This is a genomic window from Micromonospora sp. NBC_01638, assembly GCF_045209745.1.
GTDB lineage: Bacteria > Actinomycetota > Actinomycetes > Mycobacteriales > Micromonosporaceae > Micromonospora.
The window spans coordinates 4868144-4925696 of sequence record NZ_CP109273.1 but is presented as its reverse complement, the minus strand read 5'-3'; the positions used below and the strand labels follow the sequence as shown (position 1 = coordinate 4925696).

Annotated in this window: 55 protein-coding genes and 2 pseudogenes (2 of these 57 cut by a window edge); 30 read left to right on the top strand and 27 right to left on the bottom strand. The window is 68.4% G+C overall.

Annotation, left to right across the window (positions count from 1 at the left end; translation table 11 throughout):
* From OG811_RS23145 to dpgB, 5 genes are all read left to right on the top strand, one after another.
* Positions 1-502 carry the final stretch of an LLM class F420-dependent oxidoreductase gene (locus OG811_RS23145; RefSeq protein ID WP_406068617.1) on the top strand. It extends 503 nt beyond the left edge of the window, so only the last 502 of its 1005 coding nucleotides appear in the window; its start codon lies beyond the left edge, outside the window; its stop codon occupies positions 500-502.
* Positions 503-951: 449 nt separating this feature from the next.
* Positions 952-2157 (top strand): serine hydrolase domain-containing protein, encoded by a 1206-nt coding sequence (locus OG811_RS23140; protein WP_406068616.1) that lies wholly within the window; start codon positions 952-954, stop codon positions 2155-2157.
* Between the two features lie 225 nt (positions 2158-2382).
* On the top strand, positions 2383-2889 hold the full coding sequence (locus tag OG811_RS23135; RefSeq protein ID WP_406068614.1) for a pyridoxamine 5'-phosphate oxidase family protein: 507 nt from the start codon (positions 2383-2385) through the stop codon (positions 2887-2889).
* Between the two features lie 487 nt (positions 2890-3376).
* Entirely contained in the window at positions 3377-4567 is a 1191-nt protein-coding gene (gene dpgA / locus OG811_RS23130) for a 3,5-dihydroxyphenylacetyl-CoA synthase DpgA (RefSeq protein ID WP_406068613.1), read from the top strand.
* The gene (dpgB, locus tag OG811_RS23125; RefSeq protein ID WP_406068612.1) at positions 4561-5280 is read left to right on the top strand and encodes an enoyl-CoA-hydratase DpgB; all 720 of its coding nucleotides are present in this window, start codon (positions 4561-4563) and stop codon (positions 5278-5280) included. The genes dpgA and dpgB overlap by 7 nt, the downstream gene beginning before the upstream one ends.
* Positions 5281-6018: 738 nt before the next feature.
* On the opposite strand, the gene OG811_RS23120 is transcribed toward dpgB, so the two are convergent.
* From OG811_RS23120 to OG811_RS23110, 3 genes are all read right to left on the bottom strand, one after another.
* Positions 6019-6444, bottom strand: a complete 426-nt coding sequence (locus tag OG811_RS23120) for an SgcJ/EcaC family oxidoreductase (RefSeq protein ID WP_406068610.1) — start codon at positions 6442-6444, stop codon at positions 6019-6021.
* Between the two features lie 103 nt (positions 6445-6547).
* The gene (locus OG811_RS23115; protein WP_406068609.1) at positions 6548-7708 is read right to left on the bottom strand and encodes an epoxide hydrolase family protein; all 1161 of its coding nucleotides are present in this window, start codon (positions 7706-7708) and stop codon (positions 6548-6550) included.
* A gap of 15 nt (positions 7709-7723) precedes the next feature.
* Positions 7724-9097, bottom strand: a complete 1374-nt coding sequence (locus OG811_RS23110; protein ID WP_406068607.1) for an FAD-dependent oxidoreductase — start codon at positions 9095-9097, stop codon at positions 7724-7726.
* Positions 9098-9473: 376 nt separating this feature from the next.
* Between OG811_RS23110 and OG811_RS23105 the strand changes: the two genes are divergently transcribed.
* Complete coding sequence (locus tag OG811_RS23105; RefSeq protein WP_406068605.1) at positions 9474-10277, top strand: hypothetical protein; 804 nt, start codon at positions 9474-9476, stop codon at positions 10275-10277.
* 216 nt (positions 10278-10493) lie between these two features.
* Here OG811_RS23105 and OG811_RS23100 read toward each other — a convergent pair whose 3' ends face one another.
* Both OG811_RS23100 and OG811_RS23095 read right to left on the bottom strand, forming a co-directional pair.
* On the bottom strand, positions 10494-11762 hold the full coding sequence (locus OG811_RS23100) for an MFS transporter (protein ID WP_406068603.1): 1269 nt from the start codon (positions 11760-11762) through the stop codon (positions 10494-10496).
* A 213-nt stretch (positions 11763-11975) separates the two neighbouring features.
* Entirely contained in the window at positions 11976-12662 is a 687-nt protein-coding gene (locus OG811_RS23095) for a DUF899 family protein (RefSeq protein WP_406068601.1), read from the bottom strand.
* A gap of 449 nt (positions 12663-13111) precedes the next feature.
* On the opposite strand from OG811_RS23095, the gene OG811_RS23090 reads away from it, so the two are divergent.
* Positions 13112-13852, top strand: a complete 741-nt coding sequence (locus tag OG811_RS23090) for a helix-turn-helix domain-containing protein (protein WP_406068599.1) — start codon at positions 13112-13114, stop codon at positions 13850-13852.
* Positions 13853-14061: 209 nt separating this feature from the next.
* Here OG811_RS23090 and OG811_RS23085 read toward each other — a convergent pair whose 3' ends face one another.
* The 13 genes from OG811_RS23085 to OG811_RS23025 form a co-directional block, all read right to left on the bottom strand.
* Complete coding sequence (locus OG811_RS23085; RefSeq protein WP_406068597.1) at positions 14062-14859, bottom strand: TIGR03084 family metal-binding protein; 798 nt, start codon at positions 14857-14859, stop codon at positions 14062-14064.
* Positions 14860-14877: 18 nt separating this feature from the next.
* Complete coding sequence (locus tag OG811_RS23080; protein WP_406068595.1) at positions 14878-16551, bottom strand: GMC family oxidoreductase N-terminal domain-containing protein; 1674 nt, start codon at positions 16549-16551, stop codon at positions 14878-14880.
* On the bottom strand, positions 16548-17078 hold the full coding sequence (locus tag OG811_RS23075; protein WP_406075876.1) for a DUF5987 family protein: 531 nt from the start codon (positions 17076-17078) through the stop codon (positions 16548-16550). Before OG811_RS23075 ends, OG811_RS23080 begins: the two co-directional genes overlap by 4 nt.
* A 46-nt stretch (positions 17079-17124) precedes the next feature.
* Positions 17125-17481 carry an SCP2 sterol-binding domain-containing protein gene (locus OG811_RS23070; protein WP_406075874.1) on the bottom strand — a complete coding sequence of 119 codons (357 nt, stop codon included), beginning with the start codon at positions 17479-17481 and terminating at the stop codon, positions 17125-17127.
* A 337-nt stretch (positions 17482-17818) separates the two neighbouring features.
* Positions 17819-18544 carry a 4'-phosphopantetheinyl transferase family protein gene (locus tag OG811_RS23065; RefSeq protein WP_406068593.1) on the bottom strand — a complete coding sequence of 242 codons (726 nt, stop codon included), beginning with the start codon at positions 18542-18544 and terminating at the stop codon, positions 17819-17821.
* 72 nt (positions 18545-18616) lie between these two features.
* Positions 18617-19462 carry an enediyne biosynthesis protein gene (locus OG811_RS23060; RefSeq protein WP_406075872.1) on the bottom strand — a complete coding sequence of 282 codons (846 nt, stop codon included), beginning with the start codon at positions 19460-19462 and terminating at the stop codon, positions 18617-18619.
* A 197-nt stretch (positions 19463-19659) separates the two neighbouring features.
* On the bottom strand, positions 19660-21621 hold the full coding sequence (locus OG811_RS23055) for a CRTAC1 family protein (RefSeq protein WP_406068591.1): 1962 nt from the start codon (positions 21619-21621) through the stop codon (positions 19660-19662).
* Between the two features lie 245 nt (positions 21622-21866).
* Positions 21867-22454 carry a flavin reductase family protein gene (locus OG811_RS23050; RefSeq protein ID WP_406068589.1) on the bottom strand — a complete coding sequence of 196 codons (588 nt, stop codon included), beginning with the start codon at positions 22452-22454 and terminating at the stop codon, positions 21867-21869.
* Positions 22447-22869 carry an acyl-CoA thioesterase gene (locus tag OG811_RS23045; RefSeq protein ID WP_347662430.1) on the bottom strand — a complete coding sequence of 141 codons (423 nt, stop codon included), beginning with the start codon at positions 22867-22869 and terminating at the stop codon, positions 22447-22449. Before OG811_RS23045 ends, OG811_RS23050 begins: the two co-directional genes overlap by 8 nt.
* A gap of 3 nt (positions 22870-22872) precedes the next feature.
* The gene (locus OG811_RS23040) at positions 22873-28629 is read right to left on the bottom strand and encodes a type I polyketide synthase (protein WP_406068587.1); all 5757 of its coding nucleotides are present in this window, start codon (positions 28627-28629) and stop codon (positions 22873-22875) included.
* A complete protein-coding gene (locus OG811_RS23035; RefSeq protein ID WP_406068585.1) occupies positions 28626-29618 on the bottom strand; it encodes a DUF1702 family protein in 993 nt (330 codons plus the stop codon). The genes OG811_RS23040 and OG811_RS23035 overlap by 4 nt, the downstream gene beginning before the upstream one ends.
* Before the next feature lie 262 nt (positions 29619-29880).
* Entirely contained in the window at positions 29881-30429 is a 549-nt protein-coding gene (locus tag OG811_RS23030) for a copper resistance CopC family protein (protein WP_406068584.1), read from the bottom strand.
* Positions 30430-30434: 5 nt separating this feature from the next.
* Positions 30435-30914, bottom strand: a complete 480-nt coding sequence (locus tag OG811_RS23025; RefSeq protein WP_244236103.1) for a hypothetical protein — start codon at positions 30912-30914, stop codon at positions 30435-30437.
* 420 nt (positions 30915-31334) lie between these two features.
* On the opposite strand from OG811_RS23025, the gene OG811_RS23020 reads away from it, so the two are divergent.
* A complete protein-coding gene (locus OG811_RS23020; RefSeq protein ID WP_406068582.1) occupies positions 31335-32270 on the top strand; it encodes a hypothetical protein in 936 nt (311 codons plus the stop codon).
* 39 nt (positions 32271-32309) lie between these two features.
* Here OG811_RS23020 and OG811_RS23015 read toward each other — a convergent pair whose 3' ends face one another.
* On the bottom strand, positions 32310-33167 hold the full coding sequence (locus OG811_RS23015) for a maleylpyruvate isomerase N-terminal domain-containing protein (RefSeq protein ID WP_406068580.1): 858 nt from the start codon (positions 33165-33167) through the stop codon (positions 32310-32312).
* Positions 33168-33514: 347 nt separating this feature from the next.
* On the opposite strand from OG811_RS23015, the gene OG811_RS23010 reads away from it, so the two are divergent.
* The 7 genes from OG811_RS23010 to OG811_RS22980 all read left to right on the top strand — a co-directional run bounded on the left by OG811_RS23010 (position 33515) and on the right by OG811_RS22980 (position 39047).
* Positions 33515-34588, top strand: coding sequence for a carboxymuconolactone decarboxylase family protein (locus tag OG811_RS23010; protein WP_406068579.1), 1074 nt, complete (start codon positions 33515-33517; stop codon positions 34586-34588).
* Between the two features lie 215 nt (positions 34589-34803).
* Positions 34804-35184 carry a YciI family protein gene (locus tag OG811_RS23005; RefSeq protein ID WP_406068578.1) on the top strand — a complete coding sequence of 127 codons (381 nt, stop codon included), beginning with the start codon at positions 34804-34806 and terminating at the stop codon, positions 35182-35184.
* Positions 35185-35189: 5 nt separating this feature from the next.
* Positions 35190-35576, top strand: a complete 387-nt coding sequence (locus OG811_RS23000) for a YciI family protein (RefSeq protein ID WP_406068577.1) — start codon at positions 35190-35192, stop codon at positions 35574-35576.
* Entirely contained in the window at positions 35573-36820 is a 1248-nt protein-coding gene (locus tag OG811_RS22995) for an RNA polymerase sigma factor (protein WP_406068576.1), read from the top strand. Before OG811_RS23000 ends, OG811_RS22995 begins: the two co-directional genes overlap by 4 nt.
* A 330-nt stretch (positions 36821-37150) precedes the next feature.
* Positions 37151-37714: a carboxymuconolactone decarboxylase family protein gene (locus tag OG811_RS22990; protein ID WP_406068574.1), complete on the top strand. Its 564-nt coding sequence runs from the start codon at positions 37151-37153 to the stop codon at positions 37712-37714.
* 91 nt (positions 37715-37805) lie between these two features.
* Positions 37806-37946 carry a hypothetical protein gene (locus OG811_RS22985; RefSeq protein ID WP_406068572.1) on the top strand — a complete coding sequence of 47 codons (141 nt, stop codon included), beginning with the start codon at positions 37806-37808 and terminating at the stop codon, positions 37944-37946.
* Between the two features lie 36 nt (positions 37947-37982).
* Complete coding sequence (locus OG811_RS22980) at positions 37983-39047, top strand: integrase core domain-containing protein (protein WP_406068459.1); 1065 nt, start codon at positions 37983-37985, stop codon at positions 39045-39047.
* A gap of 21 nt (positions 39048-39068) precedes the next feature.
* On the opposite strand, the gene OG811_RS22975 is transcribed toward OG811_RS22980, so the two are convergent.
* The gene (locus tag OG811_RS22975) at positions 39069-39500 is read right to left on the bottom strand and encodes a hypothetical protein (protein WP_406068570.1); all 432 of its coding nucleotides are present in this window, start codon (positions 39498-39500) and stop codon (positions 39069-39071) included.
* A 1188-nt stretch (positions 39501-40688) separates the two neighbouring features.
* A complete protein-coding gene (locus OG811_RS22970; RefSeq protein WP_406068569.1) occupies positions 40689-41150 on the bottom strand; it encodes a hypothetical protein in 462 nt (153 codons plus the stop codon).
* A gap of 305 nt (positions 41151-41455) precedes the next feature.
* On the opposite strand from OG811_RS22970, the gene OG811_RS22965 reads away from it, so the two are divergent.
* Entirely contained in the window at positions 41456-41617 is a 162-nt protein-coding gene (locus OG811_RS22965) for a hypothetical protein (RefSeq protein ID WP_406068568.1), read from the top strand.
* Between the two features lie 450 nt (positions 41618-42067).
* On the opposite strand, the gene OG811_RS22960 is transcribed toward OG811_RS22965, so the two are convergent.
* On the bottom strand, positions 42068-42418 hold the full coding sequence (locus OG811_RS22960; protein WP_406068567.1) for a hypothetical protein: 351 nt from the start codon (positions 42416-42418) through the stop codon (positions 42068-42070).
* Positions 42419-42669: 251 nt separating this feature from the next.
* Here OG811_RS22960 and OG811_RS22955 point away from each other — a divergent pair, with 251 nt between their 5' ends.
* The 4 genes and pseudogenes from OG811_RS22955 to OG811_RS22940 form a co-directional block, all read left to right on the top strand.
* Positions 42670-43647: a hypothetical protein gene (locus OG811_RS22955; protein ID WP_406068566.1), complete on the top strand. Its 978-nt coding sequence runs from the start codon at positions 42670-42672 to the stop codon at positions 43645-43647.
* Between the two features lie 357 nt (positions 43648-44004).
* A complete protein-coding gene (msrB, locus tag OG811_RS22950; RefSeq protein WP_406068565.1) occupies positions 44005-44469 on the top strand; it encodes a peptide-methionine (R)-S-oxide reductase MsrB in 465 nt (154 codons plus the stop codon).
* Positions 44466-44984 carry a peptide-methionine (S)-S-oxide reductase MsrA gene (msrA, locus tag OG811_RS22945; protein ID WP_406068563.1) on the top strand — a complete coding sequence of 173 codons (519 nt, stop codon included), beginning with the start codon at positions 44466-44468 and terminating at the stop codon, positions 44982-44984. The genes msrB and msrA overlap by 4 nt, the downstream gene beginning before the upstream one ends.
* A gap of 239 nt (positions 44985-45223) precedes the next feature.
* A pseudogene (locus OG811_RS22940) lies at positions 45224-45826 on the top strand (epoxide hydrolase family protein); the annotation flags it as partial.
* Here OG811_RS22940 and OG811_RS22935 read toward each other — a convergent pair.
* On the bottom strand, positions 45757-46392 hold the full coding sequence (locus OG811_RS22935; protein ID WP_406076016.1) for a hypothetical protein: 636 nt from the start codon (positions 46390-46392) through the stop codon (positions 45757-45759). The pseudogene OG811_RS22940 and the gene OG811_RS22935 sit on opposite strands and share 70 nt — an antisense overlap.
* 572 nt (positions 46393-46964) lie before the next feature.
* On the opposite strand from OG811_RS22935, the gene OG811_RS22930 reads away from it, so the two are divergent.
* The 6 genes from OG811_RS22930 to OG811_RS22905 all read left to right on the top strand — a co-directional run bounded on the left by OG811_RS22930 (position 46965) and on the right by OG811_RS22905 (position 51988).
* Positions 46965-47213: a VOC family protein gene (locus OG811_RS22930; RefSeq protein WP_406068562.1), complete on the top strand. Its 249-nt coding sequence runs from the start codon at positions 46965-46967 to the stop codon at positions 47211-47213.
* Positions 47117-47356 (top strand): VOC family protein, encoded by a 240-nt coding sequence (locus OG811_RS22925; protein WP_406068561.1) that lies wholly within the window; start codon positions 47117-47119, stop codon positions 47354-47356. Before OG811_RS22930 ends, OG811_RS22925 begins: the two co-directional genes overlap by 97 nt.
* A gap of 375 nt (positions 47357-47731) precedes the next feature.
* Positions 47732-48973 carry an IS701 family transposase gene (locus OG811_RS22920; RefSeq protein WP_406075871.1) on the top strand — a complete coding sequence of 414 codons (1242 nt, stop codon included), beginning with the start codon at positions 47732-47734 and terminating at the stop codon, positions 48971-48973.
* A 220-nt stretch (positions 48974-49193) separates the two neighbouring features.
* Positions 49194-50597, top strand: a complete 1404-nt coding sequence (locus OG811_RS22915) for an IS1380 family transposase (RefSeq protein ID WP_406068013.1) — start codon at positions 49194-49196, stop codon at positions 50595-50597.
* A 156-nt stretch (positions 50598-50753) separates the two neighbouring features.
* On the top strand, positions 50754-51584 hold the full coding sequence (locus OG811_RS22910) for an IS5 family transposase (RefSeq protein ID WP_406068560.1): 831 nt from the start codon (positions 50754-50756) through the stop codon (positions 51582-51584).
* Positions 51581-51988 (top strand): hypothetical protein, encoded by a 408-nt coding sequence (locus tag OG811_RS22905; protein ID WP_406068558.1) that lies wholly within the window; start codon positions 51581-51583, stop codon positions 51986-51988. Before OG811_RS22910 ends, OG811_RS22905 begins: the two co-directional genes overlap by 4 nt.
* A 60-nt stretch (positions 51989-52048) precedes the next feature.
* Here OG811_RS22905 and OG811_RS22900 read toward each other — a convergent pair whose 3' ends face one another.
* Both OG811_RS22900 and OG811_RS22895 read right to left on the bottom strand, forming a co-directional pair.
* Positions 52049-52354, bottom strand: coding sequence for a DUF4352 domain-containing protein (locus tag OG811_RS22900; protein WP_406068556.1), 306 nt, complete (start codon positions 52352-52354; stop codon positions 52049-52051).
* Positions 52326-52943 carry a TMEM175 family protein gene (locus OG811_RS22895; protein ID WP_406068555.1) on the bottom strand — a complete coding sequence of 206 codons (618 nt, stop codon included), beginning with the start codon at positions 52941-52943 and terminating at the stop codon, positions 52326-52328. Before OG811_RS22895 ends, OG811_RS22900 begins: the two co-directional genes overlap by 29 nt.
* Positions 52944-53313: 370 nt before the next feature.
* Between OG811_RS22895 and OG811_RS22890 the strand changes: the two are divergent.
* Positions 53314-53385 (top strand): annotated as a pseudogene (locus tag OG811_RS22890) (hypothetical protein); the annotation flags it as partial.
* 469 nt (positions 53386-53854) lie between these two features.
* Here the strand turns inward: OG811_RS22890 and OG811_RS22885 are convergent.
* Positions 53855-54025 (bottom strand): hypothetical protein, encoded by a 171-nt coding sequence (locus OG811_RS22885; RefSeq protein WP_406068554.1) that lies wholly within the window; start codon positions 54023-54025, stop codon positions 53855-53857.
* Between the two features lie 164 nt (positions 54026-54189).
* Here OG811_RS22885 and OG811_RS22880 point away from each other — a divergent pair, with 164 nt between their 5' ends.
* Entirely contained in the window at positions 54190-54570 is a 381-nt protein-coding gene (locus OG811_RS22880) for a MerR family transcriptional regulator (protein WP_406068552.1), read from the top strand.
* A 57-nt stretch (positions 54571-54627) separates the two neighbouring features.
* Positions 54628-55734: a 12-oxophytodienoate reductase gene (locus tag OG811_RS22875; RefSeq protein ID WP_406068550.1), complete on the top strand. Its 1107-nt coding sequence runs from the start codon at positions 54628-54630 to the stop codon at positions 55732-55734.
* A 306-nt stretch (positions 55735-56040) separates the two neighbouring features.
* On the opposite strand, the gene OG811_RS22870 is transcribed toward OG811_RS22875, so the two are convergent.
* Positions 56041-56250 carry a hypothetical protein gene (locus OG811_RS22870; RefSeq protein ID WP_406068548.1) on the bottom strand — a complete coding sequence of 70 codons (210 nt, stop codon included), beginning with the start codon at positions 56248-56250 and terminating at the stop codon, positions 56041-56043.
* Positions 56251-57249: 999 nt separating this feature from the next.
* On the opposite strand from OG811_RS22870, the gene OG811_RS22865 reads away from it, so the two are divergent.
* Positions 57250-57553, top strand: the 5' portion of a protein-coding gene (locus tag OG811_RS22865) for a hypothetical protein (RefSeq protein WP_406068546.1). Its footprint extends 146 nt past the window's final position; the window shows 304 of its 450 coding nt (coding positions 1-304); it begins with the start codon at positions 57250-57252; the stop codon falls past the right edge of the window.

Here is a 57553-nt window from a genome sequence, read left to right as displayed (position 1 = left end):
GATCGACGGTGCGATCAGCCGGCCGCTGCCCTTGCAGGAGGGCGGGATCCCGTTGTGGATCGGTGGTGCCGGCGAGAAGAAGACCCTGCGGACCGCGGCAAAGTACGCGCAGTACACGAACTTCGGGGCCTCACTGGACGGGTTCGAGCACAAGTCCCAGGTCCTGGCCGCGCACTGCAAGGATGTGGGCACCGACTTCGACGCGATCGTCCGCTCGGTCCTCCTCAACGTGACCATCGGTGAGACCGAGAAGGAGGTTGCCGACAGGTTGGCCTGGGTGCGCGCCCACTACGAGCCGCTGCTGCCGGCCGCGCAACTGGAGCCGCTTCTTCGTTATTGGACGGAGGGCCTGATCGGCACGCCGGAACAGATCGTGGAACAGCTGACCAAGGCCGGTCAGATCGGCGTCGGGTACGTGATCGGCAGGTTCATCGACGCGGCCTACGACCGGAGGAGCATGGATCTGTTCGCCGACAAGGTGATACCGGAACTGACCCGCTGACTCGTGGGTGGAACGTGGGTGAGGTTATTCAGGCTGACGCCGGGCACGCGCCTGACCTACGGCGATGGCATCGCCTGAGTAACCTCGCCCACCCGAGCACCCACGGCGCACGCGCTTGAATCGGCAGGTCATCGCGGTCAACCGCGAACAGCCCTCAGGATGCCCGTTCAACGGCCTGAGGACGACCGGTCGCGCGCTTCGCGCCGAACGCGCCGGCGTCCGTCGGGCACGGCCGACGTCAGGCGAGGGCTGCTGCCGCCGTAGGCCTGGTCGTCGGCGGCCCTGCCGCCCTGACGCCGTGTGGCACGTGGCCGCGGCCCTCTCGCTGATCGGCATGCTGACAACCGAAGACTTCCGCCACAGCGGCTATCATCCATAGCTGCTGTGGCCTCGCCATCGCAGGTGGATCGTGCGGTCGGACGGGCGAGCTGGGTCTTCGATTGAGTGGGGTGAGGGGGCGGCGCGTGTCGGCTGGCGGGTTTTCGGCGAAGCGGCTGGTCCGGGTACGGGACCTGCTCGAGCGTCTCGTTGGCTCCGGCTTCGTTCCGGGCGTCCTGGTAGCCCTTGCCCGCCACGGTGAGGTGCGTGTCGAAGCCACGGGGACCCTCGCTTTCCAGGGTGCGGGCGCGGGGATCCCGATGGCCGGAGACACCATCGTTCGGATGGGGTCGATGACGAAGCCGATCGTCGCAGCGTGTGCGATGACGCTGGTCGAGGAGTGCACGCTGCGTCTGGACGACCCGGTGGACGACCTGCTGCCGGAGCTGGCGGAAATGAGAGTGCTCACCGATCCCGGTGGGTCGCTGCAGGACACCGTTGCGGCGAAACGCCCCGTAACGCTGCGGGATCTGCTGACCTTCACCCTGGGCACCGGTACGGTCATCGCCAAACCGGGCACGGTTCCGATCGCCGAGGCGCTGGACTCGATCGGCAGGCCAGACCTGGACGGGTGGGTGCGCGGCCTGGGCGCGCTGCCTCTGGTTCACCAGCCGGGTGAGCGCTGGATGTACGACACCGCCGCGGACGCGACAGGTGCGCTCATCGCCCGGGCCACCGGCAAGCCTCTCGGGCAGGCTCTGCGCGAGAGGGTCTGTGATCCGCTCGGGATGAGGGACACCGGTTTCAGTGTGGACACCGCACGTCTCGGCCGGCTCGCGACGGCGTACGCCCGTGACGACGGCCCGGCCGGCGAGGCGGTCGTCGAGGACCCTCCGGACGGACGGTTCAGCGGGCCGGTGGCCTTCGAGGGCGGTGGTGGTGGGCTCGTCTCGACCGCCGACGACTACCTCGCCTTCGCTTCGGCCCTACTCGCCGGCGGCACCCATCACGGCCGGCGGTTTCTCTCCCGGTCGTCGGTGACCCTGATGGCAACCGACCATCTGAGCCCCGCGCAGAAGGTCGTCTCTGGATTCGAGCCGGGATATTTCGACAATTTCGGCTGGGGTTTCGGGATGTCGGTCGTCACCCGGCGCACGCACCTCGGTCCCTCGGTCGGCAGCTACGGATGGCCCGGCTTCTACGGCACCGCCTGGTACAACGACCCCGCCGAGGACATGGCGACGGTCGTCGTCATGCAGCGGGCGCACATGGGTAATCAGAAGCTGCCGCTGTGGAGCGACGTCTGGACCACCATCTATCAGGCGATCGACGACTGAGTCGGTGATCGGCGAGAAGACCTGGAGAGTGGGGCGTGACCGGCTCCCGCGAACCGGGCCCGCAGCTCCCGTCCGCCCCGGCCGGGTCATCCGACCGCCACGGCAGCCCGTTGGCGACCAGCCGACACAGCCGCTCGGCGGGGTGGTGGTTGATCGGTACTTCCCGATCGATCGTGTTAGCGTCTCCCAACCACTTTCGATTATGCGATCAGTTTCGGAGGGCTGATGAAGCCGAGCGAACGCATCGACCGGCGCTACAGCGACGACGAGGGCCGAGTGGTCCCGTGGGCCGACGCCGAGGCGAGGTTGGCAGCGACGGAGCTCGCCTGGGTGGTGACCGTGCGGCCGGACGGCCGTCCGCACGCGACGCCGATGGTGCCGGTGTTCCATGACGGGAAGGTCTACTTCCACACCGGCAGCAAAGAGGTGAAGTACGCCAACATCCAGGCCAATCCGCAGGTGCTCGTGCTCGCCGGCGACACCGCCTGGCAGCAGGGCCTCGACGTGGCCGTCGAGGGGACGGCCGTGCCGGTCACCGACGACGCACTGCTGCGCAAGCTCGCCGAGCTCTACCGCGACCGCTGGGACGGCCGCTGGCAGCTCGACATCAAGGACGGCGCCATAGTCTCCGAGCTGCCCGACAGCGAGGTCGTGGCCTTCGAAGTCACACCCAACAGGGCGTTCAGCCACTCCAAGGGCGACCCGTTCAGCCAGACCAACTATCGCCTCTGATCCGGCGACGTCGACGCGACCGGGCAGAGGCATCGTCCGGCTCCTTCCCACTCCGGCAGCACCGACCTGAGCGCCCAGGACCGCGGCCGCTGTCGGTCAGGCCGATCTGCCGGCGCCCCCGGGCACACCGAGCCACTGGTGGAGTCCCGAGGCACCGGCAGAAGTCTGTGGCCGAGCCCAGCGCCATTCACCCGCACTGCGGGTAACCGCTCCTCGACGAGAGGGTTGCGCTGCTCCGCGATGTCGTCCGCTGCGTAGGGTTCTGCGGGCTCGGCAAACCTGCCCCGGCCGCCACGAGGATCATCTTCCCGAATTCCGCAGACTCGGATTGCTGTTGCGCGCCTTCAACCCTTTCCGGTGACGCCTCAGCTGGCCTGACTCCGACGTTGGCCCCGGTGTCGGGGATCTTCAGCCGACGCCCGGCAATCTCCAAGATGCCGCGTCCACGGCTCGGGCCGCATTGTCGTAGAACGAGCACAATGCTGCTTTGGCCAAGCACGCCAAGGTGGCTGAGATGCGGAAGGAAGATCTGCGCGTGACCGTTGACATCGCCAACACCCAGAGGCCATACGATCGGGCACTGGCGGCAGAGTTTCCCATTCTCCCACCCACACCCTACGAATCCACGATTGTCGGGGTGGGCACGGCCTCGTCCGCCTCGTCCTTCTCCCAGCAGGACCTGTTGGACACCTTCGCGATCTCCGACCCGAAGATCCGCTCCGTCTTCCTCAACAGCGCGATCCGTCGGCGGTTCCTCGAGCTACCGCTCCCGGCACCTGACGGCACTCGTTCTTTGGAGACACAGGCGGACCTCCTCGATCGGCACAAGAGGCTGGCCGTGGACATGGGGATGCGCGCCCTGCAGGCGTGCCTGGACGACGCTGGTGCGACGATCTCCGACATTCGCCACCTGTGCTGCGTGACATCCACCGGATTTCTCACGCCGGGTCTCAGTGCCCTCCTCATCCGTGAGCTGGGCATCGACCGGCACTGCAGCCGGACCGACATCGTGGGGATGGGATGCAACGCGGGGCTCAATGCCCTGAACGTGGTGTCGAGCTGGTCCGTGGCCAACCCGGGCGAACTGGCCGTGGTCTTGTGCACCGAGGCTTGTTCGGCTGCCTATGTCCTGGACTCGACCATGCGCACCGCGGTCGTGAACAGTCTGTTCGGCGACGGCGCCGCCGCGTTGGCCGTGGTCGGCCGCCCCGCCGGCGACTCCCTGGGCACCCCTGGTCGTCCGCGCATCCTCAAGTTCGCCAGTTGCATCATCCCCGACGCCGTCGACGCCATGCGCTACGACTGGGACAGCGTCCAGAATCGGTTCAGCTTCTTCCTCGATCCACAGATCCCGTATGTCGTCGGCGCGCACGCGGAAATCGTCGCGGATCGTCTGCTGGCGAACACCGGCCTGCTTCGCAGCGATATCGCGCACTGGCTCGTGCACGCCGGCGGCAAGAAGGTCATCGACGCGGTGACGGTCAATCTGGGACTGAACCGTCACGAGGTCCGGCACACCACCGGTGTCCTCCGTGACTACGGCAACGTGTCAAGCGGCTCGTTCATTTTCTCGTACGAACGTCTCCAGCAGGAGCTAGTAACCGCCCCGGGCGATTATGGAGTACTGATGACCATGGGTCCTGGTTCCACGATCGAGACGGCGCTGATCCAGTGGTGAGCGCCGAGACCGTCCGGAGAGGCCGAGGCGAGCATTACGCCGCTGACGGCGCGCGAGGTGACGTCGCGCTTTGCATCGACGGCTCGAAACCCCTGACAATGGAGGCCGTCGCCGCGGTGGAGGCCGCCTGCGCGGCGGCCGAGTCGGACGAGCCCACCACGATGCTTCCGGTCCAGGTCACCGGTACGCCCGGCAAGGACTGGACCCACGGCTTGGACGTGTTGCTGGTCAGCAAGTGGGAGCGGGCACTGCGCCGGCTCGAGCGTCTCAACGTCACCACCGTCGCGGTGGCCTCCGGCGACTGCGGGGGCCTCGCCCTGGACGTCCTGCTGGCGACGGACTATCGCATCGCCACACCCGACGTCCGGCTGTCGTTGCTCGTCGACGGTGAGGCCACCTGGCCGGGCATGGCGGTCTTCCGACTCGCACAGCAGTCCGGCGGTTCCCGGCTGCGCCGGGCGATCCTGTTCGGTGCTCACCTGGATGCCCACGAGAGCGTCGACCTAGGCCTCGTCGACGAGTTGACCGACGACCCGGCCACGGCCCTGACCGCCGCGGCCGAGATGGTGACCGGTCTCTCCGGCAAAGAAATGGCCATCCGCCGACAACTGATGTTCGATGCCACGACCACCAGTTTCGAGGATGCCCTCGGTCGCCACCTCGCGGCCTGCGACAGAGCCCTGCGGCGGTCGGCCGACACCGGAACGCCCTAGCGGATCCCCACCCCGCGTTCGCCCCGGGAATCCGGGTGATCGGGGCCGTGGCTCGCCGGCAGCCACGGCCCACAGCTCCCCCACCATTGCGCCACCGAGGTGGGGATCCCCGCGAGAGCGAGTACCGCGAGCGGTCACCGCTCCCGTACTGCGTAGCCGTCTCACAGTCACCCGATCCGGTGCCGCTGAACCATCCAGTTCGCAGGTGGCCGGGTGCCGGCCTGCTCGACGTGCGCACCCGCGGCCTGCCTCAGCAACGCGACGGACGCCGGGATCCCGCTCGACATCGCCGCGACCCGGACCCGCGCCAGGACCACCGGTCGACGTGTCGGTAGGCCGTCAGCAGGTGAAGCCGCATCTCCGGCACGACCGCGTCCCGCATCAGCCTTCCGGCAACGGGGTTGCCCCGCCGTAGCGAAGGCCGCCCCGACCATCGGGAGACCAGCGAGTCGGCCGGCGCCACCACCAGGCGGTACGAGCCACGGCCAGCGGGCGTCGAGTCGGACGCGGCAGGGCGTGCTGACGGATCCGCTGAACGGCAGGCCGGGACGGCCCCAGCTGAACGGCAGTTCGCCGGCGGTGTCCACGACGGGCGGAATCGCCTTGGATCCCGAGCACGGTGGCCGCAGGGCTGGCCAACCGACCCCAGTCCGACCGGCCCGGTGACAGCCACCCGATCACGCGACGGGCGACCGGCGCTCTGGTGAGCACCGGTCGCCCGTCGGTCGGTCAATGAGCTCAGTCGCGCGGACAGTTCTGGTAGACCGCCAACTGCCACCGGCCGTCGCGCTTGACCAGGATCCAGGACGCCCGGATCGCGTCCCGGTCCGCCAGTTCGGTCTCCCCCGGCGCGATGACGCCGCCCGTGGTCAGCAGCGCCACGGCACCTGCCGCGAGCGGCTTGAGGCCTATGGGCGTGCCGGTGACGCGCGTGCCCTGGTAGGGCCCGGCGTACTGGCTCGCCATGAACTCCCGGATCTCGTCGCGGCTCTTCTTGTACACCCCGGGAAGGATCAGCGTTCCGTCCTCGGTGAACAGGTCGGCGAAAGCGTCGGCGTCGTGTGCGGCCCAGGCCGCGACCATCCGCGCGGGTACGGCGGCGATCTCGGCCTGGTCGGCGTTGGGATCGGTCGGTGCGGCTGCCGGGGAGGAGTTCGTCGACATGGTTGTCTCGCTTTCGTGGTGCCGGATAGGACGCTGTGCCTTCACTGTCGGTTGGTGCGGACGCCCGCCGGGTGCCTTGGCTCAGGGCTGAGGCGTGGCGCAGTCAGCGCGAGAGGGAGCGGGCGAACGTGCGGATGTCGTCGACGAGAAGCTGTGGCTGCTCCAGCGCCGCGAAATGCCCACCGCGGTCGAACTCCGACCAGTGGGTGAGGGTCGGCATGATCTGTTCGGCGAATCGGCGTACCGGCCGCACCGCGTCCCTTGGGAAGGACGCGACCCCCACCGGCATCGCCAGCGGCCACGGCCCGGCCCAGGTCCGGACGAAGTCGGCATCCAGGTGGCTGGACTCGTAGTACAGCTGGGCGCTGGACCCGGCCGTCGCCGTCAGCCAATAGATCGAAACCGCGGTGAGGATGTGGTCGCGGCTCACCGCGTCCTCGGGCACCTTCGCCGAGTCGGTCCATTCCTTGTACTTCTCGGCGATCCAGGCGAGCTGCCCCACCGGTGAGTCGGTCAGTGCGTAGGACAGCGTCTGCGGACGGGTGGACTGGATCCGCTGCCACCCCGTTCCGTCCTGCATGAACCGGCCGGTGAACTCCAGCCGGGCCAGGTCGGCCTGGTCCAGACCGGCCATCGCCGCCGGATCGGGCGGCGGGAACGCCACGCACATGTTGAGGTGGATGCCCGCGACGTGCTCGGGGTCGGCCAGGCCGAGCCGCAGCGAGATCGGCGTTCCCCAGTCGCCGCCCTGAACCGCGTACCGGTCGTAGCCCAGGCGGCCCATCAGTTCCTTCCAGGCCCTGGCAACCCGGCCGGTGTCCCAGCCGACCTGACCGGTCGGGCCGGAGAACGCGTACCCAGGAATCGACGGGATGACCAGGTGGAACGCGTCGGCCGCGTCACCGCCGTGCTTGACGGGATTGGTCATCGGCTCGATGACCTCCAGGAACTCCGCCACGGTGCCCGGCCAGCCGTGCGTCATGATGAGCGGCAGCGCGTCGGGTTCGGGCGACCTGATGTGCATGAAGTGCACGTTCGTGCCGTCGATCTCGGTGATGAACTGCGGGAACTCGTTCAGGCGTGCCTCGGCTGCCCGCCAGTCGTAACCGCTCTGCCAGTAGTCGGCCAGTTCCTTGAGGTACCCCAGCGGTACTCCTCGGTCCCACCCGACCCCGGGCATCTCGTCCGGCCAGCGGGTGTTGGCGATCCGCTGCTTCAGGTCGTCGAGCTGGGACTGCGGAATCTCGATACGGAATGAACGCATGCTGCACCTCCAGAATTAGTCACGGACCACTGCGAGCGGCGCAGGAGCCGGCGTCCGACGACCGGACTGCCGCAACGTCCGAAGAACCCTGCCGGGACGGAGGAGAGCCGTCGGCTCGTCGACGAGGCCAGCGACCCTCATGAAGGCGTTGGTCAGGCTGTCGTCGTGCACCGCTGCCCGCTGGAGCCGAGCGACGTAGCCGTTGATCATGCGGACCTTCGCCGTCCGGCGGCCCTCGACGCCCCGGTAGCCGAGGTCCGCGGTCGCCGCGAAATCCCAGGGTGAGTCGATCTCGCGGGAGATCGCCTGGAAGAAGTCACGCGCCGGTGGCACGTGAGCCTTCCGGAGCTGATCGGCCAGGACCTGTGACTCGATGGCGGCGACAGCCATGCCCTGTGCGTACACCGGGTTGAAGCTGCACACCGCGTCCCCCATGACCAGCAGGCCTTCCGGGAACCGGGTCAGCCGCTCGTAGCGACGGCGGACGCTCGCCGGGAAGCGGAACATCACCGGGTCGTCGATCGGCTCAGCCTCGCGGATCGACTCGTAGATCTCCGGGACGGGCAGGGACCGGACGAACTCGAGGAAGCCGTCCGGGTCGGTGGGCGGGTGGTCGCCGAGTACGCCGGTGAGGGACAGCTCGACGCGGCCGTCGTCCCCGGGGAGCCGATAGTAGAAGGCACCGCGCGGATGCGAGGGCGTCGCCGCCGCGATGATGGCGATGTCGCTGCCGAACGGATCGCGAGGTACCCGGTAGTGCCGCGTGGTGTAGGCCAGATCGACCTTCACCCGGTCTTCGGACGGCCGGGAGTAGCCGAGCTCCTCCAGCCAGGCCGGTGTCCGTGAACCCCGGCCGGTGGTGTCGATGACCAGGTCGGCATTCAGTACCTCGGGGCCTGCACTCCCGTCGCGGGTCTGGATGCGCACCCCGGTGACCCGACCGGCGTCGGGGGTCGTCTCCAGTCCGACGATGTCGTACTGCTCGATGAACCGAACATTGGGGACCTTCTCCACCCTGCCGCGCACGAACCGCTCGATGACGGGCCGAGTGCACGGCACCGAGAGCAGGCCCGTCTGCGCCGGGCGAAGTTGCATGCCGTTGAAATACCAGCGAATGTCGCCGCTGAAGTCACCCGGTCGGACACCGGCGGTTTCCAGTTCCTGCATGAGGCCGGGGAACCGCTCTTCGAAAATCTGCTGGCCGCGGCCGACCAGACCGTGAGCGTGGCGGCCGTGCGGCACGCCGCGCCGAGGGCCTTCCACCCCGGCCAGTTCGTCGCGATCCACCACGAGTACTTCCGCGTAGACGTCGGCGAGTACATCGGCGGCGAGGAGGCCAGCCAGGCTCCCGCCAAGTACCACCGCCCGGTTACCGAGCTGATCAGGCATCGAGATCTCTTCCTCCCCTGTGGGCCCAGAAGCGTGCGCCCTCGCGTACCGGCAGCCGCTGCGTCGGGCCGGCGAAGGTTTCTCCTTCGCCTCATGGCCGCGGCAGAGCCAGAGTCAGAATCGAGGATGACGATGGGCCGGGCACCTTCCGCTGTGCTACGGAACCGGGGCCGGACACCGCCCCGCGAGGGCTCCTGATTGAGCACCGCCGGACAAGGATCCGGACGCTGGTCGGCGAAGGATGGTCGTCGACGACGGCCAGTCGGGTCGATCATGAGCCGACGATGACCTGGCGGTACCGCTCCCGGGTGGTGGTCAGCCCTCGGGCGGCAGGGCCGCCGGCCGCATCGGCGGCGCGAGTGCTTGAGGGAGCGGCATGACGCATTCGGGCGACGAGCGGATTCTCCGGCGGTTGAGCGGTGGCGACACCGATCCGATCCTGGTAGCCGACTTCCAGGCGATGTCCATGTCCCCGCGCATGAGCGAGATGCTCAGCAAACGGATTCCGGACCGCGCGGTCTTTCAGATCGATCCCATCGGCGTGCTGTCCGAGGACCGCAGGTACGTTCCGTTGCCGGAGCTGGCCGCGGCCTGCGTGGACGAATTCCTCGGCTCTGGCGCGGACCACGGCCACGTACACGTCATCGGGCACTGCAGTGCCTCGCCGCTGGCCCTGCGTGTCGCGGGCCTGCTGGCATCCACCCGCTCGGTCACCGCCGTCCTGGTGAACCCGATGTGGCCGGTCGGCGAGGATGTGACGCTGAAATTCACCGAGTTTCTCAGCAAGTTCGGCCCCGCCACCCACACTCCCCCGGAGCTGACCGCGGACCCTGACCTCGACATGTCGAGGATGGAGCAGATCCTTCTCGACAAGGTGAGTGCTCTGGCGGCCAGCACGGGGCTCAGCGGCTCGGCGGGGGCTTTCTCGGACCTGATCGTGTGGTACCGCGCGTGGCTGGCCTTCCTGCTGGCCGGTCGCAACGACAGCCAGATCGGGCTCGCCGCCGGACGACCGACGGTGACGGTGCTGTCCGACTCCCCCTCGACCGTCGCCGTGCCGGGCCGGGACGCGGATGCCTATCTGGTGCGGGAGATGCCGGCGCAACCGGTCGGCACGGTCACGCCCGAGCTGGCCGAGATCGTCGCCGCGACCATCGTGCCGGATCTCCGGAGGGCGTGAACGACCCCGGACGATCGACCGGCCATGAGCAGAGCCGGGGCGAGCGCGGAAAATCGCCGGCGGATCCCTAACGAGACCAGGGGCACCTCTCGCGCCTGTGCCGTGACGCCGGCGCGGCGACGGCAGGGCCGGCCGGACCGATTCGGCCCAGCCGGCCCTGCTCAGATCCGTGCCCTGGCCGAGGCTGTGGGTAGCACCGGCCAGGGCGTGCCCGGATCACTTCACCGCATCGACAGCCTGCAGGTCGAGGGCTTCCTTTACCTGCGGCCTGGTGCGCTCACCCCAGCGCGTCACGGCCGGCATCAGCAGGCTCGGCAGGAGGAAGAACACGCCGAGTCCGATCAGCCCGGGCACGCCGAGGCTCAGGACCACCCCGAGGAGCAGCGCCGGAGCCGCCGCGTTACCGGTGCCGGCGAAGATCCCGCTGAAACCGTCGTACTGTGCCTGAGCGTGAGCCGGCGGCAGGTTCAGGGCGATGGAGAAGATGCCGGCCGTGTGCATGATCTCGCCGTACGTGTGCAGTGCGACGGCCCCCACCACCACGACCAGCGCAGCCCAGCCGGGCAGCCCGGCCGCGAAGGCCAGCACGCAACAGCTGAGGAGGAAGGCCAACCCGGCACGCCGCCACGCGAGCCCGCCCTGCCGAATCGTCTGCACCTGACCGCCGAGGCGGACCTGGAGCAAAATGATCATGACGGTGTTGATCGCCAGGGACACCGGAATTGTCCAACGCGGAGCGTTCGTCTTGTCGACGACCCACAGCGGGAGCAGCAGCGTGAGAACGTAGAACTGCGGGTGGATCGCCGCTTTCAGAAGCGCGAACGTGACGTACGGCTTGTCCCGTATCGCGATCCAGCGTGGGCCGGTGGCCGGCTTCGGGAGTGGCTTGTACCGCGGCAGTTTGCTCAGAACCACCCAGGTGACCAGGAAGCTGAGCAGGTTGATGACGATGAGCGTGCGATACGCGGTCGGGGTGCCGAGCTGAATCGCGATGCCGGAGGGTATCAAGCCGACCGACAGGCCCAGGTTCGTGACCGCGTAGATCGAGGATCGGAACGCGGGCGCGTCCTCGCCGGCCACCCGTCGCAACAGCGCTCCCTCGACGGTCCCGAGCGCGTTCGACGCCACCAGGTGCACCGAGGCGGCGACGAGGAAGCTGATGAAGTCACCGATGAAGAGGATGCCCAGCATCGCTGCAGCCTCCACCAGCAGCAGTGCCCTGATCACCTGGACCGGGCCGCGCCTGTCGGCCAGTTCACCGAGCGGGAGAGCCATCGCCAGTGCGACCGTGGCCGCGATGGTGAGACCCAGCCCGACCCGCGCGGCGGACAGGTCCACGACGCGGGTGAAATACAACGGCAGGCTTCCAATCAGCAGCCCACTTCCGAATGTGTTGATGAGCGTGGCCAGCACGTAGAGGCGCTTGGGGCCCGGCTCACTGGGGAATAAGGAGCTGACAACGCGAACTGGGTTCCATCGCGGCATGCTCCGCCTCCGATCTCTGTGTCGGTCGCTGGCAGCACGATCTCGGATCCGGCCTCCCGGTGACATCTTCGGGATTGCCTGGCCGTACGAGGGCGTGGGCACGCGACCCGCAGACGAACGCGGAACGGCTGGCCGGGCGCCCGCGACGGCCGGTGAAGTCGTTCCGCCGCGGCGTGGGACCCGTCCGTGGCCGACGCGCTCGGCCGGCGCCGATTACGTCTGGCCGCCCAGGGCGGTCAACTCGAGCAGACTGTCGGCCTGGCTGAGCTCTTCGACGCCGCGATCGTAGGTGGAGTAGGTGTGGAAGACGCTGCCGTTGTCCTGGATGAAGCAACTCAGGCCGACGATCTCGACCGGAATCTCGCTCACGACCAGTTCGATCGGCGAACCGGCCGCCAGGATCTCCTCCTTGGACTCGAAGTTGTACATCACCGGGGCGACCCGCTCGTCCAAGGTGACGTGGAAGTCGTAGTTGAAATCACTACCAAATGACGAATACCAGGGGAAATGCCACCGCTGCCAGCCCCTGCTGGCCTTCAGCTTTGCCAGTGACGCGCGGGACACAGCGACGAACGCCGTGTCCCGCGCCCGCATCGCCGCGAGCAGCCCCGGGTGGAGCCTTCCCGAGAATGCCGAACAGCTCGGGCAGGCCTCGTCCCAGGCGGGATCGAACATGAAGTGGAAGACGATCAGCTGGCGACAGCCCTCGAACAGCTCCGGCAGGGTGGCCCGCCCGCGTTCGCCCTCGAAGACGTAGTCCTTCTCGATCCGTACCATCGGCAGGCGACGGCGAGCGGCGGCCACCGCGGCATGCCGCCGGGAGAGCTGCTCCTCCCTGGCAAGGAGCTCTCTACGGGCCGTCAGCCATTGATCGCGGGAGACCACCTGCGGCAACACCATGAGCATCTCCTCTTCGGTTGATGGGCCATCAGAGGCGCCGAACCTCGACTGCTGCCCACATCGTCGCCCCGGCGCCGCTCTGCCGTTGCCCGTCAGAGCCCGCGGGAGAGGCGTGCGATCGTCTGGTCCGGCGTCACGGTGCCGTGTGCCTGAGGGGGTCGGGTCCGATCCGGGCGCGCCGCTTGGGCAGAAGTCAGCCGGTGTGCAGGGCCTTACAGCATGCCGGATTCCGGGCCCGCGAGTCCACAGTAGACCTGCGGGCTGGTCTGTTCCGGACATCGACGCCGGGCTCTAGTCGGCCTCGACCACGGGCCCATCCGAGCCCCACCGGCTCTCGAGTCCCCCGGGGCAGAGTTCTAACGGATCGTGTTGCTGCGAACACGGAGGCCCACATGAACAGTGCTATCACATCCGCCATAGCGCGCATCTGGGAGGGCTACAGTGAGCCCTTGTCGCTCGACGAGATCGCGAAGAGCGCAATCCTCAGCCGGTTTCATTTCTCCAGGGTGTTCCGGGCCGCTACCCGCGTCTCCCCCGGGAGGTACCTCTCGGCGGTCCGCATCTACCAGGCAAAACGCCTGCTGGCCACCACCAAGCTGAGCGTCACGGACATCTCCCTGGCCGTCGGCTTCAACAGCCTGGGCTCGTTCACGAACCACTTCACCGACAGCGTCGGCGCGTCACCGAGCCGATTCCGACGGATGTGGACCGAGGGCATGCGCGGGACGCCCCAGCCGGAGAAGCGCTCACTGCCCGAATCGGGCACGGTGACCGGCACCGTCACCCTGCCGATCGGGTACGCCAGGGCCAGGGTCTACATCGGCGCCTTCGACACCCCGATCATCCAGCGTCGACCGGCGTCTTGGACCGTCGTCGAGGCGGAAGCCGGCACCAAGGCACGCTACTGCCTGCCCGATGTGCCCCCCGGGCAGTGGTTCATCAGAGCTGTGGCAACGGCGGACAGCGTCGACCCGGAACCCTGGACCCGGCGGTCACTGCTCCTGGGCGACGTCGACCCGGTCACCGTGACGGACCGGTCCACGAGCATGGTCGGTGTCGCGCTGCGGCCGAAGCAGATGACGGACCTACCCATCCTCTACGCGATCCCCGACCTGGAAGCCCACAACCTGGGCCGTTCCGCGCGGTCGGAGTCGAGCCGCACCCCAGAGCTGGCGTCCCGAGGCAGGTGACGCGACGCGGGCCCGGACCCGTCGCCACGCCGGAGGCCTCAGCGCCTGCGGCGGCCGCCACCCGCCGACCTGGCGGCTCGAACCACCACGTCGAGCCCGTCGCCGCCGGGCAGACCCAGGTCGACGAGGACCACGGTGCTGCGGACACACAGCGAGGTCCGCCCCCGCGAGCCCTCTTTAGGCGCTCGCGGGGGCGGACCTCGGCGTGGCTACCGCTTGGCGAACTGGCCAGGTCGGCGACCGGCCCCGGCCGGCCCGCGGTAGGCCTGCGCGATGTCGAGCCAGCGGTCGGCTTCCTCGCCCTGCGCAATCAGGGACAGGTCGTCGCGGTGTCGACGGCGGCTGACCAACAGGGCGAAGTCGACGGCTGGCCCGGTCACCCGTTGGGTCGCGTCGGCCGGCCCGAACTCCCAGACCACGCCCGAGGGGCCGGTCACCTCGACCCGGAACTCCTCGGTCGGCGGCGTCAACCCGTGCGCGTGGTACCCGAAATCGCGGGTACGGAAGCCGAACCAGGCCAGGTGGCCGATCCGGTCGGTCAACTCGCGGGTCTGCCCGAGCGCGTCGGCGATGTCCTGGCCGTGGCCGAACAGCTCCATCATGCCGGCCGCGGCCAACACCGACGGCGGCAACGGCGTGACCAGCCAGGGCACGGTGGCCGTGGGCTCGACGGCGGCCAACGCCTTGGCGGCGGCGTTGCGTTCCTGCCGCCACTTGTCCACCAACGAGTCCGTGGACAGCGCCAGGTACGCGGTCAGCGCGTTGTTCACCGCCGCCTGGAAGTCGCGCTTGGCGTCCGCCACGTGGTCGGCGAAGGCCTCCGGCTGGCTGGCCGACAGGGCGGCCAGGTGGGACACGAAGGCCAGGTGGGCGATCTGGTGCTTGACGGTCCAGCCCGGCGCCGGGGTGTCCAAGGACCACTGCGCCGGACTCAACCCGGTCACCAGCGTCTCGATGTCGTCTCCGTCAGCAATCAGATCATCGTAGGTATTCATCTGATCCGACACATTTCCTCCTTGATTCGCCTATACCGAGGGGACTGTCACGGGCTGGCCGTCCCGGCCGGTCACCGTGACCGGTGCCTTACGACTGACCCGGGCCGTCGCCGGCAGTGACCCGAGGTAGCGCACGTCGACGCCGCGGGCCTGGGCGGCCCGGACGATGTTCGGCACGGCGCGCTCGGCGATCGCGGCGATGGTGAACGCGGGGTTGACCGTCAACGCACCGGGCACGGCCGAGCCGTCGGTCACGAAGATTCCGGGGTGGTCGCGCAGCTCGTTCGTGTCGTCCAGAGCCGAGGTCTCCGGGTCGTCACCCATCCGGCACGACGCCAGCGGATGCACGGTGTACGCCCCGATGACCTCGTTGGTCCAGGGCATGACCCGGGCCAGGCCGTCGCGCTCAAGGATGTCGCGGATGTCCGCGTCGGCCAGAGCCCACCCGTGCCGGGTGTTGGCGCTGGGTTCGTACCGCAGATTTCCCCGGCTGAGCATCTGCATGGAGATGCGTTCGGCGTTGCCGGTCTCCGGAGGAGGACCGAAGACTCCTTCGTTGTCGTCCTCCGACATGATGAAGATGGTCAGCCATGACTGCCAACGCCGCAGGATCTCCTTCTTGTCGACCCCGAACCAGCTCGGCCCCTCGGCGTCGGGCGCCTGCGCGAGAATCGTGCCGAACCCCGGTGGGAAGTACAGCTGTTCCAGGGAGTAGCGACTGAACTCCGGCAACGCGCCGTCGAGGCGGTCCCAGCTGGCGGCGGACGGGCCTCGACCGATCTGGTTGGCCGCGTAGGCCAGGCCGTCGCCCCGATCCAGGCCGAGGACGTCGCGAACCCGGTCTTCGTTGAGGATGGCCGTGTTGAGCCGCTCACCATTGCCGGAAAAGTAGCGCCCGACCGCGGGTGGCATCGGCCCGAGATTCTCCTCGGACCGTTGCAGGATGACCGGCGTCGCGGCCGCGCCGGCTGCGACCACCACGATCTTCGCCTCGATGACTCCGGCGTCGACCTGTACGCGGTAGTCGACCGGATCGACCACCGTGTAGTGGACCAGGAAGTCGCCCTCGGGCGACCGCTCGATGCGTTGCACCTCGTGCAGAGGTCGGATCTGGGCACCGTGGTCGACCGCCGCCGGCAGATAGTTGAGCAGAAGCGACCGCTTCGCGTCGAACTTGCAGCCCGACATCATCCAGTTGCAGTTGGTGCACAGGTCCGTGTCGATCGCCGCCGCGACCGGGTTGGCCGTGAGGCCGGCATGGTCGCAGGCTGCGGCGAACACACCGCCGGCGTACGTGACGTCGTCCCAGGTGCTCTGGGTGATGGGCAGGGCCTGGGCGACCCGGTCGTACCAGGGCTCCAGTGATTCCCGGGTGATGGACTTCGGCCACATCCGGTGGCCGAGGCTGCCCTCGCGCTCGAAGACGAACTGCGGGGCGCGGGGCATGGCCGCGAAGTAGACGACGCTGCCGCCGCCGACGCAGTTGCCGCCCAGCACGTTCATCCCCTCGCCCATGGTGAACTCGAACACCCGGGTCGACGACGAACCGAACTTGAAGTCGTGGTCGAACTCGTCGGCGGTCAGCCACGGGCCTCGTTCGAGAACGACGACCGAGGCGCCGCCGGCCGCCAGGTGGTACGCGGGAATCGCACCGCCGAAGCCGCTGCCGATGACCAGGACATCGGTTCGATCGTGGGCTGTCACTGCGGATCTCCTCTCGGGGTCGTCCGCGGATGGATCGCGGCGAGGGCACGGCCATAGGAAAACCTCGGGAAGCGCCAGACGCCGTCCGGCTCGGGCGGCATGAAACCCATCGAGGTCAACCCTGGATGGCCCGACGCCAGGGCGTCGGACGTACTCATGTGGGCCCCGGTGTCCCAGGCCATGGCGCTGAACATGGCCAACGCGACCCACAGCTCCTGCTCCGGGTGGCCCGGCGCCAGCAGCTCCTGAGCGAGGCCGACCCGGTCGGCGAATGCCAGCGCCACGAAGGGCGGCACCGTGGGGTCCGGGTCGAGGCCGATCCGGGCGGTGTAGTGGCGCGCGTGCTCGTTGAGCCCTTCGGCCAGGCTGTCCAGCGTGCCGGCCAGGCCGCCCTCCGGGGTGAGCATCAGCTCCACGGCGCCGGAGGCGACCGCGCCTCCCCCGCTCACCTCGCCGGCGACGGCCCGATCGGTCGGACCACGCTTTTCGCCGGGAATGATGGTGTCGGCGTACGCCTCCAGGGTCATCACCTGGTCGGCCGTCAGGCCATCGTTTGTGTCCACATACCTTCCTTTACGGCCGCGGCGTGTCGAACAGGGTCGGGAATCGCGTGGTGAGGCCCAGATCGCCGCGGGCCTTCATGCGGCCCCGCAGGAAGAGGATCTTGGGGTTTGCGTTGCCGGTGACCATCCTCAGGAAGTCGACCGGCCCGAGGGTCAGCGTCAGACGGGGCGGGTGGGTCGGTTCCAGGGACGCCGTCAGCGTTCCCTGCCTGATGACCAGTTCCAGCGTGTCGGTGCCGCCGTCAGAACGCCCGGTCACCTTCCAGTGCACCACCGCCTCGAGTCCGCCGGCCCGGTCGGCCCGGAAGACCGCGGGCAGGTCCTGGAGGATGTCGTGCACGATCGAGGCACGGCGTGGTGACTGCATCAGCGCCAGCAGCTCGCCGTTGGAGGCGGCCTTGACCTGTCGGGCAAACTCGAGCCGGTCCTGAAGAGGGCTCATGTCGACTGGGCTCATCCGTCGAATCTCCTGTCGCGTAACGGTTTCCGGCAGTGCGGGCCACGCGGATGCCCTTGACCATGGCACCGCTGGCCACCCTCGGCCCTCTTCCCCCGTGCCGTTCGCCGGCAGCGCGACACCTGATCGGTGATCAGTGGCCGTGTGTTCCGAGCGGCGGACACCGCTGACGGATCGGCAGGGACGACAACGAGTGCCGGACGCCTGGGCGCCCGGCACTCGTGTCCCGTACGAAGGGAATACCGCCCTATCGCACTGCGATCCGTGACCGGTCGCGGACGAGCTCGGCCGCGGCGGTGAACGCGTCGGCCCCGTCCAGCTGCCAGACCCGTACGGGCCGGGTCGACAACACCGTGACCGCCCCGACGTATCCCGGTCCGGATTGCAGATCGACGATCTGTGTCGCCTCGACCAGCTCCGGACGGTTGGTGAAGCCGGCCAGTCGTACGTGCCCGTCTGGTGCCTCCAACGTCACGTTCGACATCGGGATCCGCAGCCCGTCACCGGTCGCCTTCAGCACCGACTCCTTGCGGGTCCAGCACTGGAAGAACGCCTCGAGTCGGGCCTGCCTGCCGCGAATCTCGTCGAAGAAGCCACGCTCGGCGTCACCGAACACGAATCGCAGCATGCCGTCCATGTCGACATCCGGGTTCACCTGCTCCACGTCCACCCCGACCGGCCCGTCCGCACACAGCGCGACCGCCAACAGGTCGGCGCTGTGCGACAGGGAGACGTTCGGTGTGCCACCCACCACCTCGGGGCGCCCGTGCAGCCGTCGGCAGTCCGGGCACTCCCGACGCAGCTTCACGTCGAAGGGATCGCAGCCCACCGATCCCGCCACGGCGACCTTGAGCAGAGCGGTGGCGGCCGCGAACCGTCGTCGTCCCGGAACCTGTCGGAAGGAGTCGGCGCGGGCCCGTTCCGGTTCGCTGAGCAGTTCCTCGCACCAGTCGGGAGCATCCGTCGTGTCCATCCACCACACGTGACAATCGATGGCGTCGGCCGCCCCGTCCGTCGCGACGCCCGAGACCGCGGCGCTCACGCGTCAGCCCGCCGGCGCGGCGGCGACCGTCTTCTGGCCGCGTTCGCGCCACCACTTCAGCCACCAGAACGCACCCCGACCCAGGCAGACGAGGGTGGTCGCGAAGAAGAGGGTGTACACGATGTTGAACTGCATCAGCACGCCGTACACGAGACCGACACTCATGCCGAACATGAACTGGTGAAGCGGCCTGCTCGGGGTGGTGCCGGGATCGGTCACCATGTAGTTGGTGTAGAGCAGGAACGCCACACCGGTCATCGGCACCAGCGCGGCCCACAGGGAGACGTCCCAGACCCAGTGCCGCACCAGGGCCTGGATGACGAACGTGCCGACCCAGCCCAGGATCAGCGGCACCTTCTTCGTCAGTACGGCGTTCAGCACCGTACCGGCGGTCAGCAGGACGACCGGGATGATGATCCGGAAGACATCGGGCACGTGTTCGGTGAAGTGGTAGGGCGGGGCGATGTTGACCCAGGTGAACAGGAGAAGGCACATCGTGATGCCGAAGTTCGACGGATTCATGAAGTGCCGCATCCGCCCCTTGATCGGCGCGACGAGCACCGCCTTCTGGCCGACACCGATCACCACCGCGAGGGCGATCGGCCAGAACCGGTCGTTCGCGTAGAGCAGCATGTTGACCGCGAGCGTGGTGATGTAGGCCGGTAGGAGGAAGGTGAAGACCCCCCAGGCTCCGTGTCCGGCGAAGGCGGGTGTGCTCCGGGTGGCCCAGGCCGCGATCAACGCGATCACGATCTCCAGGCCCAGGCCGATGGCCAGCGCGAAGAACGGCCAGGCCCACGGCTGCTCGAACCCGAGGACCGTGTAGCCCAGGATGTTGAAGATGCTCATGGAGATGGCGAAGTTGCGGAGCGCCAGGTAGCGCGGGTCGCGGCGGTCCACCCGTGGTGGCTTGGTGGCCTGCCGGTCCGCCGCAGCCTTCAGCGCCGGCGGCACCGACACGTCCTTGGCTGGCGACGGGAGGGTCGTGGTGCTGGAGAGATGATTCGGGCCGCGTCCGTCACTGGTCGCGACGCTGTCCGTCGCCGTCATTTCGCTGCTACCTCCTTGACCTGGTCGGTCAGCATCAGGTCGTGCCAGCCAGCGGCCAGGTCAACCGTCTGCACATGGGCGGTCCCGTTCACGTCCCGCCAGCTGATCTCGGCCGACACCGGTTGCGAGCCCTGGTCGCCGAGACCGAAGAACACATCGAAGCTCCGCTTGCCGGAGTGGCCGCCGCCACCGTCGAGCTGGGCGATCTGCCGTTTGCCGTCGGCGGTGGTCACCAGGACCTTGGCGCCGTACGCCGGGGTGCCGACCGGTCCGCCCGCGGCGCCGCTGCTGGCTGGCCGGTGGAGGCGCAGGCCCAGGTAGTCCCCACGACCGGCGCTGTCGTTGCGGTAGAAGGCCGGTGGGCCCCACTGGCGGGCGATGGCGAACTCCTGCCCGCCGTCGCCGTCGGTGTCGGCGACCGCCACACCCCGGGTCGGGATCGGCACGTCCAGGCCCAGCTCGGCGCTGACGTTCACGTAGCGGCCGCTGCCGTCGCGTACCCAGAACGCCATGGGCTCGTGCCCGGCGATGTCGTCACCCGGCTCGGCCTTGGGCCACATGTCCGGGTTCTCCAGCAACAGGTCGTTGCTCATGGCCAGTTCCTGCAACCAGTTGAACCGGTTGATGGTGCCCTTCACGAATCCGCAGGCCTGCACCACGGACAGGTGACCGCTGTTGTTGAAGTCGGCCATCTTGGAATCCCAACCCCAGCCCGTCCAGGCCATGTCGAGGTCGGCGGCCTCGTTGCGGAACGGCGCGATGCCCTTGTCCAGCTTCGCCTTCGCCCCCGCCGCGCTGCTCTCGGTGTTGATCCAGGTCAGGTTGCTCTCCTCCAGACCCCACGCGGTGGTAATGTTGCTGACGAACGCGTCGAACTGGCCGTTGCCGTTCAGGTCGCCGAACTCGATGGACATGCCCTTGAACGAGTCGTGCCCGACGACCAGGGACTTCGGCGTGAGCGCGTCCCGCTCGCCCTCCACCAGCTCGAACTTGATGTCGCCCAGTGTCGACCGGTTGTGGAACATCCGGTCCTGGCCGAAGTCGTTGGCGAGGTAGAGCTCGGGGAGCAGGTCGCCGTCCAGATCGGCCGAGCTGGCGCCCAGCGTCCAGCCGGAGGCGAAGCGCGGGTTGAGGGCCGGCTCCTCCTCGAAGGAGACGGACGTCGCGGTCGCCCCGGTAAAGCGCAGAATGTGCGCGCCACCGGCGTTGGTGGCCCGCGACATGGAGTGGTTCATCTGGACGTTGGGCTGCCCGTGCGGGTCCAGCACGCCGCTTTCCGGGAAGTAGTTGAACACTCCGATGTCGGGGTGCCCGTCTCCGTCGAAGTCCGCGACCGCCACGGCGTTGGTGTTCCACTGCTTGCCCTGGTAGGTGCCACCGGGCCCGGTCGACGGCGCGATCAGCTCGGTGGGCTGGTAACTGGCCAGGGTCAGCAGGCCCGGTTGGCCGCGGTGCAGGAACACCACCGGGGTACGACCCCAGTAGTAGACCAGCAGGTCGTTCCAGCCGTCGCCGTTGTAGTCGCCCGGGACGCAGCCCATCGGTGCGATGACGTCACTCATCGGCAGTGGGGCCGGATCCAGCACGAACGGCTGGTAGGAGTCGCCACCGACCGGGGCCGGGGTGACGATGGCCGCGTCGGAGCGCGTGTCGACCAGGCACAGGTCGTTGGCCACGCCACGACCGTCCAGGTCGTTGACGGAGATGGCGGCACCGACCGACGAGATCCACGACCGAATGTGCTTGTACCGCGGGTTGACCACCCGGACGGACTTCTGCGGCAGGTTGGCCGGCAGAGCGATCGGGACTTCCGTGAATCGGTACTGCGAGGCCAGGGCGGCCTCGTGGGCCGCGGAGATCGAGGGCCGCTGGGCCACCACGAACAGCGTGCTGGCCAGGACGAGAACAAATAGCGCTGGGGCGAGTCTGCGGACCACCGCGACTGGGCTGGATCGCATTGGATCCTCTCATCTCGACGGAATGGCGTCACCCGACGCCGAACGGCGGCAGCAATGCCTGCCGAAGAAATCCTGATTTCTGCGCTGCGGCACGTCTTCTCGTGACATGCGCAATGGTTTGGGGACGGACGCGCGAAGACCCGGCGGGCCACCATGACGGCCGAGCCGGGTCCGCGCGATCCGTGGACGAGACAATTGTTCCGAACAACCCGGCGGCTGCGGCCGCCCGGGCGTGAAGATCCGTCCTATGCGGCGTCGGTCGACCCCGGCTGGGCCGGCACCGGCTCCGGCTGGTCGTCTCTACGCAGGAACTGGCCGTTGAGGAACAGCAGTGCGTCATCTCCGGGCCGACGCCACAATGACAGCACCCGACCGACATAGATCGTGTGGTCGCCCGCCTCGTGGCGTTGCTCCAGTTCGCATTCGAGATGGGCCAGCGACCCGTCGATGAGAGGCGCACCGCTGTGGGCCCCGGGAGACCACGACACCGTGTTGAACTGGTCCCGGCCGACCGGCCGCCGCTTGTCGGCGAAGTAGCGCGCCAACTGGGCCTGGTCGGCGGCCAGGATCGACACCGCGAACGCGGGCTGCTGCTCCATGACCTCGTGCATGAGGGCGTCCCGCCCGACACAGACCAGAATCAGCGGCGGGTCGAGGGAGGCAGCGGTGAAGGAGTTGGCTGTCATGCCGTGAGCAATTTCTCCACCCACTGTCACCACGGTGACGCCGGTAGCGAAAGCGCCGAACACACGGCGTAGCGACGCCCTCTCGTGGACCACATCCTGAGCTGGTTGGAGCTTTTCCACATTCGCCTCCGCGGGCCGTCTAGGCATAGGGCTGCAGGGCCTTGGCCAGTGCCTCCGGCACGCGGGCCGGAATCGTCCGGGTGTTGGGTCCCCGCATGCAGGCGACTCGTTGACTGCCGCGGGCGACGAGGGTCTCCCCGCTCTCGTCCAACCGCACGTAGTCGAAGCCGAACTGCACCTGGGTCTGCGCCAGCTCGGTCAATCGCATGCGGATGCACAACTCGTCGAAGGCGGCGAGCTCGGCGAAGAATTCGCAGTCGACCCGGAGGGTGAACAACTTCAGATCCTGCTGAAGATCCTCGAGGACCGCCGGTGCCCGGTCCTTGAGGAACATCTCCCGGCACCGGCCCTGCCAACGCAGATAGTTGACGTAGTAGACGTTGCCGACCATGTTGGTTTCCTCGAACCCCACGGTGTGGCGGTACTCGTAGTATTTGCTCATCGCCTATTCACGCCCTCCGCTGAGAATGGCCAGGGCAACCTTGTCCTGCCCTCCGGACATCCGGGTGACAAAGGTGGCGACCCGCCGGTCACCGCACCCGAGCACGACCCAACCGATCGGTTCGGTCGTGATCAGACGCCACTCACCGGCATCGGGCAGGCAGTCCAGGGCGGCCTGGACCCGGCTTGCCGCGGCGTCGAGCGGTTCCCCGACGGCCTGGACGACCAGGTGTGCCACCTCCGCGTGTGAGCCGAGGTGATCGGCCCACTCCTGCGCGGTCCGGTGGGTCACCGGCGCGAGCGCGCAGCCGACCCGGTCCGAAGCAGCGACGGACAGGGCGAGGCCGGCCGCCGAACTGGCCGAGACGTGCCGCCCCCCGGCGACCCGAGGTTGGCCGTCCTTGCCGTAGCGGACCTTGACCGGCGCACCCAGGGCCCGACCTACCGCGACCGTGGTGGTCGACTGGGCCGGCCCGGCCGGCGCGGGTTCGACCGCGACCGCAACCGCCGACCCCAGCACGTCCTGCATCGCCCGCTCCAGGTAGCAACCGAGCAGGACCGGGTGCCAGGGTCCCGAGCCGTCCTGCTTGCGTACGGCGCGCAGCCGCAGGCCTTCCCACCGCTCGACCACGGTGCCGGCCGCGTCGCGCAACGCGATGTCGTAGACGTAGGTGTCCCCGTCCCGCGAGCGTTCGGTGGCCCGGAACCGGAGCGAGTCGGCGTCGAACATGGCCGCACCCGCCGGCACGATCCGCTCGATTCCCTGTGGCAGCAACGTCGCGTCGGGTACGCAGACCTGGTTGCCGTGCATCATCGCGTCCCGCACACCGGGATCGCCGAGCAGCAGCGTGGACGGCAGGTAGGAGGCGAACCAGTCGGTCGACGCGTCCGCCGCCACGGTGGCGTCCACCTCGCGCGCCGCGGCCAGATGGTACGTCCGCAGGCGCTGGAACCGACGGCCCTGGAACAGGACCGGGCCGTAGAGGTCGGTCGCCGGATCCAGCGGAACCTCGGGCAGACCGGGCTCGATCTGCTCGGGAGCGCCGGCCGTCGGGGTCGTCGGCGTGAAGCTCAGGCGGGCCCGGAAGTGATCGGCGTTGAAGCCGGTCTCCTCGCTGTGCAACGCGACCTCGACGGTGTCCGGGCCGGTGACGACGGCCGCGATCCGGATCCGGGTGCTCCCGTGCACCGGCACGACGATCGGCCGGAGGAACTCGGCGTTGTCGACGACCGGTGCGTTGACCGCACCGGTGACGGCCGCCGCGACCTGAGCCATGGCTTCCATGCCGAACACCGCCGGGAAGAGCTGGTTGCCGTCGAGCAGGTGATCGGCCAGGTAGAGGTCGGTGCCCGAGCTGAGCTCGACCTCGCAGATCAGCTCGACCCCGTGGTAGCGCACCAACGGTCGGTCGACGAAGCGCAGCAGTGGCAGCTCCGGCGCTTCGTAGCGCATCGTGTCGATGCCATGGGTCCGGCCGCTGATCACCACGGTGTTCGGGCTGTCCGGGTCGGCCAGCAGTCGCCGGAGCACGGCGATCCCCTGCTCCGGCGGGATGGCGCTCACCCCGTCGCGGTCGAGCTTCTCGACCACGTCCAGCCGTTCGCCCATGCCGACGCCCGACCACACCGACCACTCCAGGCAGAGCGTGCGGCAGTGCGGGTTCCGCCGGCCGAACTCGGAGGTGGCGTCGTCCAGCCACTCGTTCGCCATGGCGTAGTGGGCCTCGCCGGGCAGCCCTGCGCGGCCGATGATGCTGCCCAGGGTGACCAGCAGTCGCACCTGTTGCGGGTCGACGGCGGCCAGCACGGCACGCAGGCCACCGACCTTCGGCTCGAGCGTACGGGCGACGGTTTCCGGCTCCAGTGTGAGCAGCGATGCCGGCTCGTTGCGGCCGGCGCCGTGCAGCACCGCGGTGACCGGGCCGAGCGTTGCGGTCAGGGTGGCCACCGCACGGGTGACCGACTGGGCGTCGGTGACGTCGGCCCGTGCGTACTCGACGGTGATGCCGGCCTGCGCCATCTGCTGGAGGTTGGCCGACAGCTCGGCGTCGTGGGCCGGGTCGGATCGTCCCAGCAGTGCGAGCTTGGCCCCGCTGTCCTGGGCCATGGCCAGGGCGCACTCGGCCGTGATGCCCTTGCCGCCCCCGGTGACGAGCAGCACGTCCTGTGCCGCGAGGGCCGGGACGGATCGGGCCGGTTCGAAGGGCAGCACCCGAAGTCGCGGGGTCCGCCTGGTCCCGTCCGCGTCGTAGAACACCTCTGCGAAGGTCTCTGTCACGGCGGTCTCCGCCGTCACCCGCCCCACCGCCTGATCGGCGTCGGCCAGATGAACCACGGTGACCCGGGTCTGCGGCGACTCCAGGTGCAGCGTCTTGGCCAGTCCCGCCGCGCCCCGGCCGTGCTGGACCAGGACGAACCGCCGGTTCGACGGCCCGGCCAGGACTACCTTGGCCCCGCGCAGGGCCAGTTCGAGGTCCTGCTCGGTGCAATCCGGTGGCAGGCAGACCAGCACGCCCGCGCCCACCCCGGCCGTGGCCAGGACGGCGCTCAGATCCCGGGCGAACGGGTGACCGGCCGGCGCGAAGACCTGCCACTCACCGTTGGTGTCCTTGGCCGCCGGGGGCGGCATCGGCGTGACGTCCAGGTCGACCGACCATGGGCGGACCCAGGGCGCCGCCCCGGTGGGCGCCACCGGCGCGCCCGCGTCGAAGGGCTCGGCGTTGCGGGCCAGTACCTCGTAGGCGTCCGCGAGCTCCCGCACCGTCGAGGTGGCGAAGTTGGGCGGCGTCTGCCCGGCCGGGACCCCGAGCTGGGTCGCGACCTGGTTGACGATCTGACCGACGGTGATGGAGCTCAGGTGCAGGTCGTCGAGCAGCCGGCTGTCCGGACGCACCAGCTCCAGCGGCAGCTCGGCCCGTTCGGCGGCCAGCCGCCGCAGCAGCTCCAGGCTCGAACCCGCAGGGTCGTCGCTGACTGCCGGCCTCGGCACGTCCGCCTGGGCCTGGACCGACGGCGCCGGTCCGACCGGTTGGCTGGGAATGTCGATGTCGAGCGACGGGGCCGCCTCGCACGGGTTGGCGAAGAACGACTGCGGTGCGCCGACCTCCAACGGCTTGAGCAGCCGACCGTGGAACAGGCTCGGGTCGACCTCGGCCGCACCGACCACGAACGCCGCCCCGACCACCCGCAGCACGCCGGTCAGCGACTCGTCGTCGGTGTCCAGGGCCACCGCGCGCAGATCGGCCGCCGCGGCGAGTCCCGTGAGCACGCGACCGGGACCGACCTCGATCAAAAGGTCGACCTCCTTGCCGACCAGGGCGAGAGCCTGCTGGAACAGCACCGGATCGGTCATCTGGTTGCGCAGCAACCCGGTGAGGTCCGCGTCGGCCGGCAGCAGCTCACCGGTCACCGAGGACATCACCCGATTGGTCAGCGGCGCCCAGGCCTGGCCGTCGAGCGCCGCCCCGAACACCCCGGCCGCCTTCGCGACCAACGGCGAGTGGAACGCGTGCGACACGGGCAGCCGGCCCGCGTCGAATCCGGCGGCCCGGGCCCGGTCACAGGCCGCTTCGACGGCCTCGACCCGCCCGGCGATGACCGTCTGCTGCGGGCCGTTGTAGGCGGCGATGACGACGTCCGAACCGTCGATGATCTGGTCGACCTCCACCGCCGGAGCGCTGATCCTGGCCATCGTGCCGGTCATGCCGTGCTCACCCATGGCCTGACCTCGCTGGGCGGCGAGGCGCAGCAGCGCATCCTCGTCCAGTGCCCCGGCCCAGTGCAGGGCCGAGAGCTCGCCGAGGCTGTGGCCGAGGGCGACCGTGCCGTGCAGCCCGAGCGAAGCCAGGACCCGCAGGCCGGCGATCGAGCCGGTGACGATCCGCGGTTGCGCCACCTCGGTGGCCACGGTGTCGCGGCTGACGGGTAGGGCGGCCTTGGCGTACACCGCGTCCGCTTCCGCGAAACGGCGTCGCATCGCGCCGCCGCTGGTTCCCTGGCCGGATCCCTGACCGGGGAACAGGAAGCCGATCTGTCCGCGCTTGGCGAAGTGGCCGAGCAGCGTCCGTCCGTCGGCGCTGAAGCTGGTCGTCTCGCCGGCCTCGACCTTCTCCAGCAGGCTGCGTAGCCGGCTGACGGCGTCTGCGGGCGAGCTGGCCACCACAGCCGCACGGAAGGGTAGGTCACGCAACCGCTGGTGCAGGCTCGCGGCCAGGTCGCCGAGCTGGGCGTACGAGATCACCGGCACGAAGTCGACCAGCTCCCGCAGCCGACCCGACAGCTCGGTGACCGACGCCGCGTCGACCAGCAGCAGCTCGTGGTCCTGGATGGCCGTGGCGATGGCCCGGGTCCGGACATCGAATCCGTTACGCCGCTTGGTGTTCTCCAACACCACGTGGGTGTTGATGCCACCGAACCCCATGGCGGTCACACCGGCACGGACCGGTCCGGTGGTCGGCCACGGCTCGGCCTGACGCAGCACCCGGAGCGTCGCGTCCGGTGCGGTCAGCAGATCGTGGGGATCACCGCAGCCCAGAGCCGGCGGCAGGACCTGGTGGTGCACGGCCATCGCCGCCCTGATCAGACCGGCCACGCCGGCGGCGGCCTTGGTGTGGCCGATCATCGCCTTGACCGAGCCGACCACGGCCGGCGTCCCGGTGGCCCCGGCAGCCCGGCGTGCCTCCGACAACGCTCGCAGCTCGGTCGCGTCGCCGACCGAGGTGCCGGTGCCGTGGCCCTCGAACAGGCTCACCGTCTCCACCCCGAACCCGGCCCGCTCGTACGCACGCTGCATCGCCAGTTGGTAGCCGCTGAATTCGGGCCGGGTCATGCCACCCTTGCCGTCGGAGGACATGCCCCAGCCGGCCACGGTGGCAATCACCCGCTGGCTGCTGCGCAGGGCGTCCTCTTCGCGCATGAGGACGACCATGCCGCAGCCCTCACCGGGCCAGAAGCCGTTCGCGCCACGGTCGTAGACCTTCATCTCGCCCCGGGCCAACGCCCCCGTCTTGGCGAAACCGATCATCTCGAACGGATCGATCGACAGGTCGACCCCGCCGGCCACGGCCACGTCGACCACACCGTCGACCAGGTTGTTGCAGGCGGTCGCCAGCGCCAGCAGGGACGAGGAGCAGGCGCCGTCGACGGTGAAGCCACCGCCGTTGAGGTCGAAGTAGTTGCAGATGCGACCCGCGATCGTGTTCGACAGGCCGCCAGCGAGAGTGTCCTCGTCCACCTCGGGGAAGGGTGCCTTGTAGACGCCCTCCAACTTCGCGATGAAGGTGCCGAGCCGGTCGTCGTCCCAGCCCTCGCGCTGCAGCGCGGCGGCGACCGTACGCCGGACGAACGGCCATCGCAGCCGCATCTGACTTGCACGCGAGAACTCACCGGTGAGGCTGTTGCCGACGACAACGGCCGTGCGCTGGCGGGGCAGGCCCTCACCACCGGGGAAACCAGCGTCGGCCAGCGCCTGCGACGCGACGTCCAGAGCGAGCCAGTGGGTTAGGTCGGTAGACCGGTACGTGCTGCCCGCGACCTTGAAGGCCAGCCGGTCGAACTCGTAACCCTCGATGACCGCGGCCATCCGGGAGTAGAATTTGTCGGGTTCGTCCGGGTCGGCCGACCAGTAGTCGTCGAGGTTCATCCGCTCTGACGGGAGTTGGCGGAACGCGCGCCGCCCGGCTACCGCGTTCTCCCACAACTCGCGGGGACTGTTGGCATCGGGGTAACGGCAGGCCATGCCGACAATAGCGATCCGGGTCATTTTTGCTCCGTGGCGGTTAGTGCGTAGTGTCCGGAACGAGCAAAGGCGTCCGAGATCCGTTGGCGCCAGACCTCGAACGCCGGTACCTGGTCGTCGCCCGGAAGGTCCACCTTCGCCTCATCGGTGACCTTCTGCGCCAGCGCCACCGGCTGACCGCAGAAGATCCGGGTGGCCACCTCGTTGTGCGGGCAGATCAGGTTGGCGGTGGCACGAGCGCCGGCCGCGAAGGCGGCGCCCTGGGCCAGCTGCGGCCGGTAGTCCTTGGCGTGATCCCACAACGCGGTCAGCTCGGCCTCGGTGGCACCGCCGGCGTAGGTGGCGGCGAGCCCAATCCCGCTGTAGAGGTCGGGCCACCGACGGCGCGGAAAGCGTTCGACCAGGCCGGTCACGACGTCGACGTCGGTGCCGCCGATGAACCACAGGGCCCGGCCGATGCCCTGGTCGGTGGCGCGGGACGCGTAGTCCCTGGCGGCCGTGTCACGCCACGGCAGCGAGCTGTCCTCGTACAGGTCGTGGACGTAGCGCTCGGTGCGGAAATACGCCTGGTGGAACCCGTAGCCGTCGAGCACCAGCCATCGCAGCAACGGGTCGGGTGAGTGCAGCGTCGACCACCGGATCCGGGGCAGCCGTGCCATCGCCCATCCGACGCCGACGTACGCCATGTAGATGTGGTCGGCGCCGGCGCCGGCCAGGAAGCGTTCGACGTTGCGTCCGCCGGGGCGCAGGCCGTCGCGGACGGCGAAGGCCATGGCAGCGCCCTCGTGGGCGAAACCACGGAACCGCATGGGTACGGTCGCCAACGGCGCCTCGGCCGCAGCCGGTGTCCGTGCTTCGGCGGCAATTCCATAGCCGTCAAGGAAAGTGCCACCGACGGTCTCCAGCAGAGTGCGCGCCTCGGGGCTCTTGACGTGGAATCCGCGGACATCCATCCTGGTGGCGGATCGGTTGGGTGTCATTATCTTGCGGCGAATCACTCGAAGAGCGTTCATCGGTGGGCTACTCCTGTGCCGCTAGTTCGACATTGGGAAGCTTTATACGCCTCGCCATCTCCCTGAGCCTGGCAAGGCGTCGACAACCTGTCTTCTTTGGAATTGCCCAGGGCTCGACAGAAAAGCTTTCAGACGAGTTCAGGCGGTGGCCCGTAAGAACGAAACTGGTCCGGATGCCGTGTCGCATCCGGACCATTTTCCACAATGCGGCCGGTCGTCGTCGGTACCCCGCGGCGCGGCGGCCAGAGGACGGACCGACGCCTCAGGACCGACGGGGCTGGGGCCGGTGAATGAGCATGACCAGCAGAGCGATGACAAATCCTCCGGCGACGACGGTGAGCCCGACGCTGAGCGGATCGCTGCCGAAATGATCGTGGCCGCCCGTGGCCGGCGGTGCCGCGTCGGCGGGCGCCGCCGCCGGGGACGCGAGCGACGAGGAGACCCGGAACCGGTTGGTGCCGGTGAAGGTGCGGCCATTCTCGAGAACCACGTGATAGGCCAGCACGTAGTCGCCGTCGGCCTGGATGGTCACCGGCTTGTTGATCGCCGTACCGTCCACCACGGGCGCACCCGAGGACACCAGGTGGCCGCTGCCGTCCGAGACCCCGATGTGGATCTGCTCGGGCCGCACGGCCGCGTCGAAGGTGAGTGACACCTGGCGGGGCGGCTCGCGCAGGGCCGCGCCGTTGGCCGGGAAGACCGGCCCCAGGGCGACCTCCCGGCCACCGGCGAATATCAACACGCCGATCGCGACGACGACAACCGCCCCGGCTGCCGCGACCAGCCGTCCCCACCGGGTGGGTCGGGTCATGACCGTCAGACCTTGACCAGCTCGCGGGCACACGTGCAGGCGGTCAACTCCCGCTCGGCATCCTTGGGTCGCAGGTGGAAGTACATGGCGACCACCATCGGGATGAAGACGACGGTGTTGTAGAACAGGTGCAGCTCCACGCGGGGATAGAAGTGCTGCAGGATGCTGGTCGGCACCGCGGCGCCGAACAGGAAGTGGTGCGTCTGCGCCTGGATCAGCAGCAGCAGGTGCTCGATGTGGTGCCAGAACTGGATGGCCAGCGCCACGGTCCACCAGGTCCTGGCGCGGCCGGCGAACCCGTCGCGCAAGGCGAACAGGCCGACCAGCATGACGATCGCGTAGGCGTAGTGCAGGATCTCCGACGAGACCAGCCATGGGTAGAACTGGCCGAGAACGCCCCGCGCCTGCGGTCGTGGCTGGTTGAAGGCCCAGATCTGAGCAGCCTGCACCAGGTGCTCGGCCCAGTGGGCCAGCACAATGAACATGAACACACCGAGAACAAGTCGATGCCCGGCCCCGTTGGCCCAGCTGACTGAGCGCTGGCTGTTTCTCGTGATCGTGACCACAAGCCCCTCCGCACCATTTTGAAGGCACCCGACGGCGCCGATTCCACGATGGGATCGTACCGGGCGTGGCCCATCTCGTACATTGCTGAGTTGGGGGCGGCAAGGACCGTCGCATTGTCCATCATAAGTCTCATTGGTGCGTCATCGACCAGCTTACGCAGCCTGCACCCGCACCCTCGATCGCAGGGCACGCAAGACTGGACCGAGTGTGCATAATCGCCACATAGCCCGCCATCGCGTACGCTCCGCGGCTGGATGTTCTTCCAGATTGCGGGCCTGCATTCAGGAGGAGCAATCTGGAACAGCCGAGCCGCCGAATTCACCCAGACAATGACCCGCATGACTCTCTACGGTCGCGAACAGATAATCACCACGCCGCCGGGCAGCAGGCCCGCTCACCAGGGCCGGATCATCGTCGGCAGCGTCGTGGCCGGCGTGCTCCTGGCCATCCTCTGGTCGTTCGAGCTGGTCGACCACGTCATCGGCGACACCGTCGCCAACACCCTGCTCGGCCACGACGCCAAGGCCACCGCCATCGGCGGCACCCTGGCCGGTCTCGCGTTCGCGTTCGTCTCCGGCCTGGCCGGGACCTTCACCGCCTGCAACATCGCCATGGCGGCGTCCATCGGACCGATGAGCCAGGCCAGTGCGGGCTCCTCCACCCGCCGGGGCCTGCGCACCATGCTGAAGCCGGTCGGGTGGCTGACCCTCGGCATGGTGACGGTCTCCGGGGTCTACGGCTTCGTCGGAGTGCTCATCGGTGACCGGCTGCCCCAGCTGTCGACCGCAGCGGCCGGCGGCATACCCGTACGCCTCTGGCAGTCGATGGTGGTCTTCGGGCTCGTGGGTCTGGTCTTCGTCTATCTCGGGCTCACCGCTCTCGGAGTCCTGCCCGACCCGTTCGCCCGACGCCCGGTCGCCCGCGTGGTCACCCTCGGCGCGCTCGTCGGCGCCTTCCTCATCGGGCGCCCGTATCCGTTGTTCAACAAGCTGTTCCACTGGGCCGTCGACAGTGGCAACCCGCTGTACGGCGCCGGGGCCTTCATCCTTCAGTCACTGGGCAACATCGTCATCGTGACGGCCCTGTTCGGTTTGGTCGTGCTGCTCAGCCGAGGACGTGCCATCGACTGGCTGTCCAGCAGTCCGGCCCGTACCGTCGCGGTGACGGGCGCACTGCTGATCGCCCTGGGAGTCTTCACGTTCGTCTACTGGGACGTCCGGCTGCCCGCGATGTTCGGCCACGGATGGTTTCCCACGATGCCGTACAACCGCTGACACGGTGACCGCGAGCCGGCGGAGCGTCGCGGGTGACGACTACGAGTTGGGCATGTGGACGACCCGGAGAAAACCGGGCAGCAGCCACGGCCGGGGCCCGCCGATGATCACGTCGCGGTGCAGCACCGCCGAGAGCATTCCGATGCGCCCGAACAGCATGAGGTTGAAACGCGCGGGGCGGTAGGTGATGCGCGCGTCCGGTGCGGTGCCAGGCGGAGCGACGGTCAGGCGGCCGTTTTCCAGGACGGTCGTCGTCTGCGCCGTGTACGCCGAACGGAACGCCACCGCGATTCGACCTGCGGGCTGTCGCGCACCGGTGTCGATGAGGACGCCGTGGTCGTGCCGCACCATGTCGAGGAAGAACAGGTCGAAGAACAGTGCCGCGTCGGCCTGCGGCATGGGCCACGGCTGGCCGGTCGCCCGGGCGATGTCCCAGCCGTGGATGAAGAGCTCGTTCGTCAGATGGGCGAGCAGACCCGCGACGGTGACCGACGCACCGCCCAGCCAGCGCACGGTGCTGCCCGGATCGCTCTGCGCAGTGGCACGGAGCAGGTGGTCGACGGCGGCCGACAGCTCTCGGCACAACACGTCGGCGTCACGCTCGGTCAGGTGGCGTAGGACGAGCACGTTGAGTGACGACACGGTGTCCACGGTCGTCCGTTGCAGGGCGCTGTCGAGGCCGGGCACCGGCACGGAATCGGCGTCCGGGTCGACCAGCGAGACGTAGAGCATCGCGATGGACATCACGTGCACGGTCGAATCCGACACGGTCCATTCCTTGGTGGCCATGGTTCGCGTCGGCGTCGCGCATGATCTGACCAGCGCGGTGAAGCGCTGGGTCGCCTGGTGCACGGCGACTCGGACATCGGGCCAGCGATCACGGGCGTTCTTCGTCACCGCCCCACTCTCACATCGGATCGCGCGGCGGCGGATCCTCCAGCGTGCGCAGTTCCGGCATCTGTGGAACGGGACGAGACGGACCCATGGGGCGCGTCCGTCCCGGTCGGCAACGCACGAGGTGGACGCTTCCGCAGGCGGTGCGAGGCTGGCGGCATGACCGAGTTCGACGCCGACGCCGGCCGACGAGGGTCCGCACCGACACCCGTAGTCGGCACCCCCGCCGACAACGACCCCACGGCGGGGGCCTGATCCAGCGCCGCCGCTACGCCGGACGACCCGGTGTGGCGGCGGTGCTTCCCACCGGCACCGACCCAGGCACCGCCTGACGCAGAGACGGGATCGGCATGACCACACTGTTCGCGCATGCGACGCGCCGAATCGGTCACTCGCATTTCCGGTACGTGCGCCCCGTGCCGATCGCCGCGGCCACCGGTCTCGTGGACACGGTGTACCGGCGGATCGAGGCGGAGTTCGGCATGCTCGCCCCTCCGCTGACCCTGCACGCTCCCGCACCGCCGGTGTTGGCGGCCAGCTGGTCGATCCTGCGTGAGGTGATGGTGGCTCCCGGGCTGGTCAGCCGCCCGGAGAAGGAGGCGGTCGCGGCGGCGGTATCGCTCGCCAACAACTGTCCCTACTGCGCCGAGGTGCACGGCACGACGCTACGAGGGCTGGTACGCGGGAAGGATCCCGAGGCGATCGCCGCGGGCCGCATCGCGGACGTGGCGGACGACCGGTTGCGGGCGCTCGCCGGCTGGGCGGCCGCCTCCGCCGAAGCTGCCGGCCCAGCCCCCTTCCCCCGGGCACAAGCACCGGAGCTGGTCGGCACGGTCCTGACCTTCCACTACATCAATCGCATGGTCAACGTCTTCCTGCAGGAGTCACCTCTGCCACCGGTCCGGGGCTTCGCACGGGAGGTGGTGCGGCGGGGTGCCGCCCGGGTGATGCGGCGCCTGGCTTCCTCCACTCCCCGGTCCGCACACGACACCGATGACCTCCTCCCCGCCGCGGAACTGCCCGACGACCTGCGTTGGGCCGCAGGTCGCCCCACCATCGCCAACGCCCTGGCCCGCGCCGCCAGGGCCATCGACGAGGGCGGCGAGCGGCGGCTCACTGCCGCGGCGCGCGAGCTCGTCCGGGCGGCTCTGCGAGAGCCCGGCCGCGACCCGGGAACAGCCCCGTGGCTTCGGGAGCGACTCGCCACGCTGCCCGAGCGCGACCGCCCGACCGCCCGCCTCGCCCTGCTCACCGCCGTCTCGTCCTACCGGGTCACCGACACCGTCATCGCCGACGTACGTGGCACCGGCACGGACGACGCGGCGCTGATCGAGATCACGTCGTGGGCGAGCATGACCGCAGCCCGCCACATCGCTGCACTTCAGAACATCGGAGACGACTCCAGCGGTCACCACGGGGGGTGAGGCCCGCGACCTCGCTCGCCAGGTCGACCGGGCGCATCGGCTCCGCCACGCCCGGTCTCGCCGACGTCTACTCCGAGGCTGCTTGAAAAGAAGTTTCCGGGATGGTGTCGTATCAAGGTGCGCCCGTTCGTGGAACTAACGTACGGCGGCCTGCCGGGCCGCCGGACACGAGGAGTCGGGAGAGGCCCTCGTCCGGGCATTGAGAGGAGACGACCTTGACGGAATATCTGATCGCCTTCAACGACGAGTGGGTGGGTCGGCACACGGCGAAGGAGATGGGCAAGAAGGGCGTGGCCGTCCTGGCCGTGATCGAGGAGATGCGGTCCCATGGTGTCCTGATCTCCAGCAACGGCGGGCTCGACGAGTCCACCGTGGTGTGCAGCGTCGAGTCGGTCAACGGTGAGCCCGTCTTCAGTGACGGCCCGTACGTCGAGACCAAGGAGCACCTCGGCGGCTTCGCCGTCGTCGACGTCGCCGACGACGCGGCGGCGCGGCACTGGGCCGGAAAACTGGCGACCGCGCTCGAGTGGCCGCAGGAGGTGCACCGGTTCCCCAATCCCGGGCAGAACCGGTTCAGCAGTTCTGGAGACAAGTGAGCCTGGTGCCCAGGTACCTGCTGTCCGTCTACGGACCGGCAGAGCGCACCGAGCTCGGCACCAGCACCTCCGGAAAGGCCATGCCGCAGGCGACCGCCGACGTCGGCGCCTTCACCGAGAGGCTCCGCCGGGACGGTCACTTCGTCTTCGCCGACGGCCTGGAGCCCGTGACGACCGCCACCACCGTCGACGGCCAGGGTGAGAGGCCGGTCCTCACCGACGGGCCCTACCTGGTGACGGAGGAGCAACTCGACGGCTTCTGGGTCGTCGAGGCGGCCGACCTCGACGTGGCCCTGGTGCTTGCCGCCGAGGGGTCGAGAGCGTGCGGCGGTGCGGTCGAGGTGCGTCCCTTCCGTACCGAGGGATCCGAGGGGACACTGCTGCAGCCGTGACTGGCCCCACCACTGTCGCGCAGGCGATCACCGGTGCCCACCGCGAGGAGTGGGCACCGGTGGTCGCCAGCCTCGCGCGCCGTTTCGGTGACCTCGACGTCGCCGAGGAGGCCGCGGCCGAGGCGTTCGCAGCGGCTGCGGAGCGATGGCCGCGCGAGGGCGTACCGCCGAACCCCGGCGGTTGGCTCGCCACCACCGCGACCCGCAAGGCGATCGACAGGCTCCGTCGCGAAACGCAGCGCGACGCCAAGCACCAGGAGGCCTTGATCGTGTACGACGACACCCCTCCTGAGCCGACCGGCCCGGTCGAGGACGACCGACTCAGGCTGATCTTCACCTGTTGCCACCCCGCGCTCGCGAAGGAGGCCCGGGTGGCGCTCACCCTGCGTCTGCTCGGTGGTCTCACCGTCGCCGAGATCGCGCGCGCCTTCCTGGTGCAGGAAACGACGATGGCGCGACGGATCACCCGCGCCAAGACAAAGATCAAAGCGGCACATATCCCCTACCGGGTGCCCTGGGCCGCCGACATCCGTGAGCGGCTGGCCGGTGTGCTCGCGGTCGTCTACCTCATCTTCAACGAGGGCTATCTCGCCAGCGAGGGCGACGACCCGGTGCGCGTCGACCTCAGCGACGAGGCGATCCGCCTCGGTCGTCTGCTCCGTACCCTGCTCCCGGACGACGGCGAGGTGGCCGGGCTGCTCGCCCTGATGCTCCTCACCGACGCCCGTCGGCCGGCGCGGGTGTCCCGCACCGGGGAGCTGGTGACCCTCGACGAGCAGGACCGCGGCGCATGGAACCCGGCCCTCATCGCCGAGGGCAACGCCCTGATCCGCGAACGGGTCGAGGCGACGGCGACCGCAGGTGAGCCACCCGGGCGCTACCAGCTGCAGGCCGCCATCAACGCGGTCCACACGGATGCCCCCTCGACCCGGGACACCGACTGGTCCACGGTGGTGGCCCTCTACGGGCGCCTGATGCTGCTCGACCCCTCCCCGATCGTGCGGCTCAACCGGGCGGTCGCGGTCGCCGAAGTCGACGGCCCCGCGGTCGGGCTGGCCGAGATCGACCGGCTCGCCGATGTTCTCGACGGCTACCACGCCTTCCACGCCGCGCGCGCCGACCTGCTGCGGCGAGCCCGACGCGGCGGCGAGTCGCGGGCTGCCTACGACCGAGCCATCGGTCTCACGGGCAACTCCGCAGAGCGGGCGTACCTCACCCGCCGCCGCGACCAGCTCACCAGCTGACCCACCGGCCGCGCCGGCCTCTCGTGGCACCGCTCGGGGCGATCCGTGCGCTCACAACCTGCCTCCTCCACCGGTGTCCGCTGCCGGCCCGGTCCACCTGGCACCGGCTCCCGACGACGACCACAGCGGTCTCCTCGCGGGGTGATGTCCCCGGCCTTGGTCATCCGTCCGGTCGGCGTGACACAAAGGGCACGATCGATGAAGCGGAACCAGCGGTCGGTATGGGATCGTCGCTGCGCGGCGTCAGACCACACCGTCCCGCACGGCCTGTCACGTACGGCAGAGGCGTGGCCCGGCCGGGCCACAGTTCATGACTGGAGGCAGAAAACCATGGCACACATCGATCTCGGTGTCGACGAGAAGCAGTTTCCCGGCGTCACGGGTCCGATGCAGTACCGTCCGGAGACGGCGAAGCCGCTCAACGAGCTGGCCGAGGTGCTGTTGCGCGCGCCGCACTCGCTCCCGGCCGGGGAGCGGGAGCTGATCGCCGCGTACGTGTCGGGGCGCAACGAGTGCACCTTCTGCTGCGCGTCGCACTCGGCGTTCGCTGCGGCGCAGCTCGACGAGGGCATGGACCTCGTCGACCAGGTACGCGCGGACCTCGACACCGCGCCGATCTCGGCGAAGCTGCGGGCACTGCTGCGCATCGCCGGCGCGGTACAGATCAGCGGCCGCAACGTCACCGCCGAGCTTGTCGCCGACGCCCGCACGGAGGGCGCCACCGACCTGGAGATCCACGACACCGTCCTGATCGCCGCCGCGTTCTGCATGTTCAACCGGTACGTCGACGGTCTCGGCACGTTCGCGCCCGAGGGCCAGGACGCCTACGCCGAAACCACCCGTCGGATCATCGACGTCGGCTACGGGTCGGCGGCCAGAACTCCGGCAGCCTGAGCACAGCCGAGGGTGATCCCAGCTCGGTACCTCTGCGACGGTTGATGGAGAAGGCCTGGCCAGGCCATCAGCCGCGCCCCTGGAGGGACCGATGGATGACCCACGCCGGCTGCTCGACGCCGCCGAGCAGCTCCGCACCGACATGGTCGACCGGCTGAGCACGCTCGTCTCATGCGAGTCGGCACCGGGCTCGTTGCCTGTACGGTGCCAATACCTGTCGCACCTGCTGTGAGCTGGGGCTTCGCGGGAATGAGGCACCTTCGTGGTCATGGTCTTCCAACTGATCTATCTGGTCGCGATCCGCCTGTTCGACGCTCTGCTCCTCGCGGCTCGCAGCGACCGCGCGGTGCTCGCGGAGCTGCTGGCCCTGCGCCACGAGGTCGCGGTGCTGCGCCGTCAGATCCACGGCCGACCACGACTGTCCTGGCCAGACCGGGCGATCCTGTCCGCGCTTACCCGCCGCCTGCCCCGCGCGGTCCGCATCCACCGGATCGTGACCCCGGCGACCCTGCTGGCCTGGCACCGCCGGCTGGTCCAACGCCGCTGGACCTACCCCCACCGCGGCGGCCGACCACCCGTCAGCGACGAGATCCGCGAGCTCATCCGCCGGATGGCCCGGGACAATCCCCGCTGGGGCCACAAGAGAATTCAGGGCGAGCTGCTCGGACTGGGCCACCGCGTCGGCCTCGGCACCATCCGCCGAATCCTGGCACGTGGCCGCCTCGGCCCCGCACCCCGCCAGACCGACACCTCCTGGCGAACGTTCCTGCGCGCCCAGGCCACCGGCCTGCTGGCCACCGACTTCTTCCACGTCGATACCGTGTGGCTGCGCCGGCTGTACGTGCTGGTCGTCATGGAGATCGCCACCCGCCGGGTACACCTGCTCGGCGTGACCGAGCACCCGACCCAGGCATGGGTGATCCAGCAGGCCCGCAACCTGCTCATGGACCTCGGAGAGCGCACCAGCGACTTCCGGTTCCTAATCCGCGACCGCGACACCAAGTACGGGCGGAGCTTCGACGCGGTCCTGACCGCAGACGGCATACGGGTGGTGAAGACGCCGCCGCGCACACCGAGGGCGAACTGCTTCGTGGAGCGCTGGGGCCGCAGCATGCGCGAGGAGTGCACAGACCACCTCCTCATCTACAGCGAACGGCACGCCAGGACGGTACTGACCGAGTACGTCCGACACTTCAATGATCACCGGCCGCACCAAGGCCACGGACAGATGCCACCCAACCATGACCCGGACGTCGTCGTGCCAATCGACGGCGTCGTCCGACGCCGACGGCGGCTGGGAGGAATCATCAACGAGTACCGCCGAGCCGCCTGAACGAATCCTTAAAACCGCTGGTCAGCAGCCGGAATCTAGTTTTGGCACCGTACAGGTCACCTCGTCCATGCCCATCACCGCACCCCAGATCAGCACCTCCGTGTCCGGCGGGGCGTAGCCGGAGTCGGCCATCGCCTGCTCGTACAGCGACACCGCATCCGGGCTATTGGTCCGCCACGCCGCCTGCAGCTTGTCGGTACGGGAGTCCCGGATCAGGTGCGCCACCCGGGACCGCCCGAGCCCGTCCATCACGGCCGCCGCGGCGCCTGTGATCCCCGCGAGGTCGCCCTCGTCAACCAGCCACTTCATCGGGAGGGAATACCAGACGAACTGAAGCACGTCGTACGCGGCGAGGTCCTCAACCTCGGCATCCTCGGGCGACACCCACTCCAGCACGTGCCTGGCCGCCTCGCGCAGCTCGACGGGCACCCGGGCAAGCACCTGATCACGCATCAGACTCACCCCACCATCCTGGCATCCGCCCAGTTGAGGCCCCGAACTCAGCACGATGACTCGTAGACGAGGCTGAGGAAGATGCCGAGCCAGCGCCCAAGGATTGCCGAGCAACCCCCGCCCCACAACAGCCGCCAACGTCTACAGCCGTTGACGCGAAATCAAGGAAGCAACATGCCGGTCCATCCGCGATTGGCGCGAAGCCGCAGGCCGGAGCGAGTGACGGGGAGGGGATCGGCGACCATCTGCGGCTCGCCTACTGCCGCCAAAGATCATCCGTTACCGGATGTTACCGCCGTGACCTGGGAAGATCTCCATCTCCCCAGGTCAACCGGTCGGGACGGCCGGAGTCGAACCGACGACCCCTTGTTACCAACAGTAACGGGCTAGCGCTTGTCATTCGTTGTCGACAATTGGCGTTGACCTGCGAAGACGGCCCGGCGGGATGATCGCCACTTGTCACTGATTGTTGCGGTCAGACAGGGGTTTTCGGGGGGTAAACGGGGGTGCGATCTTGGTGTGTGGGTGATCAAGCCGGCCCTGCACCCGTCACGCGACCATCTGCACGCGTCGACCGGGTCGGCCCTTGCGGCCCTGACCGGCAGCAACCGCCCCACCCGATGGGACACCGGCCGCAACGCTTATGTCACGGAGTCACCCCCCTCGCCAACCCGGCACCCACGACGGCGGCGGTCACGGGAACCACCGCCAGCGGCGCCCACCCCCTGCGGCTGGAACACCAGCGCCATGGATCGCGCCGCTCCGCTGCCGCTTGAGCTGGCGCTTCCCGTCCGTCCTCGCCTAACGCGAGCCGTCGCCGGTGCCCAAGTTCAGCTACCGTCAGCTGCTTTGGGGCTGTCCGGCTTACCCACGATGTGCTACCAACGCCAACCGGAAGAGCTGTCAACGGTCAGGACGCCATTTTCACTGTCCGCGAGCACTCCACCACGACTAACGACACGCGCGCTTGACCTGCTCGGACGGTGTTTTCGGCACCTACCGGGTCATCTGGCTGCTCGAGAAAGCTCGCCAGGCGTACGACGTGCTGGCCGACCCCCGCCCGGGCGGCCTGCCTCAGTACGAGTCCCGGACGCTGACGGCTGTGTCGGGCACCTGCCCGAACGCGCGCAGGTCCTGTCCGTCGCCCAGCCGCACCTGCCCCTTGACGGATCCACCGTCGCCGAGCGGTCAGACCGGCGCGGGCGCCGCCAGAAGCGCGCGCAGTTCGCGGACCGCTGCCCGCCCGGCGCGGTTCGCGCCGACTGTGCTCGCGGACGATCCGTAGCCGACCAGGTGGATCCGGGGGTCGGCGACCACCCGGGTGCCGTCCACGACGATGCCGCCGCGGGGCCCCCGCAGCCGCAGCGGGGCCAGGTGGTCGAGCGCCGGCCGGAAGCCGGTGCACCAGAGGATGACCTCCACATCCTGTGCCTCGCCGTCGCGCCACTGAATCCCGTCGGGGACGATCCGGTCGAACATCGGCCGGCGTAGGAGGAGACCGCGTTCCCGGGCTTCGAGCAGCTGCGGTGTCCACGACAGCTCGGTCGCGCTGGCGATGCTTCCCGGGAGCAGGCCGGCCCGTACCCGTGCCTCCACCTTGGCGACCACCTCGCGTCCGTAGTCCGGCGTGAACGGCCCGTCCCGGAACACCGGCGGCCGGTTGCGGCACCAGATCGCCGTGCTCCAACGTCAGCTCGGCGGCCAGCGCATCCGGTTCCAGCCGCCGACCGGCACTGCTGGCAGCACTACTACACCCACTCCCCCGGCCCACGCTGCAGCAATAACGGCTACTGATCCACCCGGACACGATCCTGCGCTGGCACCACGACCTGATCGCCCGCCGCCACGCCACCGTTTCCCGGCCGCGCCGGAGCAGTTGCCCCCGCACGCTGCGTTCGATCCGGGCCCTCGCACTGCGGTTGGCCCGGGAGAACAGCAGCTGAGGATACCGACGCGTGCACGGCGAACTCCTCACGCTTGGCGTGAAGATCGCCGCGTCCATGGTCTGGGAGATGCTGCGTGTGGCCGGCATCGGCCCTGCACCCGGCCCGACCGCCACCACCTGGGCAACTTCCTCCGCTCCCAGGCCACCGGTGCTGGCCGCCGGTCGCGGATGAGGTAACGCGCCGACGATGCGGCGTTTTGCAGGTCCATGACGCCCGGGTTCGACGGTTGGTGGGCATGCGGCGGTGGCGGAGGTGCGGGCTGACCTGCGGTAATGGGCATGAGGAGGCTTCGGGACCGTTTACCCACGGCTCCGGAGCGCGTTTCCCGGTTCATCGGCTATTCGGTGGTCTTGAGGCCGCTCATCTTGGGGAGGGACACCGCAGTCGGTGAAGAGTTTGGCCTGGGTGTCGGTGAGGCGGGTGGTCTGATGGAGGCTGCCGGCCGGGCCGGAGAGGGTGACCTGGTGGATCCGGCCGAGTTCGACGGCGCTCTTGGGCCAGGTCTGCTGGGTGCGGCGCTCGGTGACGCGGATCAGTAGCAGGCGATCCAGCACAGCAGCACGTGGGCGCGTATCCGCTCGTCGAGGCGGTGGTAGACCGGCCGCAGGTCAAGGGTGGATTTCATGGTGCGAATGCGGAAGGCGCGTTCGGCTTCGAGTCGTCGCAGTGCATCTCGTCGTTGCAGACCCGGTAGCCCAACCGCAGGAGGGCATCGATACGCTCGGCCGACGCCTGCAGAACAGGGTCGTCTGCCAGGAGTCCGAGCGCCCCATTGACGAGCTTGTCTTGCTTGTGGTGATCCTGTGGCAGGCCCGGCAGTTTGATGAACAGCACTTCGACGCAGATCATCAGGTCGATGAGCCAATCGGGTACCCGGTCGGCCCCCCGTTTGGACCAGCCGGCGCAGCGCGGTCTGTAGACCCCGGTTCTCCCCGACTGCGGGTATGTGAGGAAGTCGTAGACCTCGCGCACCGCATCGCTCTGCTCTCGCCCAAGGATCGTCGTCGCTCCTCGTCGACGGCGGGCAAGGCTCCTCCGCCGAGGGGCCCCGGTCCGTTTCCGGGCTCTCATCGCCGGCCTGAATCAGCGAAGAACACCAGGTCAGGGGCAAATCGGGGGTCGACCAAGGGTAGGTCCCGATGCCCCTGCGCCGCGCCCGCTGGAACGCTGGGTGCAGACGGCATGCAGGACAACCGCGTCCGATTGATCCCGGAAAGGTCACTATGAATGCAGTGCGCAGGGCGGTGGAGTGGCACCGCCCGCTGATGCTCTTCTCCGCTGCGATGGCCGTGCTGGCTGTAGTGTCCCTGGTTGGGCTGGTGGCCGATGACCGGGTGCTGACCGGGGCGCCGATCTGGCTGAAGCCGTTCAAGTTCTCGGTCTCGCTCGCGCTCTACGGCATCACGTGGGCGTGGCTGATGTCCCTGCGCTCTGAGGCATCCCGGCTGTTGTGGTGGGCCGGAACCGTGATCACGGTGGCTGCGGCCGTGGAGATGGTCGTCCTCGTCGGTCAGGTGGTGCGCGGCCGGATGAGCCACTTCAACACGAGCACGCCGCTCGACGCCAGGCTGTTCTCGATCATGGGTTTCACCATCATCGTGCTCTGGATGGCTACACTGGTCGCCGCGCTCCTGCTCGCGTTTCGGCGGTTGGGTGACCGCCCGAGCCAGTGGGCCATCCGCATGGGCATGGTGATCTCGCTGGTCGGGCTCGCGCTCGGCGGGCTGATGATCGGCCAGCCTTCCGATGTCGAGGGAATCACTGGCGCCCACAGCGTCGGGGTGACCGACGGCGGCCCGGGGATGCCGATCACCGGCTGGAGCACGACCGGCGGCGACCTGCGCATCCCGCACTTCATCGGCATGCACGCACTCCAGCTACTGCCGCTGTTCGCGCTGGGGCTCGGGGCACTTGCAGGACGTTTTCCGCTGCTCGGCGAGGAAACCGTACGGACTCGACTCGTCCTGGTCGCCAGCGGCGTCTACTCGGGGCTGACCGGGGTGGTCACCTGGCAGGCCCTGCGCGGGCAGTCGTTGGTCCACCCCGACGGCGCCACCCTCGCCGCGGCTGGGGTGGTGGTGATCGCCGCGGTCGTCGGTATCCGGTGGTCCACGCTGACCAGCCGACAGGTGGTGGTGCCGGCAGCGGATGCGCGATCGGCTGGACCTGCTCAGTTGACGGGTGAGCGGCGAACTGGGTGACAACGGGTGCGGACACGGATGGACGAGCCGGGCTCCCGACTACCTCTGGCCCCTGCCGCCAAACGGAGTCAGCATAAAACGCCAGGTCAGGGGCAAATCAGGGGCCGGCCAAGGGTAGGTCCCGATGCCTGCGCGCCGGGCCCGCTGGAACGCTTTATGCAGACGGTAGGCGGGCCGACCGCGTCCGATTGATCTAGAAAAGGCAACCATGAACGCCGCACTGCGCAGGGCGCTGGATCGGCATTGATCGTGGTCCGCTTACCAGCCCCGTGGTTAGTCGACTTTAGGCGGGGTACGCACTCGGGCAGGCGTGTGTAGGCCCTGAGCGTTCTTGCCGACCTCTGGAGGGGAAGAACGGTGTCACACGAGTACCGCAAGAGCCCCGAGGCAGTTTCTCGGCTGTCGCCGGAGCAATACCGAGTCACTCAGGAAGCGGGGACGGAGCCAGCCTTCAACAACGCCTACTGGGACAACGAGGAGCCGGGGATCTACGTCGACGTCGTGTCGGGTGAACCTTTGTTCGCTTCCGTCAATAAGTACGACAGCGGCACCGGCTGGCCGACCTTCACCAGGCCGATCGAATCGGAGAACGTGGTCGAGGTCCGAGAGTCGAGCCACGCCATGTTCGGCACCGAGGTCCGGTCGGCGCACGGGGACAGCCACGTGGGCCACGTGTTCGACGACGGCCCCCCGGAAACTGGCGGACTGCGTTACTGCATGAACTCGGCGGCGCTTCGGTTCATCCCACGCGACGACCTCGAGCGTGAAGGCTACGACGAGTACCGCAGAATTTTCGAGCACCCGGACGGGGAACGACGATGACCGAGACGACTGAGAAGGCGATCCTGGCCGGCGGCTGCTTCTGGGGCATGGAAGACCTCATCCGGAAACACCCGGGCGTAGTCGACACCAGGGTCGGATACACCGGCGGAGACGTGCCGAACGCGACGTATCGGAACCACGGATCCCACGCCGAGTCGGTCGAGGTCGTCTTCGACCCCGCGAAACTGGCCTACCGAGAGCTTCTCGAGTTCTTCTTCCAGGCCCACGACCCGACAACGAAGGATCGCCAGGGCAACGACGTGGGAACCAGCTACCGGTCGGCCATCTTCTATTGCGACGAGCAGCAGCGAAAGGTCGCCGAAGAGACGATCGCCGACGTCGACGCCTCCGGCCTGTGGCCGGGCAAGGTGGTCACCGAGGTCACCCCCGCTGGCCCATTCTGGGAGGCCGAGCCGGAACACCAGGACTACCTGGAGCGAAATCCCGGGGGTTACACGTGCCACTACGTCCGGCCGAACTGGAAGCTTCCCCCTCGCAAGGAGAACGCGGGTTAGCGCGCGGGTAGCGCGGATACGAGTCCACCCGGTCCCCACGGTCTCGTCACCCCGACCAGGCCATACCCAGGTACCAGTCAGGCACCCTCGGGTGAGGCTAACGCTCCGACGAAGCGCCCTGCCCGGATAGATCCGGTACCCACCCGTCTCGGCTCGGCTCGCCGAACCCATGCGACAACCAGGTGTAGACGCCGATCGAGGTGGTATTCGGATGCCCCTGGCGAGGAACGGAGAGCCATGTGGCTGTCAAGACCGAAGAGCGGGTGGGCATCGCAGGTGTCCGGCCGTTCACGATCGAGGTCCCCGAGGCGGAACTCAACGCGCTGCGCACGCGCATCAGGGCCACGCGCTGGCCCGAGAGGCAGACCGTCGACGATCAGTCGCAGGGCGTACCGCTCGAAACAAGCCAGGCACTCGCGCGCTATTGAGAGAAGGAGTACGACTGGCGCAAGGTCGAGGCGAGGCTGAATGCACTACCGAACTTCATCACCGAGATCGACGGGCTCGACATCCACTTCATCCACGTCCGATCGAAACACGAAGGCGCCCTGCCGCTCATCGTCACACACGGCTGGCCCGGCTCGATCATCGAGCAGCTGAAGATCATCGGCCCGCTCACCGATCCCACGGCACACGGCGCGAGCGCGTCGGACGCCTTCCATCTGGTGATCCCGTCCCTGCCCGGCTACGGGTTCTCCGGCAAGCCGACCACGCCAGGCTGGGACCCGGAGCACATCGCACGCGCCTGGATCGAACTGATGAAGCGCCTCGGCTACACCCGATTCGTCGCCCAAGGCGGCGACTGGGGCGCGCTCATCACCGACCTCATCGGTCTGCAGGCGGCGGCTTCCTCGAGGGCTTTCATCGCGACATCCGCCGCCTGCCACTCACCGCTCACGCCGACCTGGTCGACAATGTCGCCGAGATGGGTCGCGAACGGGATCTTGAGCTCATCCTGGTGCTCGGCCAGCCACTTCGTCTGCACGCGAAACGGGTCGCTCCCATACCGAGGCATGAACTGGCTCGCCGAGTAGCGGGTGTAGAACTGCGTGTCGGGGAGGACGGCGAGGGTGAACCGCGATGCGAGTTCGTCGTTCTCGGCCACGGCGGGCGCCGCCGAGACGGGGGGTGCCGAGACGAGCGGCGCCGCGGCCAAGCCGGCGAGCGCGAGCACGGCGCCGGCGGTGCGCAGTGCGCGCGCGGTCTTGCGGGGCGCACCCGGGGCGGAGGGATGGAGCGGTCGGGTCACGAGGGTCCAATCTGCCGGGCCGATCCTGTCGGCTCTTCGAACGACCTCGGCCACCATCGCCGCCCGGACTAAACGCCGGTGGACCTCCTCCTGAATATGCAGCAACCGACGTGCGGCGCCGTCAATCTTGGCGGGGACGCCGCTCGCCGTAGAGGCCACCAGTCAGGCTCCAGCACCGGATCGTGGGCGACGTCGCCGCAGCCGGGCCAGCGGCAGGTAAACACCACGTGACCGCCGCAGTCGCCGTTCCCAGCCACGGGCGGCTCGGGTGGCGGGAGCCGCCGTCGTACGGGTGGCCATGCGGGAAGGCGGCCGACTGACCGCCAACCAATTCCCGCACGGTGTGCTGCCGGACTCCGGCCCCTCTGGTACTGCGCTACGTCACGACGCCGGCCAGGTCGATGGCATGGCGCCCAACGCCCGCAGATCGAGAGAGGGCCGCAGAACGTAAAGGAGCTCAAAGAGGGAGGAACAACATCGGCGAGAGGCGAACAGGCACTGATCGCTGAACGTGTTCATGTGGCCGTTGCGGGGGGCGCGACCGAACGCGAGATAATCGCCGCCACTGTCTAGCTGAGTCACTAGGGTGCGAACACGCCGCACAACCATGAACGCGGTGCACCGCTCGCGCAGGGTAAAAGGCTCAGCAACGCCAGCTCAACGAAGCGGAACCGTTGCCTGGGGGTCATCAAGCGCGATGCTTCAGGTTGCTGCCCGGGTAAGGTCCGGTCATGCATCAGGCGCGAGTCAGACTCGACCACTGCGTGATCGCGGTGAGCGACTGGAAGCGATCAACGACCTTCTACCGGAGCGTGCTGGGAGCCGAGTCGTTGATCACCCTGACGGTCATGTCGCGTACAGGTTCGGCGATCAGCAGCTCAACGTGCATGGTCCGGGTCTGGATATCGGAAGGCTGGTGGCGCGCCCGCCGGTTGCACCCGGCGGCAGCGACCTATGTTTCGTCTGGTCCGGCACGGTAGAAGAGGTGCTGGCCCATCTTCGTCGCCATCATGTCGAGGTAGAGGAGGGGCCCGTCGATCGCACTGGTGGGCGTGGTCAAGGCGTGAGTGTCTACTTCCGGGACCCAGACGGCTCACTGCTGGAACTGATCACATACCAATGACCAATCGAATCGACCCGGCAAGCGGCCGTACTGCGTGCCAAATCCGTGCCAGGTCGCCGACATCGGGGGATTCACGGGGAATGGCGGAGAGAATGCAGGCTCTACCGCAGTCCAGCGCCATGCAGGCCAGGCAAGATTGAGAGGGCGGTCCGAGGACTTTTGAGTTTGATCTATGCCTTGTGGCCGTTTGTGGGATGTCCGGGCTAGTACTCCAGCCGGGGTTGTTGACCTTGGCTGAGCTGCGGTTCGATGCGATGCGGGAACGAAGGCAGCCACCGTCGATCATGGACGGTTGTGTGGACTGACCATGATGCAGCGGTGGCTGCCGGATACAGGGTAGACGCCCAGCGGTGGCGGGTGTTGTTCGACGACCTGATGCTGACGGTCGGGCAGCGTTTCCGCAGGCCGGAGCCCCGCCGCCGGGTGGGTGACTTCGTCCGGGGCTTGCTGGCGCCGTTGCCGCGGAAGAACTGCTGGACGATCGCGGAGCACGCCGGTGACGCGGGCCCGGACGGGATGCAGGACCTGCTGACGCGGGTGAAGTGGGACGATGCCGAGGTCCGCGCCGATGTCCGTGAGTTCGTCGGCCATCATCTCGGTGATGCCGAAGCTGTACTGGTCATCGACGAGACGGGCGATCTGAAGAAAGGCCGGCACACCGTCGGCGTGCAGCGGCAGTATTCGGGCACTGCCGGGAAGATCGAGAACTGCCAGGTGGCTGTGCACCTCGTCTACGCCACCGAGTCTGGTCACGCGATGCTCGACACGGCGCTCTACCTGCCCAAATCCTGGTGCGACGACCCTGAGCGCCGCGCCGAGGCCGGTGTCCCTGAGCAGGTGCGGTTCGCGACCAAGCCGCAGCTGGCGTCTCGGATGATCGCCGCAGCGGTCACCGCCGGGTTGCCGTGTCGATGGGTGGCCGGCGACGAGGCCTACGGCAACGACCCGCGCCTGGCAGCCCAACTCCGTCAGCTACGACTGGGCCACGTCCTGGCCGTGGCCTGCTCTCATCAGGTGATCACCGCCCTTGGCGTCTACCGCGTTGACGCCCTCGCCGCCGGTCTTCCTGCCACCGCCTGGCAGCGGGTGTCCGCGGGCCGAGGCGCGAAAGGCTATCGCTACTACGACTGGTCCTTCACCGCACTGCCACACGCCGCCGACACCCACGGCGGACACCACTGGCTACTGATCCGCCGCAACCGCCGCACTGGTGAGCTGGCCTTCTACCGCTGCTGGGCACCCGAACCCGTCCCGCTACGCAGCCTCGTCGCGGTAGCCGGCCGCCGCTGGAAGATCGAAGAATCGTTCCAAGCCGCGAAGACCGGACTCGGCCTGGACCAGCACCAGAACCGCCGCTGGACATCCTGGCACCGCTGGACCACCCTGGCGATCCTCGCCCACGCCTTCCTCGCCGCCGCGACCACACACCGCAGCCGTCCCGACCCGGCCGGGCTGACCGCACTGACCGTCAACGAACTACGCCACCTGTTCAACGTCCTGATCATCGAACCCACCCGCCGCCGCTGCGACCCACTGCTCTGGTCCGTACGCCGACGCCGTCACCAAGCACGAGCCATGACCAGCCACTACGCCCGGCAAGCCCTCACCGAGCCGTGATCACAATCCCCGGCTGGAGTACTAGCTTGTCATGGATGGTGATCGCTGAATTTCGGGAAAGTGAGTCTCCGTCGTGACCGTCGGGCGGCTGTGGCGTTAGCCTCGGCCCTTCGTTAAGGGTTGTCCAAGGAGTGGGCCGGAAACGCAGAAGTGCCTTCTGATCAGGGAAAATAGGGCTTGTCGAGAGTCCTGTTAACCCGTCACGGAAGGCACTTGCTGGGTGAAGGCTACCGCAACACGTCCGAAGATCACGGTGACCGGGGACGGGCGGGGCGTGGTCGGTCACGCCGGTGCCCGGCTGATCGCCGATCTCGCTGACGCGACTGGTTTGACCAGCGCATTCAGCCAAGCGTTGGCCGGGCTACGGCAGCGGCAGCGGCAGCGCGGGCACGACCCGGGCCGGATCGCGGTCGACCTCGCCGTGGTGCTCGCTGACGGGGGCGAGGCCATCGCCGATCTGGCGGTACTGCGTGACCAGGCGGCCCTGTTCGGGCCGATCGCGTCCGACCCGACCGCGTGGCGACTGTTATCGCAGCTCGACGCCACGATGCTGGCCGAGCTGCGGGCCGCCCGAGCTCATGCCCGCGAGATCGCCTGGGCCCAGCACGCCGACACCCGCGGCGACCTGCCACAACCGACAGTCGCCGGCCAACCGGTCGACGGCCTGGTCCTCGACATCGACGCGACCATCGTGATCTGCCACTCCGACAAGGAATCGGCCACCCGCACGTGGAAGAAGACCTTCGGCTTCCATCCGCTGCTGTGTTTCCTGGACAACACCGGCGAAGCCCTCGCCGGCCTGCTGCGCGAGGGCCGGGCCGGCTCGAACACCACCACCGACCACATCACCGTCCTCGACCAAGCCCTCGCCCAGATCCCCGACGCTCAGCGGCACGGCACCCCGATCCTGCTCCGCGCCGATTCGGCCGGCTCCAGTCACGGCTTCCTCGCCCACATCAGGTCCTTACGCGAACACCACCTCGACATCCGATTCAGTGTCGGTGCCGCGATCACCGAACCAGTCAGGGCTGCGATCCGGGCCGCGACCGGCTGGGTCCCCGCCGTTGATACCAGTGGTGACCTGCGTGAACATGCCGAGGTCTGCGAGATCACCGGCCTGTTCGACGCCGCAGGCTGGCCTGAAGGCACCCGGTTCCTGGTCCGCCGGGAACGCCCGCACCCCGGCGCCCAACTGAGCTTGTTCGACACCATCGAAGGCTGGCGGCACCAGGTCGTGGCCACCGACACCCCGCCCGGCACCGGGAGTATCCAGCACCTGGAGGCCCGGCATCGGGCACACGCCCGCGTCGAAGACCGCATCCGCACCGGCAAGAACACCGGCTTCGGCCGGTTCCCGTCCCGGATCTTCGCGATCAACCAGGCCTGGCTCCAACTCGCGCTGACCGGCATCGACCTGCTCGCCTGGACCCAGGCTCTGCTACTGGACGGCGATCTGGCCACCGCCGAACCGAAGAAGCTGCGCTACCGGCTGCTGCACGTCGCTGCCCGGATCACCCGCACCGCTCGGCGGACCCGGGTCGCTATCGCCGCGAACTGGCCCTGGACCGATGCCCTGACCAGCGCATTCAGCAAGCTTATGGCGTTGCCCCGGCCCACCGGCTGACCCTTACAACTCACGCCTCGACCAGCAGCACGGAGGAACCCGGCCTCGCGCCGGACTCTTGGCATACCAACAAAACGCCATCAACCACGCGAATCGAACTCATCGAATCCCGGCTATCGGCTGACGTCCAAGTGAAAGACCGAGGTTAGGCCGGTCATGGGTGATCGGAAGCGGTATCCCAGTGATGTCACCGACGAGCAGTGGGCGCTGATCGGGCCGTTTCTACAGGCGTGGAAGGCCAAGCGTGTCTCGGTCTCGGGCCAGCAGGGTGACTACGACCTGCGGGAGATCGTGAACGCGATCTTCTACCAGAACCGGACCGGGTGTCAGTGGGCGTACCTGCCGCACGACCTGCCGCCGAAGTCGGCGACCTACTACTACTTCGCCCTGTGGCGTGACGACGGCACCGACCAGGTGATTCATGACCTGCTGCGCTGCCAGGCACGGGAGAAGGCCGGCCGGGCAGAGGACCCGAGCGCGGTCGTGCTGGACACGCAGTCGCTGCGGGCGGCGAATCATGTCCCAGCCGCCACGACCGGCAAGGACGCCGCGAAGAAGGTGCCAGGCCGTAAGCGGGGCTTGGCCGTGGACGCGTTGGGGTTGATCATCGCGGTCGTGGTGACCGCGGCGTCGGTCACCGACAACGCGATCGGCATACAACTGCTCGATAAGGTCGTCGCGCACACCCCGACGGTGACCCGCGCGTGGGTGGACGCCGGGTTCAAGCAGGACATGGCGCTGCACGGCGCCGTGTTAGGCGTCGACGTCGAGATCGTCAAACGCTCCGACACCAAGCCCGGGTTCGTGCCGATCCGCAAACGGTGGATCGTGGAGCAGGTCAACGGCACCCTGATGCTGCACCGCCGCCTCGCACGCGAGTACGAGATCCGACCAGAATCCTCGGTGTCACGAACCCTGTGGGCATCGACAGCGAACATCGTGCGCCGACTCACCGGGACCAGCACACCCTCCTGGCGACACCAGTGAACCTTCCCACGCTCCTCGACCTGATCACCGAACGCGAAACCACCGCACGCCAGGACGCCGATCGGCTCCGCGAGCAGATCACCACCCTCACCAACGAACTCGCCCGCATCGACACCGAACTGGCCGACCTAACGACCACCCGCAGCACCCTGCGCACGCTCACCGCGGCCGAGTTCACCGCCGACGACCCGACGATAGCCAGCGCCCCCTACCAGCAAATTCTGGACGTCCTGGCCACCGCGCCCACCGGCATGCGAGCGAAGGGCATCTGCCTCGCGCTCGGCGTCGAAGCCTCACCGAAGCACGTCGAAGGCACCCGCGCGAGACTGAAACGCATGGTCAACCGCCAAGTCCTGACCGAAGGCGAACCCGGCATATTCACCCTTGCCCCGAAACAGACCTAATCTTCCGAACCGCCCTCTGAGAGCGCTGTCGGGCTGCGCAGACGCTACGGCCGGCACCGGTCAGAGGGTGACGACGGCGTCGTCGGCGAAGGTGAACAGGCCGGCCTTGAACGTGATCGTCTTCAGCTTTGTGCCCTTGGGAACGTCGAAGTAGACGTTCGCCTTCACCGCGTTGCCGGGGTTGATTTTGTCGAGGAAGCCCTGCCCGTCGGTGTTGCCGTAGATCCCGGCCGCGCCGTCGACCTCGAACTCCCGGCCGGAGCCGTCCTGAGCGGTGCCGTCGGCATGGAATGAATGCGCGTGCTTGGTGACGTTCTTAGCTGGCTCCGGCAGCGCCCTAGTCGGGGATCTCGTGCTGGCGGACAACCCGGTCGATGCGGCGGTCGGGCACGACCCACATGACCGCCACGGTAACGAAACCTGCCAGGGCGAGCCCGACTCCGATGTGCCCGCTCCGGTCGATCAGCAGGGCGCTGAGGATCCCGGCGAGGTAGAGCACCAGGGAGACCTTGCCCTTGATGTCGGTGCCGACAGCCTGCCGCAGCGGCGACCCCGGCCCCTGCTGCCGAATGATCACCGTCTGGAGCACGAAGTATGCGATGGCCGCGCTGAGCAGGTTCAGACCGTAGATGCCTACGGGGATCGGTTCAAACCTTGAGTCGTCGATCCAGGCCGTCGTCAACGGAAACAGCGACAGGCAGAACAGCAGCGCCAGGTTCGCCCACAGCACCCCGCCGCTGACCTGCCGCACCAGGTGGAACATGTGGTGATGGTTGTTCCAGTAGATGCCCACATAGACAAAGGTGAGGAGATAGGTCAGCAGCCCGGCGCCGGTCGTGCGGACGAGGTCGGAGAGGTCGTGACCTGCCGGGACCTTGAGCCCCAGCACCATGATCGTGATGATGATGGCGAGCACACCATCACTGAACGCCTCCAGTCGGTTGGTCCGCACCACACAACCATCCTTTCGCCCTCAACCACACGGCCACGCACCGCGACCTGGTAGGAGACAAGCACAACAGACGCTGCTACGGACAGGTCCGGCGCCACAGCAAAAACGCGGCGCCGAGGACGACGGTAGTGATGACGGTGTTCACGAGCAGCGGCCAGGGGCCGCGCTGCGGACGACCGGCGCTGCGGACGGTCAGGTCCGGCAGCAGACCAGTGGCGAGGTGCAGGTCGGTGATTGAGGTTCCCCCCTGCGGACCGGACACCCTGAGCCCAGACAGTGGTCTGGGGAAGGATGGCCTGGTGCCACGTCCATCGAAGTGCCCCGAGCAGTTCCGTAGGGACGCTGTTGATCTGGCCGTTCGTCGGGACGGTCACTGCGTGAGGTCGGTCAGGAACTCGGTGTCAACCATGAGGCGCTGCGGAACTGGGTCAGCGCCGCGAAGACCGCCGAGGCCGCCGGACGCGGTCGACGGTCCCTGCTCAGATGCGGTCACCCAGTGATGGGATTGACGAGGACGTCGCAGACGAAGTCGAGGGCTTCTTCGGTGGTACCGCTGAACCAGATCTGGCTTTCGTAGGTGTTGTTGCTGGCCTTGTAGAGCCCCATCGGTGGGCGGATCCGCCGTAGCGCAGGCGCATCAGCGGCAGCTGGTCGCCGTCGGTCAACTCGCCGGTGATGTAGGCGAACTGACCGTGGTAGCGCACGTGACGACCCCTTGACCCCCAGGACGCTTCGCCGCACGATTACGCACGCCACGCACGCTATTTCCCAGATCAGGCCGTGTAGTCGACGGCATGTCAGCCACCATCGCGCACCACGTGTGGTCCCCACCTGGTCCCCGGGGAAGACACGCTGCGCGATCACAGCGCGTTCAGGAATTGTCGGTAGCATCCGGCTGCGACCGCCGACCTGCGCTACTCGCTGGTCACGCCCTGGTCGGCGTTGTCATCGTTGACGGCGGTGGTCCGGCGTCGGCCCCCGTGTCGGGCATGCAGCACCATGACGGGTCCGGCGGTGGGATGGACGTCGGAGATCGACAGCTCGGGCGCGATCCCCAACCAACGGGCACGCCGCAGCCTCTGCATTGCAGAGATCACGCGCCCTGTTGGCTGGCGTGTTAGGTGCCTCATGAAAGGGTGGAAACAGCGGGGGTGCGGCCGGCCCGGACTACCGCTCGACGGCGGCGACCACGACGGCGTAGATTCGCGCTTCGGCGTCGAAGCCACGAACGTCGGGCGGGAGGAACACGATGCGGATCGGCGAGCTTGCGGCCCGGACCGGGGTGAGTGCCCGGTCGATCCGATACTACGAACAGCAGGAACTGCTCGTGCCGATGCGCACGGCGAGCGGCCAGCGGATTTTCCCTGAGGCGGCGGTCGAGCGGGTCCGGCTGATTCAGCGGCTGTTCGACGCGGGCCTGAGCAGCAGACGCATGTATGAACTGCTGCCCTGCATGACGAACCCGGGCATCCGCACGTCCTGGCTGACCGACCGACTCCGCGAAGAGCGCGAGCGCGTCGTCGCGGAGATGGCTCAGCTCGCCCGTACGGTCTCGGCGCTGGACCGCATCGTTGAGGACATGACAATCGACGAGCCCACCGACGGACCCGCGGCGCGCGCTGCGGCCTGAGACCGGCGCCACTACGGGCTTGTCCTTGACACTGGTGTCAACTTCTACGGTGAGGACATGACAGCGATCCTCACCTCGCGCCCGGACGTCAACCTGCCGGTGGCGCCGCTGCTGAAGCCGGTCACGTTCGCCGGTCTGCCGCTGGCCTCCCGATTCGTCATGGCACCGATGACCCGGTTCCACTCACCAGGCGGGGTGCCGGCGCCCGAGGTAGCCGGGTACTACCGCCGCCGGGCAGAGCATGGCATCGGGCTCATCGTCACCGAGGGAGTCTGGGTCGGCCATCCCACCGCAGGTCACGAGGACACCGTTCCGCGGATGACCGCGGGTGCCGCCGAGACGAGCTGGCGGCGTGTTGTCGACGAAGTGCACGCCGCCGGTGGCCGGATCGCCGCGCAGCTGTGGCACCTGGGCAGCCTGCGCGAGCCGGTCGATGGGCTGGAGGCATGGACGCCGTCCGGCGTTCGTGAGCCGGGCCGGCCGGCAAGCCACGCCATGACGGTGGCCGACATCGACGAGTTGTTGGAGTCGTACGCCGAGGCAGCTAGGGTGGCGGCCAGGGCTGGATTCGACGCGGTCGAGATCCATGCTGCGCACGGCTACCTGCTGGACGAGTTCCTTTGGCCGTTCACCAACCGACGCACCGACGCGTTCGGCGGCTCGCCGGAGCGGCGGGCGGCGTTTCCCGCCGCGGTCGTGCGCGCCGTCCGCGCGCAGTTCCCTGCCGACCGGCCCGTAATCGTGCGGTTCTCGCAGTTCAAAGAGCGGCGGTTCGACGCCCAAATCGCGGAGACCCCCGCCGAACTGGACGCGATCCTGACTGTATTCGCCGAGGCCGGCGCGAGCGCGCTGCACGCGTCACAGCGGCGGTTCTGGCAGCCGGCATTCCCCGGCTCGGGCCTGACCCTCGCCGGCTGGGCCAAGCGGCTCACCGGACTGCCGACGATCACGGTAGGCTCGGTCGGCCTAACCCGCGACTTCCTGCGGCCCGGCGGTCCCGAGTCGGTCTCCGGCCTGGTCGAGCGGGTGGCGGCCGGCGAGTTCGACCTCGTCGCGCTCGGCCGGATCCTACTGCGCAATCCCGCCTGGGTCACTCACGCCGCCGCGGGGCAGCTCGACGCCATCGTCGACTACCGCAAGTCCCACGAGGACACGTATCACTGAGCTGCCGGTGTCGGTTGCCAAAAACCGGGCTTCCCGCGTAACGCTTGAGACTTGACCAACGGTCAAGGAGCGCCAGCCACCGCCAACTTGACCGATCTTGGTCCCCAGAACGCCCAAGAGGGCCGACCCGGATTCCGGATCGGCCCTCTGAGCTGCGTCGGGACGGCCGGATTCGAACCGACGACCCCTTGACCCCCAGGCAACGATCAGGGCATCTCCACCTGGTCGGATTGGGGTCGGGCCCTGGCGCTCACGTCCACTGTCGTCCAGGGGTGTCCGGCCCCGTACACCCCGATCGTCACCCAGTTAGTCACTCAGTTCAAGGTTGCTACTTCCGGCTGGCCGAAGCCTTACCTGCCAGTTGTAAGCGATGTGGTCGACGACAACCGCATCGAGCCAGAAACCAACAGCCGGAAGCTCGCTGCCGCGAGGAAGCGTGGTGATCTCCATCAGAGCCAGCGCATCGGGCTGACCCTCCATATCGACGAAGACGCCAAACGGCATCGTCGCGAGCACGCGTGCCCGGACTCGTGCACCCACAGGCAGTCTCGACTTGGTCTCCGACCATGAGCGCTTTGCTCGCTCGGCTCTGCCGTCGAGCAACCTCCAAGCGTCTGAGTTCATGGCCTCACATCCTCGCACGATCAGTTTGGAAGGTGTCTTGGCTGGCTCCAGTCGGCGATTAGGACTACGAGGTGAGCAGGCGTGAGACTGCCCGCGAAGGACGGAGCGGGGCGGTCCGAGGCCATGTCGGTGCCGCTGTTGACCCGTGTTGACCGCTAGATCGGGCACGGGTCGGGCACGCTGGCAGTTCGTCCGAGTCCCTTCATTGACTGATGCCGCTACCCTGCAGGTGTGGCCGGGATTCGCCTCGCGTGGCTCGCTTTGCCCCTGCTGGTCGTCCTTGTGTTGGTCGTCGTCGTGGTACGGCGGCGTCGGCGCGGGGCGTCGTTCCTGGCGGACAGCAGGAAGATAGAGCTGGCTACTGCGCGCAAGGCGATCCGCCAGAGCGCCCGCGAGAGCCGCCGGCGTCGCCGTGGCAGTCTTCGCGGTAAGGGCGGCGGTGGTGACGAGGGTCAGGCGATCTCCGCTGGCGTGGAGAGTGAATCCGGCGGCATGCCATAGTCTGCTCGGTCGTCTGTGCGCCTGCTGCCGGGATCCGGCATGGATTTGGCGCGCTGCGTCCTCCTGAGCGTGGCCGGCCGCCCGGCCGATGCCGACCAGAGGTCGCCAGCAGGCCGGGGCCGGGCCGGCGTGCCCCATCCTATGGGCCGCCTTGACCCGTTTGGGTGTGAAAGAACGATCACTGAGAGGTGAGCTGCCCGGGCAGCCGGGCTGAGCTGCCGGTACGGTCCGCCAGCGTCCATGGGCGTCCATCCTTGCTCGCGTCCGTCGTAACCCAGTTGGTCACTCAATCGCGAGCGTCAGACGTTGAAGCGGAACTGAGACCGGCCAGGCCACGACCCGAGGAAGCTCGACCGGCCGCAGTGCTTCCGATCGTGGCATCATCGTGCGGTGGGTCACCCGGACGAACTCGACGACAACTGGCTCAACGGCGAGGAAATCACCTGTCCGGAGTGCCACGAACACCTTTACCGTCTCGATCACTCACCGTTGTTGGACTGCTACTTCCTCTATTGCGCCGGCTGCCCAATGCGGGTGGATGTCAGTTACTACGACAGCACGTGTATCGCCATCGCGGATGCGCTCCCTGCCCGGGACGGGACCCGTTCCACGCTGATGGACGCACTTGAAGCGCGACTACGACGGTGTGACTGCGGCGGGCAGTTCCGGGACTCGGCTCCTCGGCGCTGCCACC

Excerpts from the sequence above, each read along its gene's own strand:
- OG811_RS23135 (WP_406068614.1), top strand. The coding sequence starts at position 2,383 with ATGAAGCCGAGCGAACGCATCGACCGGCGCTACAGCGACGACGAGGGC.
- OG811_RS23120 (WP_406068610.1), bottom strand. The coding sequence starts at position 6,444 with ATGTCGACGAACTCCTCCCCGGCAGCCGCACCGACCGATCCCAACGCC.
- OG811_RS23115 (WP_406068609.1), bottom strand. The coding sequence starts at position 7,708 with ATGCGTTCATTCCGTATCGAGATTCCGCAGTCCCAGCTCGACGACCTG.
- OG811_RS23110 (WP_406068607.1), bottom strand. The coding sequence starts at position 9,097 with ATGCCTGATCAGCTCGGTAACCGGGCGGTGGTACTTGGCGGGAGCCTG.
- OG811_RS23105 (WP_406068605.1), top strand. The coding sequence starts at position 9,474 with ATGACGCATTCGGGCGACGAGCGGATTCTCCGGCGGTTGAGCGGTGGC.
- OG811_RS23100 (WP_406068603.1), bottom strand. The coding sequence starts at position 11,762 with ATGCCGCGATGGAACCCAGTTCGCGTTGTCAGCTCCTTATTCCCCAGT.
- OG811_RS23095 (WP_406068601.1), bottom strand. The coding sequence starts at position 12,662 with ATGGTGTTGCCGCAGGTGGTCTCCCGCGATCAATGGCTGACGGCCCGT.
- OG811_RS23075 (WP_406075876.1), bottom strand. The coding sequence starts at position 17,078 with ATGACCCTGGAGGCGTACGCCGACACCATCATTCCCGGCGAAAAGCGT.
- OG811_RS23070 (WP_406075874.1), bottom strand. The coding sequence starts at position 17,481 with ATGCAGTCACCACGCCGTGCCTCGATCGTGCACGACATCCTCCAGGAC.
- OG811_RS23065 (WP_406068593.1), bottom strand. The coding sequence starts at position 18,544 with ATGGACACGACGGATGCTCCCGACTGGTGCGAGGAACTGCTCAGCGAA.
- OG811_RS23060 (WP_406075872.1), bottom strand. The coding sequence starts at position 19,462 with ATGAGCATCTTCAACATCCTGGGCTACACGGTCCTCGGGTTCGAGCAG.
- OG811_RS23055 (WP_406068591.1), bottom strand. The coding sequence starts at position 21,621 with ATGCGATCCAGCCCAGTCGCGGTGGTCCGCAGACTCGCCCCAGCGCTA.
- OG811_RS23050 (WP_406068589.1), bottom strand. The coding sequence starts at position 22,454 with ATGCCTAGACGGCCCGCGGAGGCGAATGTGGAAAAGCTCCAACCAGCT.
- OG811_RS23045 (WP_347662430.1), bottom strand. The coding sequence starts at position 22,869 with ATGAGCAAATACTACGAGTACCGCCACACCGTGGGGTTCGAGGAAACC.
- OG811_RS23040 (WP_406068587.1), bottom strand. The coding sequence starts at position 28,629 with ATGACCCGGATCGCTATTGTCGGCATGGCCTGCCGTTACCCCGATGCC.
- OG811_RS23035 (WP_406068585.1), bottom strand. The coding sequence starts at position 29,618 with ATGAACGCTCTTCGAGTGATTCGCCGCAAGATAATGACACCCAACCGA.
- OG811_RS23030 (WP_406068584.1), bottom strand. The coding sequence starts at position 30,429 with ATGACCCGACCCACCCGGTGGGGACGGCTGGTCGCGGCAGCCGGGGCG.
- OG811_RS23025 (WP_244236103.1), bottom strand. The coding sequence starts at position 30,914 with ATGTTCATTGTGCTGGCCCACTGGGCCGAGCACCTGGTGCAGGCTGCT.
- OG811_RS23020 (WP_406068582.1), top strand. The coding sequence starts at position 31,335 with ATGACTCTCTACGGTCGCGAACAGATAATCACCACGCCGCCGGGCAGC.
- OG811_RS23010 (WP_406068579.1), top strand. The coding sequence starts at position 33,515 with ATGACCACACTGTTCGCGCATGCGACGCGCCGAATCGGTCACTCGCAT.
- OG811_RS22990 (WP_406068574.1), top strand. The coding sequence starts at position 37,151 with ATGGCACACATCGATCTCGGTGTCGACGAGAAGCAGTTTCCCGGCGTC.
- OG811_RS22985 (WP_406068572.1), top strand. The coding sequence starts at position 37,806 with ATGGATGACCCACGCCGGCTGCTCGACGCCGCCGAGCAGCTCCGCACC.
- OG811_RS22980 (WP_406068459.1), top strand. The coding sequence starts at position 37,983 with ATGGTCTTCCAACTGATCTATCTGGTCGCGATCCGCCTGTTCGACGCT.
- OG811_RS22975 (WP_406068570.1), bottom strand. The coding sequence starts at position 39,500 with ATGCGTGATCAGGTGCTTGCCCGGGTGCCCGTCGAGCTGCGCGAGGCG.
- OG811_RS22955 (WP_406068566.1), top strand. The coding sequence starts at position 42,670 with ATGAATGCAGTGCGCAGGGCGGTGGAGTGGCACCGCCCGCTGATGCTC.
- msrA (WP_406068563.1), top strand. The coding sequence starts at position 44,466 with ATGACCGAGACGACTGAGAAGGCGATCCTGGCCGGCGGCTGCTTCTGG.
- OG811_RS22930 (WP_406068562.1), top strand. The coding sequence starts at position 46,965 with ATGCATCAGGCGCGAGTCAGACTCGACCACTGCGTGATCGCGGTGAGC.
- OG811_RS22920 (WP_406075871.1), top strand. The coding sequence starts at position 47,732 with ATGCTGACGGTCGGGCAGCGTTTCCGCAGGCCGGAGCCCCGCCGCCGG.
- OG811_RS22910 (WP_406068560.1), top strand. The coding sequence starts at position 50,754 with ATGGGTGATCGGAAGCGGTATCCCAGTGATGTCACCGACGAGCAGTGG.
- OG811_RS22885 (WP_406068554.1), bottom strand. The coding sequence starts at position 54,025 with ATGCAGAGGCTGCGGCGTGCCCGTTGGTTGGGGATCGCGCCCGAGCTG.
- OG811_RS22880 (WP_406068552.1), top strand. The coding sequence starts at position 54,190 with ATGCGGATCGGCGAGCTTGCGGCCCGGACCGGGGTGAGTGCCCGGTCG.
- OG811_RS22875 (WP_406068550.1), top strand. The coding sequence starts at position 54,628 with ATGACAGCGATCCTCACCTCGCGCCCGGACGTCAACCTGCCGGTGGCG.